The sequence below is a fragment of the Sphingobium estronivorans genome, from assembly GCF_008692605.1.
GTDB lineage: Bacteria > Pseudomonadota > Alphaproteobacteria > Sphingomonadales > Sphingomonadaceae > Sphingobium > Sphingobium estronivorans.
Genome location: NZ_LFCT01000011.1, coordinates 1 through 56,976, shown reverse-complemented (window position 1 = coordinate 56,976; position 56,976 = coordinate 1). Strand labels below are relative to the sequence as shown.

The 56,976-nt window shown below is 64.7% G+C and carries 52 protein-coding genes (1 of these 52 only partly in view); 29 read left to right on the top strand and 23 right to left on the bottom strand.

Features of this window, described 5'->3' with window-relative positions:
• Positions 1-240: the beginning of a TetR/AcrR family transcriptional regulator gene (locus tag F7P65_RS09285; RefSeq protein WP_162854575.1), read on the bottom strand. The gene continues 429 nt to the left of window position 1, outside the view; 240 of the gene's 669 nt are visible here — the first part of the coding sequence; it begins with the start codon at positions 238-240; its stop codon lies beyond the left edge, outside the window.
• 179 nt (positions 241-419) lie between these two features.
• On the opposite strand from F7P65_RS09285, the gene F7P65_RS09280 reads away from it, so the two are divergent.
• The 3 genes from F7P65_RS09280 to F7P65_RS09270 all read left to right on the top strand — a co-directional run bounded on the left by F7P65_RS09280 (position 420) and on the right by F7P65_RS09270 (position 5,847).
• Complete coding sequence (locus F7P65_RS09280; protein WP_240334250.1) at positions 420-2,429, top strand: pyrroloquinoline quinone-dependent dehydrogenase; 2,010 nt, start codon at positions 420-422, stop codon at positions 2,427-2,429.
• 138 nt (positions 2,430-2,567) lie between these two features.
• Positions 2,568-5,156, top strand: coding sequence for a TonB-dependent receptor (locus F7P65_RS09275; protein WP_150291456.1), 2,589 nt, complete (start codon positions 2,568-2,570; stop codon positions 5,154-5,156).
• 205 nt (positions 5,157-5,361) lie between these two features.
• Entirely contained in the window at positions 5,362-5,847 is a 486-nt protein-coding gene (locus tag F7P65_RS09270; RefSeq protein WP_150291558.1) for a nuclear transport factor 2 family protein, read from the top strand.
• 61 nt (positions 5,848-5,908) lie between these two features.
• Here the strand turns inward: F7P65_RS09270 and F7P65_RS09265 are convergent, their stop codons facing one another.
• Positions 5,909-6,274: a nuclear transport factor 2 family protein gene (locus F7P65_RS09265; protein WP_150291455.1), complete on the bottom strand. Its 366-nt coding sequence runs from the start codon at positions 6,272-6,274 to the stop codon at positions 5,909-5,911.
• 256 nt (positions 6,275-6,530) lie between these two features.
• Here F7P65_RS09265 and F7P65_RS09260 point away from each other — a divergent pair, with 256 nt between their 5' ends.
• On the top strand, positions 6,531-7,619 hold the full coding sequence (locus tag F7P65_RS09260; protein ID WP_150291454.1) for a hypothetical protein: 1,089 nt from the start codon (positions 6,531-6,533) through the stop codon (positions 7,617-7,619).
• Between the two features lie 30 nt (positions 7,620-7,649).
• Here the strand turns inward: F7P65_RS09260 and F7P65_RS22495 are convergent, their stop codons facing one another.
• Complete coding sequence (locus F7P65_RS22495; RefSeq protein ID WP_275897555.1) at positions 7,650-7,778, bottom strand: nuclear transport factor 2 family protein; 129 nt, start codon at positions 7,776-7,778, stop codon at positions 7,650-7,652.
• A gap of 150 nt (positions 7,779-7,928) precedes the next feature.
• The gene (locus tag F7P65_RS09255; RefSeq protein ID WP_150291453.1) at positions 7,929-9,080 is read right to left on the bottom strand and encodes a helix-turn-helix transcriptional regulator; all 1,152 of its coding nucleotides are present in this window, start codon (positions 9,078-9,080) and stop codon (positions 7,929-7,931) included.
• Between the two features lie 208 nt (positions 9,081-9,288).
• On the opposite strand from F7P65_RS09255, the gene F7P65_RS09250 reads away from it, so the two are divergent.
• From F7P65_RS09250 to F7P65_RS09240, 3 genes are all read left to right on the top strand, one after another.
• Positions 9,289-10,059: an SDR family oxidoreductase gene (locus F7P65_RS09250; protein ID WP_150291452.1), complete on the top strand. Its 771-nt coding sequence runs from the start codon at positions 9,289-9,291 to the stop codon at positions 10,057-10,059.
• 17 nt (positions 10,060-10,076) lie between these two features.
• Complete coding sequence (locus tag F7P65_RS09245; RefSeq protein WP_150291451.1) at positions 10,077-10,850, top strand: SDR family NAD(P)-dependent oxidoreductase; 774 nt, start codon at positions 10,077-10,079, stop codon at positions 10,848-10,850.
• Positions 10,851-11,058: 208 nt separating this feature from the next.
• The gene (locus F7P65_RS09240) at positions 11,059-12,186 is read left to right on the top strand and encodes a helix-turn-helix transcriptional regulator (RefSeq protein ID WP_162854574.1); all 1,128 of its coding nucleotides are present in this window, start codon (positions 11,059-11,061) and stop codon (positions 12,184-12,186) included.
• 9 nt (positions 12,187-12,195) lie between these two features.
• Here F7P65_RS09240 and F7P65_RS09235 read toward each other — a convergent pair whose 3' ends face one another.
• Genes F7P65_RS09235 through F7P65_RS09225 form a run of 3 tightly spaced genes read right to left on the bottom strand, consistent with a single transcriptional unit; the run spans position 12,196 to position 16,102 of the window.
• Positions 12,196-12,417, bottom strand: a complete 222-nt coding sequence (locus F7P65_RS09235) for a hypothetical protein (RefSeq protein ID WP_150291449.1) — start codon at positions 12,415-12,417, stop codon at positions 12,196-12,198.
• Between the two features lie 51 nt (positions 12,418-12,468).
• Positions 12,469-13,743, bottom strand: a complete 1,275-nt coding sequence (locus tag F7P65_RS09230) for a spinster family MFS transporter (RefSeq protein WP_150291448.1) — start codon at positions 13,741-13,743, stop codon at positions 12,469-12,471.
• Positions 13,744-13,765: 22 nt separating this feature from the next.
• Entirely contained in the window at positions 13,766-16,102 is a 2,337-nt protein-coding gene (locus tag F7P65_RS09225) for a TonB-dependent receptor (protein ID WP_150291447.1), read from the bottom strand.
• A gap of 158 nt (positions 16,103-16,260) precedes the next feature.
• Between F7P65_RS09225 and F7P65_RS09220 the strand changes: the two genes are divergently transcribed.
• The gene (locus F7P65_RS09220; RefSeq protein WP_150291446.1) at positions 16,261-16,875 is read left to right on the top strand and encodes a TetR/AcrR family transcriptional regulator; all 615 of its coding nucleotides are present in this window, start codon (positions 16,261-16,263) and stop codon (positions 16,873-16,875) included.
• Positions 16,876-16,908: 33 nt separating this feature from the next.
• Here F7P65_RS09220 and F7P65_RS09215 read toward each other — a convergent pair whose 3' ends face one another.
• Positions 16,909-18,120, bottom strand: coding sequence for a TetR/AcrR family transcriptional regulator (locus tag F7P65_RS09215; RefSeq protein ID WP_162854573.1), 1,212 nt, complete (start codon positions 18,118-18,120; stop codon positions 16,909-16,911).
• A 204-nt stretch (positions 18,121-18,324) separates the two neighbouring features.
• Here F7P65_RS09215 and F7P65_RS09210 point away from each other — a divergent pair, with 204 nt between their 5' ends.
• On the top strand, positions 18,325-20,619 hold the full coding sequence (locus F7P65_RS09210) for an arylsulfatase (RefSeq protein ID WP_205452003.1): 2,295 nt from the start codon (positions 18,325-18,327) through the stop codon (positions 20,617-20,619).
• Positions 20,620-20,754: 135 nt separating this feature from the next.
• Here F7P65_RS09210 and F7P65_RS09205 read toward each other — a convergent pair whose 3' ends face one another.
• Entirely contained in the window at positions 20,755-22,254 is a 1,500-nt protein-coding gene (locus tag F7P65_RS09205) for a flavin-containing monooxygenase (protein ID WP_240334249.1), read from the bottom strand.
• A 12-nt stretch (positions 22,255-22,266) separates the two neighbouring features.
• On the opposite strand from F7P65_RS09205, the gene F7P65_RS22185 reads away from it, so the two are divergent.
• From F7P65_RS22185 to F7P65_RS09195, 3 genes are all read left to right on the top strand, one after another.
• The gene (locus F7P65_RS22185; protein ID WP_205452014.1) at positions 22,267-22,419 is read left to right on the top strand and encodes a hypothetical protein; all 153 of its coding nucleotides are present in this window, start codon (positions 22,267-22,269) and stop codon (positions 22,417-22,419) included.
• A gap of 32 nt (positions 22,420-22,451) precedes the next feature.
• Positions 22,452-24,848, top strand: coding sequence for a membrane-bound PQQ-dependent dehydrogenase, glucose/quinate/shikimate family (locus F7P65_RS09200; protein ID WP_240334248.1), 2,397 nt, complete (start codon positions 22,452-22,454; stop codon positions 24,846-24,848).
• Between the two features lie 181 nt (positions 24,849-25,029).
• Positions 25,030-26,322 carry a TetR/AcrR family transcriptional regulator gene (locus tag F7P65_RS09195; RefSeq protein WP_162854572.1) on the top strand — a complete coding sequence of 431 codons (1,293 nt, stop codon included), beginning with the start codon at positions 25,030-25,032 and terminating at the stop codon, positions 26,320-26,322.
• Between the two features lie 20 nt (positions 26,323-26,342).
• On the opposite strand, the gene gstA is transcribed toward F7P65_RS09195, so the two are convergent.
• The 12 genes from gstA to F7P65_RS09140 form a co-directional block, all read right to left on the bottom strand.
• The gene (gene gstA / locus F7P65_RS09190; RefSeq protein ID WP_162854571.1) at positions 26,343-26,948 is read right to left on the bottom strand and encodes a glutathione transferase GstA; all 606 of its coding nucleotides are present in this window, start codon (positions 26,946-26,948) and stop codon (positions 26,343-26,345) included.
• A 58-nt stretch (positions 26,949-27,006) separates the two neighbouring features.
• Complete coding sequence (locus tag F7P65_RS09185) at positions 27,007-27,654, bottom strand: glutathione S-transferase family protein (protein WP_150291442.1); 648 nt, start codon at positions 27,652-27,654, stop codon at positions 27,007-27,009.
• 154 nt (positions 27,655-27,808) lie between these two features.
• Positions 27,809-27,967, bottom strand: coding sequence for a hypothetical protein (locus tag F7P65_RS21980; protein ID WP_162854569.1), 159 nt, complete (start codon positions 27,965-27,967; stop codon positions 27,809-27,811).
• 141 nt (positions 27,968-28,108) lie between these two features.
• Entirely contained in the window at positions 28,109-30,322 is a 2,214-nt protein-coding gene (katG, locus tag F7P65_RS09180) for a catalase/peroxidase HPI (RefSeq protein WP_150291441.1), read from the bottom strand.
• 178 nt (positions 30,323-30,500) lie between these two features.
• Entirely contained in the window at positions 30,501-30,965 is a 465-nt protein-coding gene (locus F7P65_RS09175) for an aminoacyl-tRNA deacylase (protein ID WP_150291440.1), read from the bottom strand.
• A gap of 379 nt (positions 30,966-31,344) precedes the next feature.
• A complete protein-coding gene (fghA, locus tag F7P65_RS09170) occupies positions 31,345-32,196 on the bottom strand; it encodes an S-formylglutathione hydrolase (protein ID WP_150291554.1) in 852 nt (283 codons plus the stop codon).
• Positions 32,196-32,576: a VOC family protein gene (locus tag F7P65_RS09165; protein ID WP_150291439.1), complete on the bottom strand. Its 381-nt coding sequence runs from the start codon at positions 32,574-32,576 to the stop codon at positions 32,196-32,198. Before F7P65_RS09165 ends, fghA begins: the two co-directional genes overlap by 1 nt.
• Before the next feature lie 38 nt (positions 32,577-32,614).
• Positions 32,615-33,727: an S-(hydroxymethyl)glutathione dehydrogenase/class III alcohol dehydrogenase gene (locus F7P65_RS09160; RefSeq protein ID WP_150291438.1), complete on the bottom strand. Its 1,113-nt coding sequence runs from the start codon at positions 33,725-33,727 to the stop codon at positions 32,615-32,617.
• Between the two features lie 123 nt (positions 33,728-33,850).
• On the bottom strand, positions 33,851-34,078 hold the full coding sequence (locus F7P65_RS09155) for a nucleoside-diphosphate kinase (protein WP_150291437.1): 228 nt from the start codon (positions 34,076-34,078) through the stop codon (positions 33,851-33,853).
• Complete coding sequence (locus tag F7P65_RS09150) at positions 34,068-34,271, bottom strand: hypothetical protein (protein ID WP_150291436.1); 204 nt, start codon at positions 34,269-34,271, stop codon at positions 34,068-34,070. The genes F7P65_RS09155 and F7P65_RS09150 overlap by 11 nt, the downstream gene beginning before the upstream one ends.
• A gap of 160 nt (positions 34,272-34,431) precedes the next feature.
• Positions 34,432-36,960 (bottom strand): TonB-dependent receptor, encoded by a 2,529-nt coding sequence (locus F7P65_RS09145; RefSeq protein ID WP_240334247.1) that lies wholly within the window; start codon positions 36,958-36,960, stop codon positions 34,432-34,434.
• A 162-nt stretch (positions 36,961-37,122) separates the two neighbouring features.
• Complete coding sequence (locus tag F7P65_RS09140) at positions 37,123-37,896, bottom strand: SDR family NAD(P)-dependent oxidoreductase (RefSeq protein ID WP_150291435.1); 774 nt, start codon at positions 37,894-37,896, stop codon at positions 37,123-37,125.
• Positions 37,897-38,208: 312 nt separating this feature from the next.
• Between F7P65_RS09140 and F7P65_RS09135 the strand changes: the two genes are divergently transcribed.
• From F7P65_RS09135 to F7P65_RS09080, 12 genes are all read left to right on the top strand, one after another.
• Positions 38,209-39,858, top strand: coding sequence for a class I adenylate-forming enzyme family protein (locus tag F7P65_RS09135; RefSeq protein ID WP_150291434.1), 1,650 nt, complete (start codon positions 38,209-38,211; stop codon positions 39,856-39,858).
• Between the two features lie 16 nt (positions 39,859-39,874).
• Positions 39,875-40,744: an amidohydrolase family protein gene (locus tag F7P65_RS09130; RefSeq protein WP_150291433.1), complete on the top strand. Its 870-nt coding sequence runs from the start codon at positions 39,875-39,877 to the stop codon at positions 40,742-40,744.
• A gap of 17 nt (positions 40,745-40,761) precedes the next feature.
• On the top strand, positions 40,762-41,850 hold the full coding sequence (locus F7P65_RS09125; RefSeq protein ID WP_150291432.1) for an aromatic ring-hydroxylating oxygenase subunit alpha: 1,089 nt from the start codon (positions 40,762-40,764) through the stop codon (positions 41,848-41,850).
• Between the two features lie 96 nt (positions 41,851-41,946).
• Positions 41,947-43,449 carry an amidase gene (locus F7P65_RS09120; RefSeq protein WP_240334246.1) on the top strand — a complete coding sequence of 501 codons (1,503 nt, stop codon included), beginning with the start codon at positions 41,947-41,949 and terminating at the stop codon, positions 43,447-43,449.
• Positions 43,450-43,467: 18 nt separating this feature from the next.
• The gene (locus F7P65_RS09115; RefSeq protein WP_150291430.1) at positions 43,468-44,226 is read left to right on the top strand and encodes an SDR family NAD(P)-dependent oxidoreductase; all 759 of its coding nucleotides are present in this window, start codon (positions 43,468-43,470) and stop codon (positions 44,224-44,226) included.
• Between the two features lie 4 nt (positions 44,227-44,230).
• A complete protein-coding gene (locus tag F7P65_RS09110; RefSeq protein ID WP_150291429.1) occupies positions 44,231-45,532 on the top strand; it encodes a spinster family MFS transporter in 1,302 nt (433 codons plus the stop codon).
• Positions 45,529-46,008: an Lrp/AsnC family transcriptional regulator gene (locus tag F7P65_RS09105; RefSeq protein ID WP_150291428.1), complete on the top strand. Its 480-nt coding sequence runs from the start codon at positions 45,529-45,531 to the stop codon at positions 46,006-46,008. Before F7P65_RS09110 ends, F7P65_RS09105 begins: the two co-directional genes overlap by 4 nt.
• Positions 46,005-46,499 (top strand): Lrp/AsnC family transcriptional regulator, encoded by a 495-nt coding sequence (locus F7P65_RS09100; protein ID WP_150291427.1) that lies wholly within the window; start codon positions 46,005-46,007, stop codon positions 46,497-46,499. The genes F7P65_RS09105 and F7P65_RS09100 overlap by 4 nt, the downstream gene beginning before the upstream one ends.
• A gap of 208 nt (positions 46,500-46,707) precedes the next feature.
• On the top strand, positions 46,708-47,766 hold the full coding sequence (locus F7P65_RS09095; protein WP_150291552.1) for an acyl-CoA dehydrogenase family protein: 1,059 nt from the start codon (positions 46,708-46,710) through the stop codon (positions 47,764-47,766).
• On the top strand, positions 47,763-48,947 hold the full coding sequence (locus F7P65_RS09090; protein ID WP_150291426.1) for an acyl-CoA dehydrogenase family protein: 1,185 nt from the start codon (positions 47,763-47,765) through the stop codon (positions 48,945-48,947). The genes F7P65_RS09095 and F7P65_RS09090 overlap by 4 nt, the downstream gene beginning before the upstream one ends.
• Positions 48,944-49,372, top strand: coding sequence for a PaaI family thioesterase (locus F7P65_RS09085; protein WP_150291425.1), 429 nt, complete (start codon positions 48,944-48,946; stop codon positions 49,370-49,372). Before F7P65_RS09090 ends, F7P65_RS09085 begins: the two co-directional genes overlap by 4 nt.
• Positions 49,369-49,734 carry a PaaI family thioesterase gene (locus F7P65_RS09080; RefSeq protein ID WP_150291424.1) on the top strand — a complete coding sequence of 122 codons (366 nt, stop codon included), beginning with the start codon at positions 49,369-49,371 and terminating at the stop codon, positions 49,732-49,734. The genes F7P65_RS09085 and F7P65_RS09080 overlap by 4 nt, the downstream gene beginning before the upstream one ends.
• An 11-nt stretch (positions 49,735-49,745) precedes the next feature.
• Here F7P65_RS09080 and F7P65_RS09075 read toward each other — a convergent pair whose 3' ends face one another.
• Positions 49,746-50,813 (bottom strand): helix-turn-helix transcriptional regulator, encoded by a 1,068-nt coding sequence (locus F7P65_RS09075; protein ID WP_150291423.1) that lies wholly within the window; start codon positions 50,811-50,813, stop codon positions 49,746-49,748.
• A gap of 83 nt (positions 50,814-50,896) precedes the next feature.
• Between F7P65_RS09075 and F7P65_RS09070 the strand changes: the two genes are divergently transcribed.
• From F7P65_RS09070 to F7P65_RS09050, 5 genes are all read left to right on the top strand, one after another.
• Positions 50,897-51,529: a nuclear transport factor 2 family protein gene (locus tag F7P65_RS09070; RefSeq protein WP_150291422.1), complete on the top strand. Its 633-nt coding sequence runs from the start codon at positions 50,897-50,899 to the stop codon at positions 51,527-51,529.
• 5 nt (positions 51,530-51,534) lie between these two features.
• Entirely contained in the window at positions 51,535-52,608 is a 1,074-nt protein-coding gene (locus F7P65_RS09065) for an alkene reductase (protein WP_150291421.1), read from the top strand.
• Between the two features lie 25 nt (positions 52,609-52,633).
• On the top strand, positions 52,634-53,428 hold the full coding sequence (locus F7P65_RS09060; RefSeq protein ID WP_150291420.1) for an SDR family NAD(P)-dependent oxidoreductase: 795 nt from the start codon (positions 52,634-52,636) through the stop codon (positions 53,426-53,428).
• Positions 53,429-53,430: 2 nt separating this feature from the next.
• Complete coding sequence (locus F7P65_RS09055) at positions 53,431-54,231, top strand: SDR family NAD(P)-dependent oxidoreductase (RefSeq protein ID WP_162854570.1); 801 nt, start codon at positions 53,431-53,433, stop codon at positions 54,229-54,231.
• Positions 54,232-54,385: 154 nt separating this feature from the next.
• The gene (locus tag F7P65_RS09050) at positions 54,386-55,843 is read left to right on the top strand and encodes an FAD-dependent oxidoreductase (protein WP_150291418.1); all 1,458 of its coding nucleotides are present in this window, start codon (positions 54,386-54,388) and stop codon (positions 55,841-55,843) included.
• A gap of 50 nt (positions 55,844-55,893) precedes the next feature.
• Here F7P65_RS09050 and F7P65_RS09045 read toward each other — a convergent pair whose 3' ends face one another.
• Complete coding sequence (locus tag F7P65_RS09045; protein ID WP_240334245.1) at positions 55,894-56,679, bottom strand: SDR family NAD(P)-dependent oxidoreductase; 786 nt, start codon at positions 56,677-56,679, stop codon at positions 55,894-55,896.
• Between the last annotated feature and the right edge of the window lie 297 nt (positions 56,680-56,976).

Here is a 56,976-nt window from a genome sequence, read left to right as displayed (position 1 = left end):
GTCGAAGGCGGCGATCGCCAGTTCTTCCTTCGTGGGCCAGCGCCGGTAAATGGTCGATTTGCTAACCCGCGCCCGCGCGACGATCTCCGCCACGGTCAGCCCGGCATAACCGCGCTCCCCCATTATATCGAGCGTCACGGTCAGGATCGCCTCGCCGCGTTCCTCGTCCTGGGGGCGTCCCACCCGTTTCTTTTGGGGGACCGCGTCGCCGGAGGGCGCCGTTTCGCCTTGTTTCTTCATGCCGGTGGGTTCCTCCGCAAATGATCCTACCCGATTGCCGCAGGGAAGGATGGCCGTCAACCGGACGCGCGCAGGAACCGCCATGCAAATTATCCCGTCCCCTCGTCCATTTGAAGGAGGCGGAAGCTCACGGCGGACATATGAACGGTTCGGAACATTTTCGCCCGATGGAGAAACGGATGCAGTTGAAGGAAGATCGCCCCCGCCGTGGACGGCGCCAGAGGGATGGCGGGCGGATGCAACTGCGGACAATCGGGGCGGCGCTGCTCGCCGCGCTCGCTCTCCCCCTGGCGTCCTGCGATGCGCCGCACGCGGTCGCGCCGTCCGGTCCGGCGGCGGATTGGCCGAGCTATGGCGGGCAATCGGGCGGTGGCCATTATTCCCCGGCGAACAATGTCACGCCCGCCAATGTCGCCGGGCTGGAGACGGCATGGACCTATCATATCGGCATGATCGACGCGCCGGGAATGACATCCCCGACATTCGAGGCGACGCCCATCGTCGCGGAGGGACGGATGTATGTCTGTTCGGGCGTCAACCGCATCGCCGCGCTCGATCCCGAAACCGGGCGGCAGATCTGGGTCCATGACGCCTCCGTCGACACGAAGGGCGCCTATCTGCTCAACTGCCGGGGCGTGGCCTATCACCGCGATCCGCAGGCGAAGGGGGTGTGCAGCGCCCGCATCTTCGCCGGCACGCTCGATGCCCGGCTCATCGCCCTCGACGCGGCGGACGGGAAACCGTGCCCCGGCTTCGGCAACGACGGCAGTGTCGCCCTGCGTTCGGGCCTCGGCCACGTCAACAGCGGCGATATTGGGGTGTCCTCGCCGCCGGTGATCGTCGGCGACAAGGTCGTGGTCGGCGGACGGGTCGCGGACAATATGAACGTCGACATCTCGGCGGGCGTGGTCCGCGCCTATGACGTGCATGACGGGCGGCTCGTCTGGGCATGGAACCCGATCCCGCCGGGCCGGTCCGACGCGGAAGCCGCCGCCTCCGGCAGCAGCTACATCCGTTCGACGCCGAATGTCTGGGCGCCGATGTCCGTCGATCCCAAGCGGAACCTGCTGTTCCTGCCGATGGGCAATGCCGGGCCGGATCATGTCAGCGCGGGCCGGCATGGCCTCGATTATTACTCTTCCTCGGTGGTCGCGCTCGACGCGAACAGCGGCAAGCCGCGCTGGCGGTTCCAGACCGTGCATCGCGATATCTGGGACTATGATGTGCCCTCGCAGCCGACGCTGGTCGATCTGCCGTCGCCTCAGGGCGAAATCCCCGCGCTCGTCCAGGCGACGAAGCAGGGTCATATCTTCGTCCTCAACCGCGAGACGGGCCAGCCGGTCTTCCCGGTGGAGGAGCGACCGGTACCGCAGGACGGCGCGCTGCCGGGGGAAAAGCTGTCCCCGACACAGCCCTTCCCCGTCAATCCGGCCTTCATCGTCCGCCGCGACCTTTCCGAAAACGACATGTGGGGCTTCACGCCGATCGACCGGGCCCAGTGCCGGCGCATGTTCCGGGAAGCCAATTGGAAGGGCGTGTTCACCCCCGTCTCGACCCGGGGCACCATCGCTTTCCCCAGCTTCATGGGGGCGACCAACTGGGGCGGCGTCGCCGTCGATCCCGTCTCCAAGATCATGGTGGTCAACACGACGCAGGTGCCCGCGATCCTGACGATGATCCCGCGCGCCGAAATAGCCGCGCATCGGGCACGGGGCGAAAGCGTGCTGCCCGCCACCGGCGCGCCCTATGGCAACACGATGAAGCCGATGCTCTCCTCGCTTGGCGCGCCGTGCATCAAGCCGCCATGGGGCACGCTGCTGGCGATCGACCTCAAGACCGGCAAGCGCCTGTGGGAAAAGCCGCTCGGCAGCTTGCGGGACACGGCGCCCTTCCCGCTCTGGTTCAACTGGGGCGTGCCCAGCCTGGGCGGGCCGACGATCACGGCGTCGGGCCTGGTCTTCATCGGCGCCACCACCGACAATTATCTGCGCGCGATCGACATTCGCACCGGGGAGGTGCTGTGGAAGGGTCGCCTGCCCGCCGGAGGACAGGCGACGCCGATGAGCTATCGCCTGCCGGACGGGCGGCAATATGTCGTGATCGCGGCGGGCGGCCACCGCTATCTGGGGACCAAGGCCGGTGACTCGCTCGTCGCCTATGCGCTGCCGGCGCCCAAACCGAAATCCTGAAGGGAGGCGAAGGGCCGAACCGCATACTCATTTTTCCCACGGACCATAGTCAATTTATAGGTGGTCCGTGGGCGCGATTTCCATCATGATAACAACCGCCACCCGCAGCAGCGGGGGCGCATCATAGGGGAGGTATCCATGCGAAACCTGCGCGCGATTCTGGCCTGCTCATCGGCGGCCCTTGCGTTTCTGCCCACCATTGCATCGGCTGAGAGCGCCGCCGCCCAACCGGCGCCCGCCCCGCAAGACCGATCCGCGCCGATGGCGCTAAGCGACATCATCGTCACCGCCCAGCGCCGCGAGGAGCGGGCGCAGGACGTGCCCATCGCGATCACCGCCTTTTCGGGCGAGCAGTTGGAACAGCGCAATGTGAAGCAGCCGCAGGACCTGTACGGCAGCGTGCCGTCGCTGGTCGTCGGCAACCAGGGCCAGGCCGTCCGCGACGTGCAGTCCTATTCGATCCGTGGGCAGTCCACGGGCTTCCTCGCCTCGCCCGCCGTCGCGATCTATCTGGCTGAAGTCCCGCTGCCCGCGTCGGTCAATTTCAACCTGCAGGGTTCGCCCGGCATGTTCCTGGATCTGGAGAACGTCCAGGTGCTGGAGGGGCCGCAGGGAACGCTGTTCGGCCGGAACACCACGGGCGGCGCCGTGCTGCTGGTCCCCAAAAAGCCGACGAACAAGTTCGAGGGCTATGTCGAGGGCACGGTCGGCAATTACGACCTGCGCGGCGTCGAGGGGGCGATTAACATCCCGATCATTGACGACGTGCTGATGGTCCGGGCGGCTGGCGCCTATCGCGACCGCGAGGGTTACACGCGCGATCTGGTCTGGGGCAAGTCGCGGGACGACGTCCATTATTATACGGGCCGCATCGGCGTCATGTTCAGGCCGACCGAGCGGTTTGAAAACTATCTGATGGCCTATGGCACCAATTCGAGCAACAATGGCGCCGGTCATATCCATCGCGGATGGAATTACGATCTGCTGAAGGGGGTCGGTTTCTGTTCCGACACCACGCCGGCTCCAGGGCTGGGGGTGTCGTGCGACGTCTATCGCCGTCAGACCCAGATCGCCGACCAGATCGGGCCGCGCCAGACCCGCAATGCGGTCGATGAATTTGCGAAGATCAAGAATTGGGGCATCGTCAACACGACGTCCTATGACCTCTCGGACGAGCTGACCTTGCGCAACATCGTCAGTTACCAGAAGCTCAAGGACGAATTCACGGTGGACCAGGACGGCACGCCGATCCAGCAATATGACACGTTCATCCTGAACAACCGCTTCCCCAATTTCCCGATATCGGGGCTGTCGGAATTCGGGCTGCCGCTGACACCGGGGAACGCCTATGTCAACGCCGACCCCAATTTCAACCTGCCGAACGACAATATCAAGCAGTTCACCGAGGAATTCCAGATCCAGGGCAACATGCTCGACAAACATCTGACGTTCACGGCGGGCGGTTTCTATTATAACGCCAAGCCGGACGGGCTGTGGGGGCGGCATAATCTCAACTATTGCCCCGCCTTGTTCACGGGTCTCTGCGGCCTTGGCAGCGCGTATAGCGGCGTCACGAACAAGTCCAAGGCGCTCTACGCGCAGGGTACGTTCGATTTCGGCGCGGTTGCGCCCGCGCTGGAAAATCTGCGGCTGACCGCCGGATACCGCTATACCTGGGACACGGTCAGCGGCTTTGCCTCCAGCTGGACGCCCAACAGCGATCCCACGAAGCCGGGCACGGTGGTTTGCAGTTCCGATGGGGCGACCCCGGCGGTCGCGACAGCGCTGGCCGATTGTCGTTTCGACGCGAAGCTCAAGAGCAAGGCGCCGACCTGGACCTTTGGCCTCGACTATAAGCCAATTCGCAACCTGATGTTCTACGGCAAGGTCAGTCGTGGATATAAGGCGGGCGGCCTCAATACCTATGCGGTGCATGTCGAGACCCGGACGTTCGAGCCGGAGAAGCTGACCAGCTATGAAGTCGGCTTCAAGTCCGACTGGACTCCCGGCGGTATCCCGATCCATCTGAACGCCAACTATTATTATTCCGACTACAAGAATGTGCAGCGGCCCGCCGGTGACTATAATTCGGTGACCAAGGCCCAGGGCGCGCAAGTCCTGGGCGCCACCGCGCGCATCCAGGGCTTCGAAGCGGAAGCCTCGATCCGTCCGATCAAGGCCATCGAGATTGGCGGCAACATCAGCTACACCGACGCGAAGTATAAGACCTTCGAACAGGTGGTGCTCTCCCCCGCCGGACAGATTGCCTGCAACAGCACGGTGGTGGGCGGCGTCGTCACCCGGGTACCGCAGGGGAGCGTTGCCGACTATAGCTGCAACAAGTTCCAGTTCGTGACGCCGTGGATCGTCAGTGCCCATGCCACGTTGAACATCCCGATCCCGGAAGAGGTCGGCGAATTGTCGGTGCTGGTCAATTATTCGCATGTTTCGAGCCAGAACACCTCGCCCCTCAGCCCGCCTTCCATCGGGGGCGTGCCGGTCGAGCCGGGTGTGCTGATCGAAGGCTATGGCCTGTTGAATGGGTCGATAGACTGGCGGAACGTCGGGGGCCGTGGTCTGGACGTCAGCCTGTTCGCCACCAACCTCACCAACAAGCTCTATCGTGTCAGCAATTCCGGCGTTTTCCAAACGCTGGGCATCTGGTCCGAACTATATGGCGAACCGCGCATGTATGGCCTGAGGGTCCGTTACCGCTTCGGCGGGTAGGATGCGGGGTCGGCCCATGGCGGGCTGCCAAGGGTTGAAGCGAGGCGCGCGCCTCGCTTCAATTTCTCCGCGTCCCATGCTCACCTGCGGAAATGCCGTTCTCGAAAGTCCCCATTTTCCCCTTCGGTGGCCTTCGGCTCGCTTCGCCCAGGACCGAAGCCCCAGACATCTTCATTGGGTCGCAATGAGCATGGGAGAAACGATCATGACCGCCGACGATTATTTCGCCATTCAGAATGTGCTGTTCAGCTATCCCTTTGCTCTGGATGCGGGCGATTTCGATGCGGTGGGGGAATTGCTGGGTGATGCCGTGGTGCGCAGCGGCGGCGCGATCCTGGCCGACCGTGATCCCGCCGCCGTGGCGAAGTCGTTCCGCGACTGGGTGCTGACTTACGCCGATGGCATGCCGCGCACCCGGCACATGCTGGCCAATGTGATGATCGTTCCCGAAGGCGATGGGAAGGCGCGCGTCAGTTCCTATGTCATGGTGTTCCAGCAGGTCGATGAGGGCCCGCTCCACCCGGTCATCGGCGGCGATTATCTTGACCGGCTGGAAAAGATCGACGGACGCTGGCGGATCGTTGACCGGACCATGGGCAATGATCTGGTCGGTGATCTGTCCCGGCATGGGCGCGATTTCGGCATCATCCGGCCGACGCGGGCGAACGGCGCGCGACCGCTTGCCGGATAGGATGGGCCGGTCCCGCCGCGACCGGCGCTGCCCCGCGCGGCAGGGCAGCGCCATGGCGTCCTCACCAGAAGGAGCGCAGCGAGGCGATCTTGCCGTTTTCCGACGCCTTGTAGATATTGATGGCCTTCGTCGAGTTCACGGTGCCGTCCTTCATCGTGACATGCAGCGTCACGTAAAGGGCGGCCTCATTGCCACGGGCCACCTGATAGTGAATCTCATAGTCCAGCGATTTCTGGAAACCCATGAACATGTCGTAGAAGCGGCCGATCGCTTCCTTGCCATGCTGGCCTTCGCCAGTCGGGTCCCATTCGCACGGACCCACCGGGTCCTGGACGATCGCGTCATCCTCGAACAGGGCGAGCCATCCTTCGCGATCCTGCGCCTTCACCGCGTTCAGCGATGCCAGCGGCATGTCTGCCGTATTCATTCAGTCTCTCCTTCTGTTTCGTGGGGGAGAATCGCGCGATGTTCCCCCGGTCGAACACCCCCAAATCGACTAGAGCGTCGTGCGAAAAGGTGGAACCCGGCTTTTCGCAAGCAACGATGCGACAACAAAAGCGGGCGGGCGCTCCGCATCGCGGTCGATACACGGGCTGCCGTCCTGCTCCCATTTGGGAGGCGGCGGCGCCGGTGAGGCTGCTAGGATCATGTTGCGAGATCACAAGGCACATAGGAGAGAGATGATGAGCGACGATTCGGTGATCAACGGCAAGGCCTGGCGCGATTTCTGCGGCGAGCTGGCGAATCTGGGAGACATCATCCTCTCGCCCGACAACCCTGCCGCCCCGCTCGACCGGGCGGAGGGCTATCGCTATCTGACCCGCTTGCTGCGTCTGGGGCTGGAACAGCATATCGAGGCGCGCGATCCCAGTTTCCCCTTCTTCTACCAACTGAGCCACACGACGGGGAAGATCGGCGCGGACAATCCCGACAATGTGTACTGGAACGCGAAGATCAGCGGCGAATTCGATTATCGGATTACCGTGAAGCGCGGGACCATGGCCTATCTGTCGATCGTCGCCAACGCCTTCCGCTATCATGAGGACGGCACCAACAAGGCGACCGGCGCGCTGGTCGACAGCGAAATCGAATGGGGACCGGACGGCGTGGCGGAGATCATCGCCAGCACCACGCCGCAGCCGAAGAACTGGCTGCGGCTGGAACCGGACGCCAGCATGATCATCGTGCGGCAAAGCTATCTCGACCGGACCAAGGAAAAGCCGGGCGAGTTCAAGATCGAGCGCATCGGCGGACCGGCCACGCCGGCCCCGCTCGACGCGGCGGCATTGGGCGCCGGGCTGAAGGAGACGACTGCTTTCGTGCGCGGCATCGTCAATACCTTCATCGACTGGTCGAAAATGTTCCGGGAAACGCCCAACATCTTCCCCGACATCGATCAGTCGATGTTCCAGAAAGGCGGCGGGGCCAAGGACATTTATTATGCCCATGCCTATTGGAAACTGGCGCCGGATGAGGCCTGGCTGATCGAAGTGACGCCGCCGTCATGCTATTACTGGAATTTCCAGGTCGATAATTGGTGGATGGAATCCCTCGACTATCGCTTCCTGGACGTCACGGTGAACCAGAGCACGGCGCGGCTCGAGCCGGACGGCCGCCTGATCATGGTCGTCGCGGCGGAGGATCCGGGCTTCGGCAACTGGCTCGACACCGCCGGCCATGGCGAGGGCACGGCTTTGCTGCGCTGGGCCGGGGCGACCGAGCATCCGCTGCCCGCCGCCAGGGTGGTCAAGCTGAAGGACATCAAAAGATAAGGGGAAAATGCCCGAAAGCGTGGGAGGGCGTCAGCCCTCCTGCGTGATGTTTTCCGGTCCCCAACAGGCGATCATTTCCGTGATCAGGCCCGCGTCGTCGAAGGTCATGACGGCGAGCGTCTCGACGCGATAGACCGGGCGGCTGCGGACGGTGCGCACGATAGAGGCGGCGGCCCCCGGTTTCCCGCGATCCGCACCGCGCCTTCCAGCGTCATTTCCTTGACGCCGCCCGATGCGGCGAAACCCGCTTCGAAAGAGGCCCGCAGCGATGGCGGACGGGCGCTTACCCGGTTTGGAGTAATCCGCCCCTCAATGGGCGAGCGGCGGCCCATCCGTCGTGCCGGGAGGCGTGGAGGCCCAGGCGACGAGGCCGCTCATGCCCACCCGCACCCGCTGCACCAGTTGCGATTGGCGGGTGACGCGCAGCTTGTCGAAAATCGACCGCAGATGTGCGCGCACCGTATTCTGCGCGATGCTGAGGATGGCGGCGGTCTGGCTGAGGCACAGGCCGTTCGACAGGCAGGCGGCGATCTCGCCCTCCATCGGCGTCAGTCCGAATATGTCGGCCACAGCCCTGCCCGTCAGCGCCGCCTGTCTTTGCGGGTCCGTCAGGAACAGGGCCATGGTCGGCGCCGCGCCCACGGAACGGGAAGGCAGCGGACGGATCGCGATGCCGATGTCGCGGCGGCCCGAAAGCCGCTCGACGCGCATGAATTTGAGTGCCGCGCCCGTTTCGCGCGGTTCGGCTATGGCCTTGCGGAATTTGCGGTCCGCGGCGGGGCTGGAAAAGCTGAGCCGGTTGCCCACCAGCCGGATCGTGTCCCGTTCGTCCAGCACTGTGCGGGCGATGCCGTTGCAACGGACCACACTGCCGGTCCGGTCGAGCAGGATCGTCCCGATGGAAAGCTGTTCGATCGCATTGTCGTAGATATCGTCCTCGCCATTCAGCGCCTGGAACCGTTCGTAAAGGTCCAGCGCCGTGCGCAGATGGGGCACGAAATGGCCCAGCCAGTCATGTTCGTCCGGGGTGAAATCGGCCCGGTCGTCCGACCGGCAGATCCGTACCCGCATCTGGAAACCGCTGCGGGCCATGAGGTCGATGCCCAGAATGTCGCCGATTCCGTAATGCGCGACATAGTCCCGATAGAAGCGGCTGGCGCGATAGACCTGTTTGCCGACGAAGCGGGTGGAGGAAATCACCTGGCCTTCGGGCAGGCCGATGAACGGATCGCAGGGGAAAAATTCCCCGGCCATGTCGATGGCGGCCGGTCCGACATCGGGGGTCACGATCATGCCGGGCTTTTGCGCGGCGGTCGGCGTCAGAATGGCCGTGGCGAAGGCAGCATCGAAATGCAGGCGGACGGATGTCAGAAACTCGGCCCAGGGATCGGGACCCGACAGGCCGGAATAGAGTTTGAGCAACGGGACCGAAATCCCGTCGACGGCATTCGCGCTGTCCAAGGCAGACCTCTCCCAATCTATTTTCCCTCATTTTTACCGTCGCATGGAACGACCCGCCACGTCCATTTGGACTAAGCAGTGTCAGGGGTCGGCAGCGCAAGGGATGGGCCTAGTCAAATTGAGGGAAGTGGCGGCGCCCGCCCTTCATTAGCCCCAGGTCCAAGGCGCGCTCCGTCGGGGCGTGCGGCAGCATCGAAGGAGAGAAGGCATGATCCTGAAGGACAAGGTGGTCATCATTACCGGTGCGGGACCGGGCATGGGGCAGGCGCTTTGCCGGGGCGCGGCGGCCGAAGGCGCGAAGGTGGCGATCTCCGCCCGCTCGGTCGAAGCGATCAACGCGATCCGCGATGACATTGTCGCGGCCGGGGGCGAGGCGATTGCCGTGCCCACCGATGTCGGCGACATGGCGCAGTGCCGTCGGCTGGCCGAAGAGACGCTCAAGGCGTTCGGCCGCATCGACGGTCTGGTGCATTCGGCCTATTATCACCCGGACTGGTCCGTGCTCGAATCCGCCCAGATCGACCAGATCAGCCGCGCGCTGGACGTGATCGCGGTCGGCGGGCTGCGGATGGCGCAGGCCGTGATCCCGACGATGCGCAATCAGAAATCGGGATCGATCGTCAACATCTCGACGCTGGCGACGCGTAAGCCCAATCCGGGCGAAGGTGGCTATGCCATGGGAAAATCGGCGCTGTCCCAGCTGTCGCGCCAGCTCGCCGTCGAACTGGGCGGGACGGGCATTCGCGTCAACACGGCGCTGATGGGCTGGATGGACGGCGTGCCGCTCGACAATTTCTTTGCCAGCCTGCCCGATGGCGGCAAGGCGCTGCGCGCGGAGACGGCGGCGCGCATTCCCGTCGGGCATATCCCGCCGGACAAGGATTGCGCCAAGGCGGTCTATTTCCTGCTGTCCGACTATGCCAGCGAGGTCAACGGCGTCGCGCTCGACGTGAATGGCGGCGACTGGGTCGCGCCCTGATCGGCTGGAGAGAGGGAATGACCGAAGGACGTTTCCCCGAGGGCTGCGTCCTGCTGTTCGGCGGCAGCGGCGGGATCGGCGCCGCCGTGGCGAAATGCTTCGCCGCGGCGGGGAGCGATGTCGCCGTCACCTGTTACAGCAAGCCCGATGCGGCGGCGCGCGTGGCGGAGGAGATCGGCGCGCTGGGCCGCAAGGCCACCACCCATCGCGTCGACGTCCGCGATTCGGGCGAGGTCGAGGCGGTCATCGACCAGGCCGTCGCCGCGCATGGCCGGGTGCACAGCATCGTCTGGGGCGCGGGGCCGCTGGTCGATCAGCGGATGCTGGCCGACACCACGCATGACCAGTGGCAGCGCGCCATCGATGTCGAGGTGCATGGCTTTTTCAACGTGGTGAAGGCGGCGCTGCCCCATTTCCGGGCGATGGGCGGCGGGTCCTTCGTCACGCTCGGTTCGGCGGGGCATGATCGCTGGCCCGACAAGGACGGCCTGTCGGTCGCGCCCAAGGCGGCGAATGAAGCGCTGGTGCGCGGCATCGCGCGCGAGGAGGGCCAGTATAATATCCGCGCGAACAGCGTGCTTGTCGGGGTCATCGAGGCGGGCATGTTCCTGGAGCTCACCCGGCAGGGCGCGTTTCCGCCGGCCTGGGTGGACGAGGTGCGCCAGCAGTTGGCGCTGAAACGCTGGGGACGGCCGGAGGAAATCGGCCATGCGGCGGTGTTCCTGGCATCGCGTGAGGCCGCCTATGTCACGGGGCAGAAGATCAGCGTATCCGGCGGCTTTGGCATCTGACACCATCGCGCTCGGTCTTCGACCGATTCCCAGTGGGTTTCGCTCAGGCGCCGCGCGGGCTTTACCAAGGTATGAAATCCTCATGGGGCGTGTCCGGCAGCCTGCACGAGTTTCGATTGCGGCGCAGATCGGACTGGAATCAGGGGGAGGGATGGCGCTACAAGCCGGCAACTGTTTTTGCAGGAACGGGTCCGCCGGAGACGTTGAGTTGGGTATCCCTTTAGATCCGGTGGAAAGCTTTTCGACGCTTGTCCTCAGCCTGAACGCCTCGCTGGTGGATGAGGACCCCTGGCGCCCCTTCCTGCTGGAACTGAGCGCGCAGGTGGACGCCAAGCACGGCACCCTCGTCCTCGTCCCGTCCGATGCGGGGGGACGGGGTACGGTGATCACGCCCACCTCGACGCCGCAGGAAATTCAGGAATATATCGACCGCTATCTGCTGATCGATCCGTTCGTCCACCTGCCCGAGGGGCAGGTCGTCGCGCTTTACGAATATATCGGGCAGGCGGCGCTGGAAAATGTGCCGGATTACAAACAATGGTTCGGCGGCATTGACGCATCCCATATATTGGGGGTCGACCTGCGGCTTGCCAGCGGGTTCGAGGCGCGGTTGCGCCTGTCGCGCGCGCCCGGCGGCACAGCCTTTACCCAGCCGGAGCGGCGCTGGGTCGAAAAAATCCTGCCGCATCTGCGCCAGGCGCTCGAAATTTATCAGCGGCTGGAATTGTCCCGGTCCGAGCGGGCGGTGATGATCGACGCGGTGGAGCAGTTCGCGGTGGGCACGGTGCTGCTCGATTCCGCTTTCGGGGTGCTCAAGATCAACGAGGTCGCGGCGTCGATCCTGGCGGAGGCGGATGGGTTGGCGTTGACGGACGGCCGGATCCTTCTGCCGGATGCCGATGCCGACCGGCAGTTCCGCGCGGTGCTGGCCGAGGTGCGCGGCGCGCCTGCCGGATCGCGCAAGCTCTTCGCGGTCGAGCGGCCGTCCGGACGGGGCGACGTCATGGTCATCGCGCAGCCCGTTCCGACGCCCGGTTTCATGCATGCCGGGGCGGTGCCCGCGGTCGCCCTGCTGATCACCGATCCGGCACGCAAGCGGCGGATCGACGGGCCGACGCTGTGCCGTCAGTTCGCGCTGACGCCGACCGAAGGCGCGATTGCGGCCGCGCTGGCGAACGGCGCTTCGGTGGGGGAGGCCGCGCAGGAACTGGGGATCGCCGACAATACCGTCCGCGCGCATCTGCGCTCGATCTTCTCCAAGCTGGGCGTCAATCGGCAATTGCAATTGGTGCACCTCATCCACACCAGCTTTCCCGAGACGCTGACGGCAGGATGAGCGGCGCCGTCAACCGCCGTCCGCTTCGGCCGTGTTGGCGACATGGGACTGATCGGCGCCCGTCCTGGCCGTGGTGAAGAAGCCGGTCGCGAGCAATAAGGCAAAGACGATCACGATCAGAACGAGGCTGATGCCCAGCACATAGCGCGTGACATGGGTGGAGGCGCCGCTGCGCACTTCTTCCCGCGATAAATGGGTGACGACTTTACCGTCTTCCTGTTCCCTGTGCATGAACCTCTCCTTTCGCAAGGAGAGAACAAGCGCCCCACCGGGCTGGTTCCGTCAGGCGGGCGAACGGCGCCCGTCGATCCAGTCCTTGCGGAGCGCTTTGCCCGCCAGCGCCATGAACAGCCCGGCGAGCAGATAGAAGCCCAAGGCGGCGGCGATGGCGTAGCGCAGCGCTTCATTGCCGAACTGCGGCGTTAGGGCATCGGACAGCGCGCCGACGCTCCAGCTGCCCAGCCCCAGCCCCACCAGATTGTTGATGAGCAGGAAGGTCGCCGAAGCGGTGGCGCGCATATGGGCGGGGACGAGGTGCTGGACGGCGGTGAGGACCGGGCCGAGCCAGACATAGACCAGCGCCTGCGGGATCAGGAACAGGCCGAAGGCGAGGGGGACGCTGTTCGACAGCACGCCGATGACGAACAGCGGCATGCCGACGATATAGCTGATGGCGGGGACCCAGGCATAGGCGGCCTTGTCGCGGCTGCCGAGGCGGTCGCCCAGCCAGCCGCCCAGCAGCACCCCCGCCACGCCGCCGATCAGCAGCAGCGCGCCCAGGAACTGGCCCGCGCCGATCAGGTCGAGGTGGAAGCTGCGCATCAACAGGCTGGGCAGCCAGAAGGCGACGCCATAGCCGCAGAGCGACGAACAGGCCGCGCCCAGAGCGAGCAGCCAGAAGCTGCGCTTGGCGGCCAAGATGCCGAAGACGGCGGACACCGGAATGGCATCGCCCTGCGCCGCCGGACGGGCGGGTTCGCGCACCGTGAGGCGGAAGAGCGGGGCGATCAGCAGGCCCGCCAGCCCGACGGCGATGAAGGCCGTCCGCCATTCGACCGTTTGCGCGATATAGCCGCCCAGCAGGACGCCGCCCGCCGACCCCAGCGGAATGCCGAGCGAATAGATGGACAGGGCGCGGGCCCGCTGCTCCTGCGGGAAATAGTCCGAGATGACGGCATAGGAGGGGGCGACGCCGCCGGCCTCCCCGACGCCGACGCCGATGCGGAAAAGGAACATCTGGGCGAAGCTGCCCGCCATGCCGCATAATGCGGTGAAGCCGCTCCAGATCGTAAGGCTGACGGTGATGACCCAGGTGCGGCTGGTGCGGTCGGCCAGCAGGGCGAGTGGAATCGCCAGCGTCGAATAGAGCAGCGCGAAGGCGATGCCGCCCAGCGCGCCGAGCTGCGTGTCGCTCAGGCCCAGTTCCGCCTTGATCGATCCGGCGAGGATGCCCAGAATCTGCCGGTCGAGGAAGTTGAAGGTGTAAACCAGCAGCAGCATGGCGAGGACGAGCGCGCGATAGCCGCTGCCTGCCGCTTCGCGCGCCTGTCCCGTCATGCTGCCCTGTTTCCTTTAAAGTTTAGAAGCGGAAGCCCGCGGTGATCGTCCATGTGCGCGGGTCGCCATAATAGACGGTCTGGATATTGCCCACGCTGGAAAATTCCTGCCCGTCGGTCTTGTACAGTTCCTTGAAGGCGTTCTTCACCGCGCCGCGCAGATAATATTTGCCGTCGGCCAAATCGGCCTGAACATAGGCGTTGGCGATGGTGTAGCCATTTTCATAGAGGCCGGGGCGGTTGTCCACCGACAGCCACTGCTTGTCGACGAAGCGCATGTCTCCGCCGAAGGTCAGCGACGCGCTGCCCAGCGGGATAGTGTAGTCCGCCGCCAGACGCATCGTCATCGGCGGGGCGAACGGCGGCTTGCAGACGATCGCGCCGCCGGTCGGGTTGCAGGAGAAGGCCGGGGCGCGGCGGCCGTCGTTGAATTCCTTGTACTCCGCATTGAGATAACCGACCGACGCGGCAAGGTTCAGGTTGCGCATGGGTTTGACCGACGCCTCGAACTCGACGCCCCAGATGCGCAGCTTGCCGGCGTTGATGACCGGGAAGGAGCCGCTGGTCAGGCCGCTATTGTCGCCGCCGACGCGGGCCTGGAAATCCTTGTAGTCGGAATAGAAGGCGGCCGCCGACAGATTGACCCTGCCATTGAGGAAGCTACCCTTGGCGCCCGCCTCATAGCTCCAGACCGTTTCCGGCTTGAAATAGGGAACGATGGTGGGCACGCCGTCGATGACCTGCGTGACGTCGCTCTGGCCGTTGACCCGGCCGTTGAAGCCGCCCGACTTGAAGCCGCGCGAAGCCGATGCGTAGAGCAGGGTGTCGCGGGTCGGCTTGTAGGACAGGGTCGCCATCGGCGTCCATGCGTCGAAATCGACATGGTCGAGATCGTTATAGGGTGCGGGCAGGCTGCCGGGGAACAGATAGGGCGCCGACTGCGCACCCCCCAATACGGTATAGGTGGAGCGGTTATACCGCTTGCGCTCCTTGGTGTAGCGCAGGCCCGCCGTGATCGAGAGCTTGTCCGTCAGATTATAGGTCATCTGGCCGAAGGCGGCGTAGCTTTTCACATTCTGGTGATCGTCGATATAGCGGGTGAAGGTCAGCGGCAGGACAAGGCCCGGCACCACCTGAAGCTGGAGATAATTGTCGTCGTAGGATTCCTGATGCGAGCTGATCGTCTCGTTCAGATAATAAAGGCCGAACACGCCCGACAGCGGACCGCTGTCATATTTGAGCTGCAATTCCTGGCTGAACTGCTTCTGGTGCACGCCGACAAAGGCGTCCGCGACTTCCAGTTCGGTGGCGTCGAAATCGATATAATAATCGGGACGCAGCTTGCGGTAGCCGGTGATGGAGGTCAGCGTCACCGCGTCGTTCAGTTCGACATTGGCGGTGAAGGACAGACCCCAATGGTCGAGCCGCTGGCCCTGACCCGGCGCGAGGCTGGTCGATGCCTTGTAATCATATTTGCCATAGGGATAGGCCGGTTTCACCACCGGAACGCCGATCACCTGGAAGCTGGAATTGTAGAGCACATTGGTCAGCGGCGCGGTGGCATAGCCCAGCGTCGCCTCCGTCCGCTGGCGGGTGTAGTCGCCCGACAGGATCAATTCGACGCGCTCGCTGGGGGTGGCGCGCAGGATGGCGCGGCCGGCCTGGGTGTTGCGGTCATTATATTTGCGGCCGGTCAGCGGATCGGTGACGGTGCCGTCGCGCTTGTCATAGACGCCCGCGATGCTGAGGGCGAGCTTGTCCTGCACCAGCGGCGCGGAGACATAGCCGTTCGCCAGCCAGGTGTCGTAGCTGCCATAGGTCAGGCTGCCCATCGCCTTGAAATCGGTGGTGCTGGGCTTGCGGCTGACGATGTTGACCGCGCCGCCAATGGTGTTCTTGCCATAGAGCGTGCCCTGCGGGCCGCGCAGCACTTCCACCCGCTCCACGTCGAACAGGTTCACCAGCGCGCCCTGGATGCGGCTGAAATAGACGCCGTCGACATAGGTGCCGACCGCCGGGTCGAAGGTCTGGAGCGCGTCGGGCTGGCCGATGCCGCGAATGAAGAAGTTGGAGTTGGAGGTGGAGCCGCGTCCCTGCACCAGATTGACGTTGGGCACCGCGCCCTGAATGCCCGACATGTCGTTCGCCTGAAGCTTGGCGATGGCGTCGGCGGAGATGGCGGTCACGGACACCGGCACGTCGAGGATATTTTCCTCCCGCCGGCGGGCGGTGACGATGATCACGTCGCTGGCGCTGTCGGCGGCGGCCGCTTCATTCTGCGCGGCGGCGGGAAGCGCGACGGCGCCACCCCATGCAGCGGAGGCGAGCGCGACGATACGCAGGGAATGACGAGCCTTCATGGACGGTTCCTCTCCTGAAATGACGCCCGGTAAACCGGGTCGTGAAGCTGTTCGTCCGATTCGATAATGAAAGTTGAACCGACTTTCAACTTGAAATAAGAAGGCGCGATGGAAGCGCGCCCGCTGCGGCAAAAAGAACACAGATTGCGAGGATGGGGATGACCGAATCGGCAGGCGAAAAAGACAAGACGCCGCGCACCGCGCGCGGGGAGCGAACCCGCCGGGCGCTGCTGTCGGCGGCGGCGCGGGAGTTTGGGGAGAAGGGCTTCCACGAAGGATCGATCAGCGGCATCACGCGCCGGGCCGGCTGTGCGCTGGGCAGTTTCTACACCTATTTCGACAGCAAGGACGATATTTTCCGGGCGCTGGTGGCGGATATGTCGGGGCAGGTCCGCGACTATGTCGGGCCGCGCATCGCGCAAGCGCGCGACGGCATCGAAGCGGAGCGGCTGGGCTTGCTCAGTTTCCTGGAATTCGCGCGGGGGAACAAGGAACTCTACCGCATCATCGACGAGGCGGAATTCGTCGATCAGGCGGCCTATCGCACCCATTATGAAAGCACGGCGACGCGCATCATGGCCCGGCTGCGCGACGCTGCCGCCCGCGGGGAAGTCAGCGCCGAACTGGACGAGGTGCATGGCTGGGCGATCATGGGCATGAACGTGTTTCTGGGGCTGCGCTTCGGCGTGTGGGACGACAGCCGTCCCGCCGAAGAGGTGGCGGCCATCGCCAACCGGCTGATCGAAAAGGGGATCGGGGCGCGCGGGGATTGATCGCCGGGATCGGCGGGCGGCGCCTCTGCCGCGTCAGCCGCCGTCCGCGTCGACCCCGCGCCATAATATCCTGGCGGCGATGGCCGATTCCGTGCGGCGTTCCTCCTCGTCGATGGCACGGGGAGAGGCGATATAGCGCATGCCGAAGGTCGCAAGGGTGTGGCAGGCGCGCAGGGTGGCGGGCGCTGGAGGAGGCAGGCCGGCCTCTGCCAGAAGCCGGGTGAACGGCTGCCTCAGGCGTTCGACCTGCATCGCATAGAAACGGCGCGCCAGGTCCGGGACGATGGAACAATCCTGGATGAGCAGATGATGCATCGCAACGGACCGGGCATCCAGATGGAGGTCCAGCGCATCGCGGCACAGGCGGCGCAACCGCTCTTCCGGCCCAGCGGATGTGTCCGGCCCGGTTCCCAATTCACACCATTGCGCATCGATTTCCCGATGGAGCACATAGCGGAACAGGTTCAGCTTGTCGCCGAATTGCCGATAAACGGTCGATCGGCCGATCCCCGTGGCCGCAAGGATCCGGTCGAGGCTGGCCGTTTCGTAACCCTGGTCGAGAAATTCCCGCGCCGCCGCGGCGCACAGCATGTCGAACCGCTCCGGCTTCAGGCGCATGCTGGTCGTGCCTGTCAGCTGCGGCGGTTCGAGCGCATAGGGCAGGGGGGCCTCCGTCGCCTCGCCCGTGGGAAGCTGGCGCAGCCCGCCGAGGAACAGCGATACCGTCAGCCGGACCTGTTCGGTCCGCTGAGCGGGGGTCAGCAGGGTATTGCCAAGCAAAAAGCGCGACCCCTCGGCCGTCGTCCCGCCAAGGCGCGTCGATAAATCCGTCGCATTGCTGAACGATGGCGGGATCAGCCCTTCATCGATCAGATTCTGAAGATAGTTTACGAGGCTCCGACCGCTGCGGCGCCGAAATTCATGCAGTTCCGACGCCAGCGCCGGGAAAGACCGGGCCAGAACGACCTGGGCGCGGAACAGACCGAAATGGTCCGGATCGGCATATGCATCGAACTGCCGGATGGCATGGGTTTCCAGCACATGCCGGACCGACCCCTCCGGCTGCGGCAGTGTATCGACGGTTTGTTGGCTCAGGCAGGCGCGCACGACCTTCGCGAACAGGTCCACCTTGTCCTGGAACAAGGCGTAGATCGCCTGTTTGCTGACATGCGCGCCGGCGGCGATGCGGTCGATGCTGGTCCGTTCGAAACCGTCCCGCAGGAACAGGGCGGTTGCCTCTGCCATGATCCGTTCCCCGCGGTCTGTTTCACTTCGCATAGGCGCGCCACCGTTCCTGCCGATTTGCCACTCGCCCCGACCATAGGCCGGTGAGGCGGCGCGGAAAATTCACTTGCATAATTGGGGGTTTTAGTACTGAATAATATCGTACTGATCAACGGTATAAAAGATATCCCCGTACCGCGGGTCCGCCAAAGGAGTGGAACGACCATGAAGTTCAGGAAGAGGAAGACATTATCCATCAGCGCCCTGGCGCTTGCGATGAGTCTGGGCGGCAACGCGGTGGCGCTCGCGCAGACCGCCGAATCCCCGGCCCCGCACGAAGCGTGGCAGCGTCAGGCACCCGCCGGCGCGCCCAATGTCGTGCTCGTGCTGCTGGACGATGTCGGCTTCGGCGCGGCGGACCTTTTCGGCGGACCGACGGCCACGCCGACGCTGGATCAGCTGGCGACGCAGGGTTTGCGCTTTAATCGTTTCCATACCACGGGGATCTGTTCTCCCACGCGGGCTTCGGTGCTGACGGGGCGCAATCCCCATGCGACCGGCATCGGCGCGGTGATGAACACGGCGGATGCGCGTCCGGGCTATTCCGGTTTCCACACGAAGGACACGGCGACCATCGCCGAAATCCTGCGCCAGAACGGCTACAGCACGGGCGCCTTCGGCAAATGGCACCAGACGCCGGACTGGGAAGTGTCGCAGAGCGGCCCGTTCGATCGCTGGCCCACGGGCGAGGGGTTCGAGAAATTCTACGGTTTCATGGGTGGCGAGACCGATCAGTTCGATCCGACGCTGTATGACGGCACCACGCCTATCCTGCGTCCGGCGGGCGATCATTATCATCTGACCGAGGATATTGTCGATCGTTCGATCCAGTGGGTGCGCGGGCAAAAGTCGATGGCGCCCAACAAGCCCTTCTTTCTTTATCTGGCGCCGGGCGCGACCCATGCCCCGATCCAGGTGCCGAAGGAATATATCGCCCGCTATCGCGGCAAGTTCGATCAGGGATGGGACAAGCTGCGCGAGGAGATTTTCGCCCGGCAGAAGCGGCTGGGCGTGATTCCCGCCAACACCAAGCTGACGCCCCGGCCCGCCGAAATGCCTGCCTGGGACAGCCTGACCCCCGACCAGAAGAAGTTCGCATCCCGTCTGATGGAAGCCTATGCCGGCTTCCTCGCCCATACAGACGAACAGATTGGCCGCCTTGTCCAGACGCTGAAGGACAGCGGCCAATATGACAATACGATGTTCATCTACATCGTCGGCGACAATGGCGCGAGCGCGGAAGGCGGGCTGGGCGGCAGCCTGAATTATATGGGCGCCATGCAGGGGGCGAAGGAAAGCGACGCGCAGAAGTTGGCGGCCCTGGACAAGATCGGGTCGGCCGAACTCTATGCCCATTATAATGCGGGCTGGGCCTGGGGACTGGACGCGCCGTTCCAGTGGACGAAGACCGTCGCCTCCCATCTGGGCGGCACGCGCAACGGCATGGTGATCAGCTGGCCGAAGCGTATCCACAATCCCGGCGGCCTGCGCAGCCAGTTCTCCCATGTGAACGACATCGCGCCGACCATCCTTGAAGCGGCGGGCATCGCGGAACCGAAGGAGGTCAACGGCATCGCGCAGAAGCCGATGAACGGCACCAGCCTGATCTACAGTTTCGACGACGCCAAGGCGCCCGAACGGCACACCACCCAATATTTCGAGGTGATGGGCAATCGGTCGATCTATCATGACGGCTGGATGGCGTCGGCCTTCCACGGTCGCCTGCCCTGGCAGGTCATCGGCACGAAGGACCGGCCGATGGAGGAGGATAAGTGGGAATTGTATGACCTGCGGTCCGACTATTCGCAGGCGACGGACCTTGCCGCCAAATATCCGGCCCGGCTGGAAGAGATGAAGGCGCTCTTCATGAAGGAGGCCGCCGCCAATCAGGTGCTGCCGCTTTCAGGCGTGAAATCCGAGGATGGCGGGTTGCCGGACGCGTCGGGAGGCGCGAAGAGCGTCACTTATTATGAAGGGACGGTGGGCGTGGCCGAAAAGGCGCTGCCCAAGATGCTGAACCGATCGTGGACGCTGACTTCCGACGTCGATGTCAGCAATGCGTCGCAGGGCGTCATTGCGGCGGTCGGCGGCGCGGGGGCGGGCTGGTCGCTCTATATCGATCCCCAGCATCGCCCGGTCTTCACTTATCGCGCATTCAACGTGAAGACCGCCAATCTGGTCGGGCAACCGCTGGCTCCCGGCGCGGCCAAGTTGCGGGTCGACTTCGACTATGACGGGCCGGGCTATGCCAAGGGCGGGACGCTGAAGCTGATGGTAGACGGCAAGCAGGTGGCGACGGACACGCTGCCCATGACGCCTCCGGGTTTCTTCACCATCGACGAAACCTTCAACGTCGGGGTCGATATGGGCTCGCCGGTCGGCCACTATCCGAAGGATGCGCCGGTCGGCTATGGTTATCAGGGCGGTCATATCGGCAAGGTGACGATCGACCTGCGATAAGCGGGAAACCTGTACCGGCCCCAGTGCGGGGCCGGCAAAAAAGCCGGGCGGGACCGATAGGATCCCGCCCGGCTTTTTATTGTCCGCCCTTGTGTGGCGGGCGGCGCTGCCAGGGGCGGCGCCGCCTGCCCATCGTCAGGCCGCAGTGGCCGGTTCGAGCGCGGGGGTCAGCGCATAATCGTCCATGACCGGCGCGGCCATGGCGTCGGCAAACGCCTCATAGCTCCAGGGCCAGCTGGCCGGGACGCCGGTGGCGTCGAGATACCAGCTGGAACAGCCCGACCCGAAGATCGTCGTGCGGGCGGCCTCGATCCGCCGTTCGTCATAGGCAGCCAGCGCTTCCGCCTTCGCTTCGACGGCCTGCGCCTTGTTCTGGCGCAGGGGTTCGAGCAACTGCTCGATATAATCCCACTGGCGTTCGGCAATGTCGATCAGGGAGAAATTGCCCACCGGGCTGGTCGGCCCGTTCAGCATGAAGAAATTGGGAAATTCCGGGATCGAGATAGCGTAATAGGCGGTCGGCCGCACCGACCAGGCATCGTCCAGCGACGCCCCGTTCCGCCCGCGCACCGTGGTCGGGCGAATGAAGCGGTCCGCCTCGAAGCCGGTCGCGAGCACCAGCGTGTCCAGCGGCTGCAACCGGCCGTCCTTCAGACGGACGCCTTCGGGTTCGATGCGCGCAATGCCTTCCCGTTCGACGACGACATTGGGCTGCTGCACGGCGTCATAATAGGACCAGGAGTAGATCAGGCGCTTGCAGGCGGCGCGGTAATCGGGGCGCAGCTTTTCCTTCAGTTCGGAATCGCGCACGCTGTTTTCCAGATTGTCGAGGCACAGCTGCTCGACCATGGCGATGTCCGGGCCATCGACTTCGGTGATCGCCCGCGTGAAGCGGTGGATGTTGCTCCAATATTCCTCGTCATAGCGGATCGCGTCGATCAGCGCCGGATCGCGCCGGAATGCCTCCCGTTCCTCTTCGCTGTAACGGAAATAGGGGACAGGCATGATCCATTGCGGCGAACGCTGGAAATGCACCAGATTGTCGGCGCGGTCATGCAACGCGGTGATGATCTGAACGCCGGTCGAGCCATTGCCGATCACGCCGACGCGCACGCCGTCGACCGGGGCGTCGTCTTCCCAGCGGGCGCTGTGGAAGATCCGGCCCGCGAAGCTGTCGATGCCCTCAATGTCGGGCATGCGGGGATGATGCAGCACGCCCGACGCCGCAATGACGACGTCCGCCTTCACCTGCTCTCCGGTCGGAAGGCCCAATGTCCAGCAGCCCTCGTCATCGCCCCAGATGCAGGACACGACTTCGCTGTCGAAGCGGATATGCGGTATGATGCCATGCTTGGTGGCGGTGAGTTCGAAATAGTTCCGAATTTCCTCGCCCTTGGCATAATAGGCTTCCCATTCGGCATGGGGTGCGAAGCTATAGGTATAGGCATGGGCAGGCACGTCGCAGGTCAGCCCCGGATAGCGGTTGTCGCGCCAGGTGCCGCCCAGCCGGTCGGCCTTTTCATAGACGGTGAAATCCTCGCCGGCTTCCTTCAGCTTGATGCCGGCCAGAAGGCCCGCCATGCCAGCGCCGATCACGGCATAGCGAAGGCGTTCGCGTTCGTGGGAAATAGTCAATGCACTCTCCTGATGATCGTCGATGATGGAATCTACTTCGGGCCGCGAATCATGCATCATCCAATTGGATTACTGTCCGGTGGTGGGATTCCGGCGCCCGATCCGATCCCTGCGCACCCGCCCATCGTTGCCGACAGGGAACGAAAAAGCGGCTGGGGCATTTGAACGCCAGGCAGCGGCAGGCATGGGATTTTTCCATGAATTTGAAGAATGTCATGGGCGGGAGCATAGCCGCCTTCATCCTGGGTCTGCTCATCCTGTTGATCGGTCTGGTTCTCGCGATCGGCGGCGCGTGGCTGCTGATCGAAGGGGGGTCGGCCTATTATCTGCTGACGGGCATTGCGATGGTCGTGGCGGGATGGCTGCTGATGCGGGGCCGCGTCGCAGGAGCCTGGCTCTATGGCGCGGTCTTCGTCGTCACTTTCCTCTGGGCGCTGTGGGAAGTGGGTCTGCGCCCTTGGGCACTGGTGCCGCGCCTTGTCGCGCCGCTCGTGCTGCTGATCGCGCTGCTGCTGGTCCTGCCGACGATGGCGCAGTCGCGCCTGCGCTGGCGGGGAGCGGGTGTCGGCGTGGCCGCCGTGCTGGTCGTGGCGATCCTTTTCGGCTGGAGCATCGCGGGCCATTATATTCCAGCGGTCCAGGCGCAACTGCCCGGCGACCGCTATGCGATGACCGATCCTTCGCTGGCCGCGGCGGGCGAGGACTGGCCCGCCTATGGCGGGACGTACAGCGCGCGGCGCTATTCGCCGCTGGCGCAGATCACCCCCGCCAATGTCGGCGGGCTGAAGCGGGTCTGGGCCATCCACACTGGCGATCTGCCGACCTCTGCCCAAATCCGCAACACCTATGGCGCGGAGACGACCCCGCTCAAGATCGGCGACACGCTCTATCTCTGCACCCCCAAGAGCATCGTGCTGGCGCTCGATCCTGCCACGGGCCGGCAGAAATGGCGCTTCGATCCGGGCGTGAAGGACGATGCCATTCCCTATACCGCCGCGTGCCGGGGCGTCAGCTATTACAGCGTGCCCGGAGCGGCGGCGGAGGCGCCGTGCGCGCAGCGGATCATCCTGGGCACGCTGGACGCGCGGATCGTCGCGCTGGATGCCCGCACGGGCCGGATTTGTAGCGGGTTCGGCAAGAACGGTCAGGTTCGCATCACGGACGGCATGGGGGCCGTGCCGCCCGGCTTCGTGTCGATCAACTCGCCGCCGACCATCGTGCGCGGGGTCATCGTCACCGGGCATCAGGTGCTGGACGGACAGGATCGCTGGGCCCCATCCGGCGTGATTCAGGCCTATGACGCGGTAACGGGAGAGATGCGCTGGGCGTGGGACATGATGCATCCCGAACGCAGCGGTCCTCCGCCCGCCGGGCAGACCTATGCGCGGGGCACGCCCAATATGTGGACCATCGCTTCGGGCGACGAGCAGCTGGGGCTCGTCTATCTGCCGATGGGCAATGCGGCGGCGGATTATTACAGCAGCCTGCGCCGACCGCAGGAGAACCGCTATGCGACCTCGCTGGTCGCCATCGACGTGGCGACCGGCAAGCCCCGCTGGTCCTTCCAGGCGGTGCGCATGGACGTGTGGGACTATGATTTCGGCGCGCAGGCCACGCTGGTGGACTTTCCCAGCCGCAACGGCGCGGTGCCCGCGCTGGTGCTGCCCAGCAAGCAGGGCGACATTTATATTCTCGACCGGCGCACCGGCCAGCCGCTGACCCCCGTGGGCCAGATCCGGGTGCCGGGCGGCGGCGTCGAACCGCAGCAGCGGGCGCCGTTGCAGCGCGTCTCGCTCTATCACAGCCTGCGCAAGGCCGATCTGACGGAGCGCGACATGTGGGGGATGTCGCCCATCGACCAGATGATCTGCCGCATCCAGTTCCGGCGCGCCAGCTACAAGGGTTTCTACACGCCGCCCGAATCGGACCGGCGGTCCATCGAATATCCGGGTTATAATGGCGGCACCGACTGGGGCGGCGTGGCCGTCGATCCGGTGCGGGGGGTGATCGTCGCCAATTATAACGACATGCCCAACTATGTCCGGCTGGTCCCGCGTGCCGAGGCGGACCGGCTCGGCTGGGCGCCGCGCGATCAGGCGCGCGGACGGATCGGCGGGGCGGAGGGCGCGGGCGATCCGCAGGCGCACACTCCCTATGCGATCGACGTCAATGCCGGATGGCGGCTCAAATTCACGGGGATGCTCTGCAAAGAGCCGCCCTATGGCGGAATCCGCGCCATCGACCTGGCGACCGGCCGGACGATCTGGGACCGTCCGTTCGGCACGGCGCGCACCAACGGCCCGTTCGGTATCCCGTCGATGCTGCCGCTGACCATCGGCACTCCCAATAATGGCGGCGCGGTGGTGACGAAGAGCGGCCTCATCTTCATCGCCGCGGCCACCGACAATCTGATCCGCGCCGTCGATCTGCGTTCCGGCAAGACCTTGTGGACCGACACGCTGCCGGGCGGCGGGCAGGCGACGCCCATGACCTACAGCCAGGGCGGCAGGCAATATCTGGCGATGATGGCGGGCGGCCACCATTTCATGGAGACGCCCGTGAGCGATGAATTGGTCGCCTATGCGTTGCCCTGAAACTTGCGGATGGTGACGCGCTCCTGCGGCGAAGGGTATTTTAGGGACGTGTCAGACGACGCCTGAACGGATCGTCGATCTGCCGGCACTCGATCATCGAGCAGCTATCGATTGCTCAGGGAGAAAGGGGGTTGGTCAGGGAGGCCGTTGGGCCTATTCCGGCCTCATGACACAGCACGCCATGACCGGACCCGTCCCGCCGGCCCGAGAATCTGAAGCGGTGCGCGACCACATCATGATGTGCGCCATCCCGATGTTCATCGGCAACGGCCTGGGGGCGACCAGCATCGATGCCATTGCCGCCCGGGCAAAGGTGAGCAAGAAGACCATCTACAAATATTTCGATGACAAGGTCGATCTGTTCCGCTGCGCGGTCGGATACGGGATGCGCGGCGGGCCAAAAATCTATGAGCCGCGCGATGCGGAAGGGCAAAGCCCGGCCGAGGCCATCGGCAATTATGTGCGGTGGACCTATCATTCTTACGTCACGCCGGATCGGATCGGGCTTTACCGGGCCAGCATCGAAACCGGATCGCTGGCGCCCGACACAGCGGCTTCGATCCGGGATTCCTTTCGCGACTCCCTGATATGGCCCGCCCGCTATCTCGGCCAGCTTGTCCGCGACGGCATGGTGGTGTGCGACGACGTGCCCACCGCCGCGAGCGATCTGGCATTGATGGCCGTCAACGGCACCGCCCATCTGATGGGCTGGCCGGCGCTTGCCGCGCACCATCGTCCCATCCTGGCGGAATGGACGAGCCACTTCTTTCTGGGGGGGTATAAGGGATTGTGCGCGCTGCCCTCGGCCCGCGCCCGCGTGCCGCAGCCCTTTCTGGCCGGCGACGATATTTTCCAGCCGCTGGTGCCGGAGCGGAGCCGGCCTCTCGCGCCGGAGCGGCGGGACCGGCTGCAAAAGGCGGCGGAGATCGAATTCGCCGCGCAAGGGGCCGGGGGCGCCGCCATCGAACGGATCGCGGCGGCGGCCGGGATCGGCAAGATGACGATCTACCGACATTTCGCCGGCAAGGACGATCTGTTCATCGCGACTGTCGATCGCCTGTCCCGCGCTCTTTATGCCGACACCGCACCGCTGGCTGTTTCCACATTGGCCCTGGCCGACAGGCTGACGGCGATAGGGGCGCGCGCGCTCGCCAATTTCGTGGACGGTGCGAGTATCGACCTGTACCGGCTGATGATCCGGGAAGCGCCGCGCTTCCCTGACCTTGCCCTCACCGTTTTCCGCCGGTCTGAAAACGGCACGGTGCGGGACATCCGGGCCTGCCTGTCCGATGTCCCGGAATGCCAAGCCGTCAGTGGCGAGGCCATTGATTATCTCGCGCTGCAATTCATCACGTTGCTGACGAACGCCAACAAATTCCTGGCGCTGCCGATCCGCCCCAAGGCGGCCGAGCAAAGCCGCATGGTCGCCAGGGCGGTGCAGGTGTTCCTGAACGGCTATGCGCGGTTCGGCTGAACACCCGCCCCAGAGGCGCTTCAGATCAGCCCTTCCGCCTTCATCGCGGCCTGCACCGCCGCCATAGAGCCGATCCTCTCCCGATACCGGTTGAGCGCCTGAAACGGGCTAAGGTCCACCGCGGCATAGGCTGACCAGTTGGTGATGACGAACAGGTAGCAGTCGGCGATCGAGAAGCGGCCGCCGCATAGATAATCCTCGTGCTGGAGTCCGGCGTCGATCTGCGCCAGGCGATCGGTCAACTGGCTGCGGATCGTCGCCTTGAAATCGTCGGGCGCGGTGGGATTGACCAGGATGGAAAAGGCTTTGTGTATGTCGGAGGCCAGATAGTTCAGCGATTCCTGCTGCCGATAGCGTTCCAGGCTGCCGGCGGGCGCGACCAGTTCGGCTTCGGGTTTGAGATCGGCCAGATATTGCAGGATGACCGCCGCTTCGGTGAGCACTTCGCCATTGTCCATCCCCAGCGCGGGCAATGCGCCGTGCGGATTGATCGCCAGATAGCTTTCGCCATTTTCCAGCGTCTTGGTGAACAGGTCGACCTTTACCGGGTCGAATTCGGCGCCGATGGCGTGCAGGACGATGTGGGGAGCAAGCGAACAGGAACCGGGATACCAGTAAAGTTGCATGAGATGCCTCCAGGAGGGATGGTTTATTAGATACCAATGGTATCCTTTTTCGATCCGGTCAAGTGGAGGCGGCGGTGAAGACCGCCCTCTGCGCGTCGAACGCCCGCCGATAGGCAGGCCGCGCCTCGCCCCGGGCGACATAGGCGGAAAGGGCGGGATAGGCGTCGAGCATATGCGAACTGCCGAGCCTGCGCAGCACCGTGACCATCAGCAGGTCGCCGGCACTGAATGCCCCGTCGAGCCAGTCGGCCTCGCCCAGCCAGGCGGACAGCTGATCCAGCCGGACGCGGATGCGGTCCTCCAGCATGGCCAGACGCTCCGCATGCCAGGGCTTTTCGCTTTCGATGACGATGGCCATGGTGCGTTCGAAGATCGGCGGCTCCACCGTGTTGAGCGCGGCGAACATCCAGGCGATGGCGCGCGCCCGGGCGGCGGCGTCGTCCGGCAACAGGCCGGGATGCCGTTCCGCGATGTGGAGCAGGATCGCGCCCGATTCGAACAGGACGAGGCCGTCCTCCTCGTAGGTCGGGATCTGCCCGAACGGATGGCGCGCGAGGTGGGCGGGCTGCTTCATCGCCTCGAACGAGAGAAGGCGCACGTCGCAGGGCTGCCCGACCTCTTCCAGCGCCCAGCGCACGCGCATGTCGCGCGCCAGTCCCTGGCCGCGGTCGGGGGATCGTTCAAAGGCGGTGATCGTGGGAATCATGGCAAAAGGCTCCCAAAGGCAATGCGGTTGGTGGACGGCGGGGCAGGGGGTCATACCAAGGCGCGATGAGTTTGACTCATCGAATCTTGGTAAAGCCCGCGCGGCGCCTGAGCGAAACCCACTTGTGAACGGTCAAAGACCGAGCGCGAAGGTGTTAGTGTATCGGCTGCAAGTGCCGCCGGTTCATCTCGTCCAGCACGGCCTGTTCGAAATCGGTCGGGTGGGCGGGGTCGCGCATCCTGCGGCTGATCGCGCGGAGCTGGTCATCCGAAAGGGAAGCCGCGTCCGCTGCATCCTTCAGATGATCATGCATGGCGAATCTCCGCAAGGCAATCGCGGGATTGTCGCATGAACGCGCCGGGACCTCAACTGGCCGGAAAGACGTAGGTCGAAAGGCAGGGACGCGAAAGGGCCGTCCCCCGGGAGGGACGGCCCCTTTTCTCGTCGCGCCGGTTCAGGCCGTCAGGTCGAAACGGTCGGCGTTCATCACCTTGGTCCAGGCCGCGACGAAGTCCTTCACGAACTTGTCGCCCCCATCGGCGGAGGCATAGACTTCCGACTGGGCGCGCAGCTGCGAGTTCGATCCGAACACCAGATCGACGCGGGTGCCGGTCCATTTGGGCTGGTCGGTCATGCGGTCCGTGCCGGTGAACTCGTCCTTGCCGCTTTCCTTCCAGGCCGTCCGCATGTCGAGCAGGTTGACGAACCAGTCGTTGTTGAGCGTTCCCGGCCGGTCGGTGAAGACGCCATGGTTCGACCCGCCATGATTGGCGCCCAGCACGCGCAGGCCGCCGACCAGCACCGTCATTTCCGGCGCGCTCAGCCCCAGCAACTGGGCGCGGTCGATCAACAGTTCCTCCGTCGGGACATTATAGGGCACCGGCGCATAGTTGCGGAAGCCGTCGACCTTGGGTTCCATCACCTCGAAATTCTGGAGGTCGGTCTGCTCCTGCGAGGCGTCGGTGCGGCCGGGGGTGAAGGGCACTTCGATGCTGCGCCCGCCATCCTTCGCCGCTTTTTCGATCGCCGCCGATCCGCCCAGCACGATGAGGTCGGCGAGCGAGACCTTCTTCGCTCCCGCGCCATCGAACTCGGCCTTGATCTTCTCCAGCGCGCCCAGCACGCGGGCGAGCTGATCGGGCTGGTTCACCTCCCAGTCCTTTTGCGGAGCCAGGCGGATGCGCGCGCCATTGGCGCCGCCGCGATGGTCCGACCCGCGATAGGTCGAGGCCGACGCCCAGGCCGTCTGCACCAGATCCGCGACGCTGAGGTCGGAAGCCAGCAGCTTCTGCTTGAGCGCGGCGATGTCGGACGCATCGACCAGAGGATGATCGACCGCCGGGATCGGGTCCTGCCAGATCAGGTCCTCGGCCGGGACTTCGGGGCCGAGATAGCGCGCCTTGGGACCCATGTCGCGATGGCACAGCTTGAACCAGGCGCGGGCGAAAGCATCCTCGAACGCGGCCCGATCGTTACGGAATCGTTCGGAGATCTTGCGATAGTCCGGGTCCATCTTGAACGCCATGTCGGCGGTGGTCATCATCGTCGGTACGCGCTTGTCGGGGCTGTGCGCGCCCGGCGCCATATCCTCCGGCTTCTGGTTCACCGGCTGCCACTGCTTGGCGCCGGCGGGGCTCTTCACCAGCTCATATTCATAATCGAGCAGCATGTGGAAGAAGCTGTGGTCCCAGGTCCGGGGCGTCGGCGTCCATGCGCCCTCGATGCCGCTGGTGATGGTGTCGTCGCCCACGCCGCTTTCATGGCCGCTTTGCCAGCCCAGGCCCTGCTGCGCGATGTCCGCGCCCTCGGGTTCGGCGCCGATCTTGGACGCGTCGCCCGCGCCATGCGCCTTGCCGAAGGTGTGGCCGCCGGCGGTCAGCGCGACGGTTTCCTCGTCATTCATGCCCATGCGCAGGAAGGTTTCGCGAATGTCGCGCGCCGATTGCAGCGGATCGGGATTGCCGCCCGGCCCCTCCGGATTGACGTAGATCAGGCCCATCTGGATCGCGGCGAGCGGGCTTTCCAGCACCATGTTCTTTTCGGGCTGGATGCGGGTCTGGTTGCCGGGCTGATTGACCCAAAGCTCCTCCGTGCCCCAGTAAATATCCTTTTCCGGTTCGTATACGTCGGTGCGGCCGCCGCCGAAACCGAAGACCGGCCCGCCCATCGATTCGATGGCGACATTGCCGGCCAGGATCATCAGGTCCGCCCAGCTCAGCTTCGCCCCATATTTCTGCTTGATCGGCCAGAGCAGCCGGCGCGCCTTGTCCAGATTGGCATTGTCCGGCCAGCTGTTGAGCGGGGCGAAACGCTGCGTGCCGAAGGACGCGCCGCCGCGCCCGTCGCCGGTGCGGTAGGTGCCTGCCGAATGCCAGGCCATGCGGATGAAGAAGGGGCCGTAATGGCCATAGTCCGCCGGCCACCAGGGCTGGCTGTCGGTCATCAGCGCGGTCAGGTCCTTCTTGAGCGCGTCATAATCGATCGACTTGAACGCCGCCGCATAGTCGAAATCGTCGCCCAGCGGATTACTGGACAGGCCGTTCTGTTGAAGAATATCGAGCGAAAGCTGATTGGGCCACCAGTCGCGATTGGTCCGCCCCAGCAGGGAGCGCAGCGCGGCCGGCTCCTTCATCGGACAACCCAGCGGATCACTAGTCTTTGCGTCCATTGCTTATTTCCTTTCGGCTTCTCCAACGACGATTTTAGGCGATGCCCGGCGCTGCGTGAACAGTCCGGCTCATGTTATTTTTCCGATGACTGTGTGAAATTTATTGCATGAGGGCGAAGGGGGAGGGACGCGGAAAATCCTCCCTATCGGACCATGGGGAGGATTTTCGGTTCCGGCCTCAGATCGCGAAGGCGAAATGGCCCGCGCCCTTTTGCAGGCGGCGCCAATTGGCCGCGTTCATGTGGATCAGCGTGTTGTGGTCGCCGCCCTCGAACCAGACATCGTCGTCGCTCAGCATGTCGTCGTCGATGATGGTCTTGAGACCATAGGCCGCGCCGACCGGCGGGATCGCGCCCAGTTCGCAATCGGGGAAGAGCGCGGCGGTGGTGTGTTCCTCCGCCAGCGACACGTCGCGCGCCAGCCATTGTTGCAGGAAGTTGAAGCTGACATGTTTGGAGGACGGCAGAACGGCCAGCATATATTGGTCGCCCGCCTGGACCAGCACCGCCTTTGCCACCTGCCGCCCGGGAATATGGGCGGCCTGCGCCACCCGCGCCATTTCGGCGGCGGGTTCATGCATCAACTCGTCGAATCTTGTCCCGCAGCGATCCATATAGCTGCGCAATTTCGGGGAAATCGCCATGACATCCTCCATCCCTCAGCCGTTTCGGGGCACGGGCGGCCAGACGACAGGCGGGGTGCCAGGGCACGCGGGCGGGCGGCAGGACTGGCCAGTGCCAATGCATCAGGAATAGCAGATTTCAGCCCGATAACCAATGCGGAAGGGACGGGCTGTTCCTTCGGGCAACTTCCTTCGGGCGACGGCCCTCGCCCTGAATCGCAGATGCGGGAACCGGCGCAATGGGTTATGATCGACCCGTTGCCGTTGCTCGGGGAGACGGCAGCATCATGCCATGCGCATGGCATGATTTTTGGGTCCGGCTGCCCCGACCAATACGCATCTGGCGGTTACAGCCGGACCCAGCAGGTTCAGCGATCGGGGCATCGACCGGCGTGCTGATTCACCCCAGCCGTTCGGCATGCCAGCGCAGATGATCGTCCATGAAGGTGGAGATGAAATAATAGCTGTGATCGTAGCCCGGCTGGATTCGCAGCGTCAGTTTCTGGCCCGCGGCCGTGCAGGCGGCGTCCAGCAATTCCGGGCGGAGCTGTTGCTCCAGAAACGGGTCGGCCCCGCCCTGATCCACCAGCAGATCGGGGACGCGCGCGCCATCCTCGATCAGTGCGACGGCGTCGTGTTGGCGCCACGCTGCCCGGTCTTCGCCCAGATAGCCGGTCAGCGCCTTCCGGCCCCAGGGGACTTGCCCCGGCGCGACGATCGGCGCGAAGGCCGACACCGCCCTGAACCGGCCGGCATGGGTCAGGCCGATGGTCAGCGCGCCATGGCCGCCCATGCTGTGGCCCATGATCGACTGGCGATCCATGTCGGCGGGAAAATGGGCCGCGACCAGCGCGGGCAGTTCCTCCGTCACATAGGACCACATGCGATAATGGGGGGCGAAGGGCTGCTGCGCCGCGTCGACGTAGAAACCCGCGCCCAGCCCGAAATCATAGGCGGCGTCGGGATCGTCCGCCACGATGTTGCCCTTCAGATCCGGGCCCCGCGGCGAGGTGTCGGGCGCGACGAAGATCAGCCCCAGTTCCGCGCAAAGGCGGCGATACTCGCCCTTTTCCGTGACATTGGCATGGGTGCAGGTGAGGCCGGACAGATACCAGACCACCGGCAGCGTGGCGCCCGCCGCATGATCGGGCACGAAGACGGAGAAGGTCATCTCCGTCCCCGTCTCGGTCGACGCATGTTTGTAGACGCCCTGCGTGCCGCCGAACGCCCTGTTGGTCGAAACCGTCTCCATCATGCCATCCGGTGCAGGCCGCACAGCTTGTTGCCTGCCGGATCGCGCAGATAGGCGAGGTAGAGCTTGCCGAAGCTGGCCTCGCGGACGCCCGGCGCGTCTTCGCAGGCCGTGCCGCCCGCGGCGATACCCGCCGCATGCCAGGCGTCGGTCTGTTCGGGCGATGCCATGGCGAAACCGATGGTGCCGCCATTGGCGTGGCAGGCGGGTTCGCCGTCGATCGGCTTCGTCACCATGAACAGCGCGCCGTCATGCATGTAGATCAGGCGGCCCATGTCGTCGGTGATTGCCGGCTTGCCGCCGACCGACGCGAACAGCGCGTCGTAAAATGCCTTGGAGGCGGCGACATCGTTCGCGCCGACCATGATATGACTGAACATGGAAATTCCTTCTCCTGCGGGTATGACCAAAAGGGGCCTTAGAACAGCACGACGCTGCGGATGGATTCGCCCGCATGCATCAGGTCGAACCCCTTGTTGATCTCCTCCAATGTCAGCACATGGGTGATCATCGGGTCAATCTCGATCTTGCCGTTCATGTACCAGTCGATGATCTTGGGCACGTCGGTCCGGCCCTTGGCCCCGCCGAAGGCGGTGCCCTTCCATACGCGGCCGGTGACGAGCTGGAAGGGGCGGGTGCTGATTTCCTTGCCCGCTTCGGCGACGCCGATGATGATGCTTTCGCCCCAGCCGCGATGGCAGCATTCCAGCGCGGTGCGCATCACTTCGGTATTGCCCGTCGCATCGAAGCTGTAGTCCGCGCCGCCATCGGTGACTTCCAGGATCTTCGCGACGGTTTCATCGCGCGACAGGCCCTTGCTGTTGATGAAATGGGTCATGCCGAACCTGCGGCCCCATTCCTCCCGGTCGGGGTTGATGTCGATGCCGATGATCTTGTCGGCGCCGACCATTTTCGCGCCCTGGATGACGTTGAGGCCGATGCCGCCCAGGCCGAAGACGACGACATTCTCGCCCGCCTGCACCTTGGCCGTGTTGACGACCGCGCCGACGCCGGTGGTGACGCCGCAGCCGACATAGCAGCTCGACTGGAACGGCGCGTCCTCGCGGATCTTGGCCACCGCGATTTCCGGCAGCACCGTGAAGTTGGAGAAGGTCGAGCAGCCCATATAGTGGAAGATCGGCTGCCCCTTATAGCTGAAACGGGTCGTGCCGTCGGGCATCAGCCCCTTGCCCTGGGTCGCGCGGATCGCGGTGCACAGGTTGGTCTTGCCCGACAGGCAGCTTTTGCACTGGCGGCATTCGGGGGTGTAGAGCGGGATGACATGGTCGCCCGGCTTGAGCGAGGTGACGCCCGCGCCGACTTCCCGCACGATCCCCGCACCCTCATGGCCGAGAATGGAGGGGAAGATGCCCTCGCTGTCGAAGCCGTCCAGCGTGTAGGCGTCGGTATGGCAGATGCCGGTCGCCATGATCTCGATCAGGACCTCGCCCGCCTTGGGGCCTTCCAGATCGACCTCGACGATTTCGAGGGGCTTCTTTGCCTCGAAGGCGACGGCGGCGCGGGTCTTCATGGGGTGGCTCCTGCTTTGGAGAGGGGGATGGAGGGCTTCCTAACAATATCCCGGGGATGCGGTAAGCGGATAATTCCGCAATATATTATCGCTGTCTTGGGATAATGGCGGCGACCCGGCATCTTACCCGTTCAAAAGCGGATAGCGCATCCGCCAATCGTCCAGCAGCGTTTCGATCACTGCATTTTCCTGAAAGCTGCCGCTCGGCGTGGCGGCCCAGTTGCAGTGCGGATGGGTTTCGCGGGCATAGAGGCGGATCGGCCCCACCACCCGGCGCCAGTGATGCTTGCTGCGGCCGTGGTCGCGCACCAGCCGCGCCACGATCAGGTCGATGAGCTTGTCAGCCGTCATTGTCTTCCTTGTCCCCGCCGGACCATTGGCCGGGCCGTTCCAGATAGGCTTCCAGTTCCCGCCAGTGCCGGTCCCATCCGGGACCGCGTTGTTCCTCCGGCACACGAGCCTCCACCATGCGGCGCGCCCGCGCCACGACATTGTCGGCCGGGGTGCGCAAGCGATCGAGAATGGCGCGGATGCCGTCCGTCATGCGCGTTTTCAACTTTCCCTGGGCAGGATGCGGGCGGATCGATTCCCTATGGGCCAGCGAAGGCGGCGGGGCAAGATGCCGCCGGTGTCCGCCGACAAAAGAAGAACCCCGCCTCGCCTGAGCGAGACGGGGTTCCCGACGCTGCAAATTTCTGTGGACGTCAGAATTGCGCGTTGAAGGTCACGCCGTAGGTGCGCGGTTCGGCATAATAGCCGCCCGCAAAGCCCAGCTGGCCGAAGTCCACGCCGCGGACGAAATCCTTGGCGTTGGTCAGGTTCTTCGCCCAGAGCTTCACGCCGCCGGTACCGGTGCCCAGCGGGATGCCGTCGATCCCGACCTGAAGGTCGAGAATGTCGCGGTTGTCACCCTTCAGCTCCTCATTGAACGGCGAGGTGCTGCTGGTGGTGAAGCTGTACTTGCCGTCTTCATGGGTATAGCCCAGCCGCCCGACGATCTTGGCCGAACCCCAGTTGAGCGGGAACTGCGCATTGATCGCGGCATTGGCGGTCAGCGGGGAGGTATAGCCGGGCGTCACGATCGACGCGATGTTGACCGGCGCGGCGCCCGAGGTGGTCGATTGACCGGCCAGGAACTCCTTATAGTTGATGTCGACATAGCCGATGCTGCCGTCGACCGAGAAATTCTCGGTCAGGATCGCCTGCGCTTCCGCTTCGACGCCGTTGTAGATGACCTTGCCGGCATTGCCGATGCGGGTGGAGAAGGTGCCCACCGGCGCATTGGTGACGGGCACGTTCACCGCCAGATCCTTGTAGATATTGTGGTAGCCGGCGATGTTCAGGCGCAGATGGCGGTCGAACAGCTCGGTCTTCAGGCCCACTTCATAGGAGGTCACATTTTCGGGCTTGAAATAGGGGAGCTGGTTGGTGCCGGTGATCGCGGCATCCTGCGAGTTGAAGCCGCCCGAACGATAGCCGGTCGCCGCACGCGCATAGAAGTTGATGTCGCGCGTGATGTCGTAGCCCGCCATCAGGTTCCAGGTGAACTTGTGGAACTTCGCCGTGCCGGTTTCCGGCACGGCCGGGGCGACCGCGCCATTTTGCAGGCGGAACATCGTCTTGCTGTCCCAGGTGTAGCGGCCGCCGGCGGTCAGGCGGATGCCGCTGTTGCGGCCGCCCGGATAGAAGGTCGCCTGGCCATAGGCCGCGGTGCTTTCCGCCGTGGCGGTGTAGTTGAGCCGGGCGAGCGTCTGCACCAGGCGGTAGCGCGCCGGGTTGCCGGCGGCCAGCTGCGGACCGAGCCCACCGAAGTTCGCGAGGAGGATGTTGTTGGTGTCGAGCACGAAGCCGCTGTTCTGACGGCCGTTTTCCGAACCCTTTTCCCAGAAGTAGAAGCCGCCCACGACCCAGTCCAGCGTGCTGGTGTCGCCGGAGATTTCGACTTCCTGGCTGAACTGCTTGTGCCGGCGGCTGTTGCTGACATCGTACAGATTCTGCGAGGTGGTCGGCACATTTGCCGCGGCGAGCGCCGCTGCGGTCCCGGCCGGATAGATATTTTGCAGCACCGTGGCGGGCATGCCGTTCAGCAGCGAGGCGCTGGTGAAGGCCGGGCCGGTGAACGCGCCGATGCCGTCCAGATCGGTCACGGAATCGCTGTGCCAGTAACGCAGGCCGGTGGTGGACTTCACCTTGAAGGCGCCGAAATCATTCTGGATCTGGAGGTTGTGGCCCCAGCTCTTGTCGGTGGCGCTGCTCAATATGTCGTTGCACACCGTCTTGCGATAGACGCGTTCCGGCGTGGCGAGCGCGGCGCAGCGCGCATCGGCGAAGGTCACGCCTGCCAGATATTGCTGCACGGGCGCCTGCTGCGTCACCATGATGTCCTGGCCGTTGACCGACATCGGCGGGCGCGGGGTGCCGTCAGCGACGTTGGTCAGGATGAACGGCATGGGCGTGCCGCGCACCTTGCTCCAGTCGAAGATGTAGCGGATGGAACCGGTGCCGCCCAGCTTGGCCTTGGCGGCGAAGCGGACCGAGTCCGAATTGCGCGCGCCCGGATCACGGCTGTCCTTGGACTGCATGAGATTGTCGACCACGCCGTCGCGCTGGCTGTGGCTGTAGGACAGGCTGGTGGAAATGCCGGCGATCTCACCCGGATCGAGCATGATCTTGCCGTTCCAGGCGTTGAAATTGCCATAGCCCGCCTCGCCCTTCAGACGGAAGGTCGAGGACGGATCGCGCGAGATGAAGGCGATTGCGCCGCCGGTGGTGTTGCGGCCGAACAGCGTGCCCTGCGGCCCGCGCAGCACCTCGACCCGCTCCACGTCCATCACGTCCAGGCCCATGGCACCGGCGCGGGCGATGTAGATGCCGTCGACATAGAGGCCGTTGGCCGAATCCACGCCGAAGCTTTCGCTGCCGCCGTTGGAAATACCGCGCATGGAGAAGACCGCGGCGCTGTTGCTGGTCGTGCCCTGGACGATGGTGACGTTGGGGGCCAGGCCGCTCAGATCGCGCGAATCCTTGACGCCCAGCTGCTCGATCTTTTCAGCGCCGATGGCGCTGATGGCAATGGGGACGTCCTGCAGCTTCTGCTCGCGCTTCTGCGCGGTGACGACGATTTCGCCTAGCTGGCCAGAGGCCGCATTGTCGGCCTCCTGCGCCAGTGCGGCGCTGACATGTGCGATGCTGCTGGCGCCCAGCATGAGGCTGAATAATGCGATGCGTGTCACGGACACCCTCCAACTCCCAAAAAATCTGCTTAGTGAGGCGCTGAATGCCTCTCTGCGGATGTTAAGTCAACGACGATTACGCAAATGAGCTGTCATCAGCGAGATGACGCTCATTTGCGGTATTTTAGCAACAGAAAAATCCGATATAGTGTGCGCGACCGTTTAGCCGGGCATGTAGAGCTGCGCGGCCTTCCCGCCATCGACGGGGAGCGCCGTGCCGGTGATGTAGCTCGCCGAATCGGACAGCATGAATGCGATGGCCTGGGCCAGTTCCTCCGGCGCGCCGCCGCGCCCCATCGGGATCGCATCGGTGGTGCGTGCGGCGACATCGGGCACGCGGGCGGCGAAATCGGCGGTGCCCGCCGTCTGCACCTGACCCGGAATGATGGCGTTGACGCGGATGCCGGACCGGGCGCCCTCCATCGCGGCGACAGCGGTAAAGTGGATCAGCGCCGCCTTGGACGCGGAATAGCTGGACATGTTGGGCGCCGCGCGAATGCCGCAGGTCGACGCGATATTGACGATCGACCCCTTGCCGGCGCGGGCCATGACGGCCATCGCCGCCTTGGTGCTGACGAACACGGCGTCGGCATTGACGGTGAAATCCTTGCGCCAATGCGCCAGCGTCAGGCGGCTGATCGGGGCATAATGGGTCGACATGGCGTTGTTCACCAGCATGTCCAGCCGGCCGTAATCCGCCGCCACCCGCTCGACCATCGCGGTCAGCGCGGCATCGTCGGCGACGTCGAGCTGGACCGTTTCGACCTTGCCGCCTTCCGCCTTGATCTGCGCTTCGGCCTGTTCCAGCATCTCAAGCCGCCGGCCGCAGATCACGACCTGGGCGCCGCCCGCAGCGAGCAGCTTGGCCGTGGCAAGGCCGATTCCGTCGCTGCCGCCGGTGATGATGGCGACCTGACCCTCGAAATTCGGAAACATAGTCCTCTCCTGTCGCAAAAAGCCGCTCGACCGGCAGGGCCCGGACGAAGCCTGTTATGCGCAGATTGTCCTATATATGCGGAAAATGTAAACCACCAAAATCCGAATCCTGTAAAATTGAAGAGGGATTTCCCCGCGCATATCGGGAAGGGGGGAATAGAAAATGTCGCATTTCCGCCATTTTTGGCGAAAATGAATTGCGTAAAATAAATTGCATTGAAATACGCACGGCGAAGAATATGCTTGCTGCGACACCGCCCATGCGGCGAATCGGGTGAGGATGAATGGCAAATCTTGATAAGGCGCCCCATCATGGCTAGGGGCGATCCCGTCTTCGCGGACGTCACGGCGCCCGGCACCCCGTTTGAAATCGGGGAGCGGGGCGGCATTCGCTATTTCCGGCGCGCGCCGGACGATCTGGCGCTGCTGATCGAAAGCGCACGTCGTCATGGCGACGCAACCTTCCTTGTCGAACAGGACGATGCCGGCCGGGAACGACGGCTGAGCTATGCGCAGATGTTCGACTGGCGCGATCGACTGGCATCGCGGCTGGGAATCGGGCGCGGCGATCGGGTGGCGATCTGCATGCGCAACCGCGCCGAATGGATGGTTGCCTTCATGGCGGTGATCCGCATGGGCGGCGTTGCGGTGCTGCTCAACAGCCGGGGTGCGCCTGCGGAACTGGCGGCGATGATCGAGGATGCGGATCCGGCGCTGGTGCTGGCCGATGCGGAACGCGCCGCGCTGATCCGGCAAAGCAGCTGCGCGGTGCCGGTGCTGGACGCGTTGCAGCCCGAAGATCTGGGGCCGGCGGGGGCATTGCCGGAAATCGGCGGCGCAGACGCGGACGACCCCTGCGCGATCCTCTTCACCTCCGGCACCACCGGGCGGGTGAAGGGCGCGGTACTCTCGCATCGCAGCTTGATGACGGGCCTGCTCGGCACCCAGCTGACGGGCATGATGGTGCTGCACAATATGGCGCGCAATTACGGCGTGTCGGTCGAAAGCATCATGGCGCAGGTGCCGCCGCAGGCGACGCTGCTGGTCTATCCGCTGTTCCATATTTCCGGGCTCGGTTCGGCCTTTCTGGCGCCGTTGCTGTCGGGCGCGAAGGTCGTCATCATGCGCCGCTGGGATGCGGCGGAGGCGGTGCGGATCATCGCGGATGAAAAGATCACGATGCTGACGTCCGTCCCGACCATGTTGTGGGATATGATCCGCCATGCCAAGCAGGGCGAAATGGACCTGTCGTCGCTGCGCAACATCGGTTCGGGCGGGCAGGCGCTGCCGCTAAACCTGCTGGACGAGGTGCGGGCGCTCTGCCCGCACGCGATGATCGGCGTGGGCTATGGCATGACCGAGACGGCGGGCGCCATCGCGCAGGCCGTGGGGGCCGATTTCCTGAACAACCCTGCCGCCGCCGGCCGGGTGCTGCCGCTGATCGATCTGCGCATCGCCGGATCCGACGGCCAGGCCGCGCCCGTCGGGGAGAGCGGCGAGATCCAGGTCCGGGGCGCCATGGTGATGAGCCAATATTGGAACCGCCCGGAGGAGAATGCCAAGGCCTTTACCGAAGACGGCTGGCTGCGCACCGGCGATGTCGGGCGGCTGGACGAGGACGGCTATCTGTTCATCGTCGACCGGATGAAGGACATGGTCATTTCCGGCGGCGAGAATATCTATTGCGCGGAGGTCGAGCGGGTGATCGGCGAAATGCCGCAGGTCGTCGAATGCGCGACCTTCGGCATCCCCGACGAACGGCTGGGCGAGCAACTGGTCGCCATTGTCGTCGGCCGCGACGTCGATGAGCGTGCGGTGACGGACTGGGTGCTCGAACGGCTCGCCCGCTACAAGGCGCCTGCGCGCGTGGTCGTGATTCCCGATCCGCTGCCGCGCACTCATCTCGACAAGATCGACAAGATCGCGCTCCGCGCGCTGTGGCCGCAACTGGCGGCATCCTAAAATAGGAGAGTTTCCCATGGGAATGCCCAAGGATATCGGAATTATCGACTGCATGCTGGGTATTCCGGAGGCAGAGGATCGATCCGACTGGTTCGACCCCTTCCGGCCGCTGATCAAGGACCAGCAGACGCTCCAGCAATTCGCCATGCCGGCGCAATATATGTTCAAGGATATTCCGCAGACCGGCAAGACCGACGATTTCGTCGCCTGGACCGTCGAGCAGATGGACCGGCACAATATCGACAAGGCGCTGGTCGGCTGGAACGACAATGCGACATCCTACCGCGCCAAGGAAATGTACGGCGACCGCTTCTTCTTCGACCTGCCCTGCGATCCGAACAAGGGCATGGAGGAAGTGCGCCGGATCAAGCGCATCCATGCCGAGGTCGGCCTGTCCGCGATCAGCGTCTTCCCGGCGGGCACGCTGCCGCAGGTGGCGATCAATCATAAATATATGTTCCCCCTTTATGCCTGCGCGGAAGAGCTGGGGATTCCCATCCTGCTGAATGCCGGCATTCCCGGCCCGCGCATCCCGATGGAGACGCAGAAGGTCGAGCATCTGGACGAGGTCTGCTGGTTCTTCCCGGACCTCAAGGTCGTCATGCGGCACGGTGCGGAGCCGTGGGAGGCGCTGGCTGTCAAGCTGATGCTGAAATGGCCGAACCTCTATTATTCGACCAGCGCCTTCGCGCCCAAACATTATCCCAAGGCGATCATCGACTACGCCAATACGCGCGGCGCCGACAAGATCATCTACGCCGGCTATTTCCCCATGGGTCTCAGCCTCGACCGCATCTTCAGCGACATGGAAAAGGTGCCGTTCAAGGATGAGGTCTGGCCGAAATTCCTGCGCGAAAATGCCATCAAGGTTTTCAACCTGAAATAAGATAGCGGAGCTTTCCCATGTCGAACACGCATGACGCAACAGACGCCCGCACCCCTCCGGTCGCGGTCTGGCAGCTTCTCGAAAAGCTGAAAGGGCAGGACCTGGCCGACTGGCGCCTGGCCGAGGTGAAGGGTCGCGCCTCGATCGAGGAACGCAATCTGAATATCGGCATTCCCTTCGGCTGGTATCCGGTCCTGATGTCGTCCGAACTGGCGGAGGGCGAAGTCAAGCCGCTGCGCTATTTCTCGCAGGATCTGGCGATCTGGCGGGGCGAGGACGGCAAGGTCCGCATGCTCGACGCCTATTGCAAGCATCTGGGCGCGCATATGGGCCATGGCGGCAAGGTGCACGGCAATCTGCTGGAATGCCCGTTCCACGCCTGGCGTTATGATGGCGATGAAGGCGCGGTGAAGGAGATTCCCTATGCCCGCGTCATTCCGCCGCAGGTGAAGCGCAAGTGCACCAAGAACTGGCACATCACCGAAGCCAACCGCTTCATCTGGGCCTGGTATCACCCGGAGGGACTCGATCCGCTGTTCGAGGTCGCCGTGCTGCCCGAGGCGAGCGATCCCGAGTGGACCGATTACGACGTGTATGAATGGAATGTCTGGGGCTCGCTCCAGAACATGGCTGAAAACGGCGTGGACGTCGCCCATTTCCGCTTCATCCACGGCACGGCGAACGTGCCGCTGGGCGATCTGCGCTGGGGCGACTGGGGCCGGGGCGCGGACGTCAAGGCAAAGATGGGCACGCCCTGGGGCGAAGTGGACGGCTGCATCAGCTATGACACCATGGGTCCGGGCCAGAGCTGGACGCGCTTCACCGGCATTTCCGAAACGCTTCTGGTAGCGTGTCTGGCGCCGGTGGAACTGGACCATGTCAAGGTCCGCATGTGCTTCACCCAGCCCAAGGCGCAGGCCGAGGGCGAGCGCGCGGGCGTGGCCAAGGCGATTATCCGCGACATCTGCAAGCAGTTCGATCAGGACAAGGTGGTGTGGGACCGGCAGAAGTTCGAACCCAATCCGATCATCTGCGACGGCGACGGGCCGATCCCGCAGTTCCGCAAATATTATTCGCGTTATTACGCCGACCAGGCTGTTTCCTGATCGGATGACGTGACGTGCTTCTGCGGAGGATGGCTCCGCAGGGGCGCGAAACATATGAGCCGTGAAGATTGCGGGCAAGAGAGGATAGCAATGGACATGACACGCCGGGAAAGCATGGCCGGGGTCGGCGCGGCGGCGCTGCTGGGAATGGCGGGGGCGGCGAAGGCGGCGACATCCTCCAGCCCGCTCGACACGCATGATTCGCTGGGGCTGGCCGATCTGGTCCGCCGCCGGAAGGTCTCGCCGACCGAATTGCTCGATGCGTCGATCGCACGGGTGGAGACGATGAACCCGCGCTTCAACTTCATGGCGCAGGAACATTATGACTATGGCCGCGCCGCCATCAAGCGGGGCTTGCCGCAGGGGCCGTTCAGCGGCGTTCCCTGGCTGATCAAGGATCTCAACACCTATATCGCCGGCCTGCCGACCGACAATGGCAGCCGCTTCTACAAGGGCTACAAGCCCGAAGTGACGTCCGAACTGGTCCGCCGGATCGAACGGGCCGGCTTCGTCATCTTCGGCAAGACCACCGTCCCCGAAATGGGGCTGACCGGCACGACCGAGAACAAGCTGACCGGCGCGACGCGCAATCCGTGGAACCCGGCCCATATCACGGGCGGCTCTTCCGGCGGCGCGGCGGCGGCGGTGGCGGCAGGGGTGTTGCCCGCCGCCCATGCCACGGACGGCGGCGGGTCGATCCGCATTCCGGCGTCCTGCTGCGGCCTCTTCGGGTTGAAGCCCAGCCGGGGCCGCGTGCCGATGGGTCCGCCGCGCACCGAGGGTTGGGGCGGGCTGTCGGTCCATCATGCCGTGACCCGGTCGGTGCGCGATTCCGCCGCGATCCTGGACGCGACCCATGGGGTGGAGCCGGGCAGCCGCTATGGCGCGCCGACGCCCGAGGGCAGCTTCCTCTCCCAGCTGGAAAAGGCGCCTGGACGGCTGCGCATCGCCTTCATGAAGGACGCGCCCGCCGGAACGCCAGTCGATCCGGAATGTCTGGCGGTGGCCGAAAAGGCGGCGCGGCTGTGCGAAAGCCTGGGCCATCATGTCGAGGAGGCCGCGCCGAAGCTCGACATGGCGGCGATGGGAGCGGCCAGCTTCGTGCTGATCGGTTCGTCGGTCGCGGCCGACATGCTCGACCGGGCGAAGGCGACCGGTATGGCCATCGGTCCCGACGTGCTGGAACCGATTACGCTCGGCTTCGTCGCTTATGGTCAGAAGACCAGCGGCATGGACTTTGCCCGCGCCAACGCCACCTTGCAGACGGCGGCATTGGTCATGGCGCAGTTCATGAGCAATTATGACCTGATCCTCTCTCCGACTTTGGCGGCGCCGCCGCTGGAACTGGGGAAGATCAACCTGTCGCCCGATACGGATTTCGCGACCTGGGGGCAGCGGACGGCGACTTTCTCCCCCTTCACCCAGATCGCCAACATGACCGGCCAGCCCGCCATGTCGGTGCCGCTCGGCATGTCGTCCGGCGGCCTGCCGGTCGGGGTCATGTTCATGGGCCGCTATGGCGACGAAGCAACGCTGTTCCGGCTCGCCGGGCAGCTCGAAAAGGCGGCGCCCTGGTGGGACCGGCGACCGACGCTCTGATAGACAAGGATAGAGATTATGCGTGGATTGAAGGGTAAGACCGGCATCGTCGCCGGCGGCGGGCGCGGCATCGGCGCGGCGACGGCGCGGCGTCTGGCGGACGAAGGCGCGCAGGTCGTCATCGGCGACATCATGGCGGAATGGGCGAAGGAAACCGCCGCCGCGATCCGCGAGCATGGCGGCAAGGCCATCGGCGTGGCGCTGGATGGTACCAGCGCGGCGTCGCAGGCGGCCATCGTGCAGGCGGCGCTGGATGAATTTGGCGGCCTCGACTTCTATCATTCCAATCTGGCGGGCGGGACCGAAGGGGATATCGATATCCTCAATTGCAGCGAGGAAGTGCTGGACCGCAGCTTCGCGATCAACGCGAAAAGCCATTTCCTGGCGACGCAGGCGGCGCTGCCCGTGCTGATCGAGCGGGGCGGCGGGGCGATGATCTACACCTCCTCCGGCGCGGCGATTTCGGGCAATCCGTTGCAGGTCGCCTATCCCATGACCAAGAATGCGCTGCATGCGCTGGTCCGCCATGTCGCACGCAAATTCGGCAAGCAGGGCATTCGCGCCAACGGCATCTGTCCCGGCGTGGTGCTGACCGAAGCCGTCGCCCAGCATCTGACGCAGGAATATGTCGATTCCATGCTGGCCACGCTTCCGCATCGGCGGCTGGGCCAGCCGGACGATATTGCCGGGGCCATCGCCTTCCTCGCTTCGGATGACGGGGTGTGGGTCAATGGCCAGCTCTGGCATGTGAACGGTGGTTCGCTGCTGAGGGATTGATGCCATGGACAATCGGTCGGCCTCTACGGCTCCTTCCAATCCCTGGGTCGTGCTGGCGATGCTGCTGGCGATCTATATCTTCAACTTCGCTGACCGCTATCTGATCACCGGGTTGATCGGACCGATCAAGGCGGAGTTCGGCTTGGGTGACGGGATGATGGGCCTGTTGATGGGGCCGGCCTTCGTCGTGTTGTACGTCGTGCTGGGCGTGCCCTTCGCGCGGCTGGCCGACCGGGGGAGCCGGATTCGCATCATCGCCGCGGGCTGCGTGCTGTGGAGCGGAGCGACGGTCGCGACCGGTCTTGCGACGGGCCCGATCAGCCTGACGCTGGCGCGGGTGGGCGTCGGCGTGGGGGAGGCGGCCTTTGTCGCCCCGGCCTATTCGTTGCTGTCCGATTATTTCCGGCCCGAAAAGCGCGGCTTCGCCTTCGCGCTGCTGGGGCTGGCGACTTATTTCGGCCAGATCGCCGGGCAGGCCGGCGGACCCGCCATCGCGGCGGTGCATGGCTGGCGCCTGGCCTTTATCGGCATGGGCGTGGGGGGCGTCGCGCTGGGCGCGCTGGCGCTGTGGCTGATCCGCGAGCCGGCGCGCACGAAACTGGCGCAGGACGGGGTGATGCCCTTCGGCCGGTTGGTGGCGTTGCTGGTGCGGCGGCCTGCCTTCGTGCTGATGATGCTCGCCTTTGCGCTGGGCGCGCTGTCGGGCGTCGCCTTCGGCTATTGGGGGCCGGAACTGTTCGCGCGGCGTTACGGGCTGGACCCGGTGGTGGCCAAGTCCGCCTTCGCGCTCAATTTCGGCCTGTCGGGGCTGGTCGGCACCCTGTTGTTCGGCGCACTGGCCGATCGGCTGTCGGCGCGCAGCATGATCTGGCCCTCGCGCCTGTCCGCGCTGGCCATCGGCGCGGCGACGCTGGCGATCCTGGCCGCGACCTGGGCGGACAGCTTCACAGTGGCGCTCTGGCTGGCGGTGCCGTCGGGCCTGCTGGGCGGCGGCTGGTCGGTGGGCTTCCTCGCCACGCTGCAATATATGCTGCCCGCGCCGATCCGCGCGGCGTCCACCGCCCTGTTTCTGGCCGCAATCACCCTGCTGGGCTATTTCGTCGGACCTTGGGCGACCGGCGCGATCAGCGGTTGGCTGGGCAATGACGGGCATTCGCTCGCCGTCGCGCTCAGCGTGATCATTCCCTTCGGCTTCCTGGCATCGGTGTTGGGCTGGCTGGTGGGCGGCCGGTTGGAGCGGGATAGGCAGGCGCTGGCGCAGGCCCCGTTTCCATCGGACGGGCATTGTGCCATGAACCCGGTATGAATGAAACCCTTTCCATCGATGAGATCGACCGCAAGATCATCGGCCATCTGCGCCGCAACGGACGGTCCACCAACCAGCAGATCGCGGAATCGCTCGATCTGACCGCCGCCACCGTGTCGGGCCGAATCCGCCGGATGGAGCAGTCCGACAAGCTGAACGTGGTCGCCGTGTCGGACTTCGCGGCCCATGGCATGGACGTGCTGATCCAGATCGCGGTCGAGGTCGACGGCCGCGCCTCGTCCGATGTGGCGGAGGAACTGGCCGCGCTGCCCGAGGTGTTCGCCGTGTTCCTCGTCACCGGGCGGCACAATATCGACGTGCTGCTCGCGCTGCGCGAATATGGAGAGCTGCCCGAGCTCATGATCGATAAATTGTCCAAGGTCCGGGGCGTGCGGACGATGCGGCCCTCCATCGTGCTGGACGTCATCAAATATCAGTTCGAATCCGGCCCCCAAGTTTCGGGAGGCGGCGCATGAACAAGGCGCCGCTCGACGATCTCGATCGCCAGCTGATCGACATGCTGGCCCAGGATGCCCGTGTGTCCAACCGCAAGATCGCCGCCGACCTGGGCGTCAATGAAGGCACGGTCCGCGGGCGCATCAAGCGGTTGCAGCAGGACGGGCTGCTGGCCTTCACCGCGATCACCAGCCTCGATCTGGACCGGGACATCCGCATCGCCTTCATCGGCATTCAGGCCGATATCGAGAATATCCGCGATGTTGCCCGGCAGATCGCCGCCATGCCGATCGCCCGAGCGGTGATGATCGTGGCCGGACAATTCAACATCATGGTGACGTGTCTGTTCACAGATCTGGGCAAATTCCATCATTTCGCGGCGGACCGCATTCTGGCGATGCCGGGGGTGCACCATATCGAAACCTCCATCGCGGTGAGCGCGGTCAAATATAATTCGCGGATCGTGCGCATCACGGAAAAGGCCGCACTGGATGGTGAGGATGCGGACTGAATTGCGGCATTGATTCGACTTTTTCGGAAAACAGAACAAAAAAATATCCGCAAATGTTGAAAATGGCCCGGTTTCGATCTTGTCATTTACGGGTATTTTGATAAATATATCCGCAAATGATGGCAGGTTGTGCTTGCGCACCCGCCATTGCGGAACCGAGAGCGGGCGACAATCCGCGCAGTGGGTCAAGGAAGAGGACTGCCAGGAAATGGAATTCGCCTTTACCGAAGAGCAGCAGATGATCGCGGAGACGGCACAGGCCTTCTTCCGCGACAATGCGACGAGCGAGCGCGTGCGCCGCGCCATGGCCGCCGACGGCATCGACCGGGAATTGTGGGCCGCCTTCTGCCGCGAACTGGGGTTGAGCGGCATCGGTCTGCCCGAAGAGACGGGTGGATCGGGGCTGGGCATGGTCGAACTGGCGATCATCGCGGAGGCCGCAGGCGCGCAGGTCGCGGCGCTGCCGATGCTGGGCAGTCTGGTGCAGGCGGCGCAGGCGATTGCGGCCGGCGGCACGCAGGAACAGCGGGCGGCGCTGCTGCCCGATCTGATTTCCGGTGAAGCGATTGCGGGCTATTTTTACGACGGCGCGCTGAAGGTCGAGGGCGACCGGCTGACCGGCGGGGCGCACTATGTGACCCATGGCGCCAGCGCATCGCTGTTCATTGTCACCGACAATCGCGGCATGTGGGTGGTCCGGGCGGACGATCCGGGCGTCACGGTCACGGCGCAGACCAGCATGGACCAGACCCGTCCGTTCGCCCGCGTGACGCTGGCCGATGCGCAGGGCGAGGCGTTGGCCGATCCCGCCGCCGCGCTCGCCGCCGCGCATCGCGCCGCCTTCATCGCGGTCGCGGCAGAGTCGTTGGGCGGGGCGCAGGCCTGTCTCGACCGCACCGTCGCCTATTCGCAGGAGCGGGTGCAGTTCGGCCGTCCCATCGGGTCCTTCCAGGCGTACAAGCACCGGTTGGCTGACATGATGATCGAGATCGAGCAGGCGCGCTCGGTCGTCTATTGGGCAGCCTGCGCGGTGGACGAACAGTCGGACGAGGCCGATCTGGCGATCCACGCGGCCAAGAGCTTCGCCGCCGACACCTATTTCCGGTGCGCGGGTGACATGATCCAGCTTCATGGCGGCATCGGCTTCACCTGGGAACATGACGCGCATCTCTTCTTCAAACGTGCCCGCTCGCTCCAGTCCATGTTGGGCAGCGGCAATTGGCATCGCGAACGCATTGCCACGATGATCCTGGGGGAAGCAGCATGAAGCTCGGTTTTTCGGCAGAAGACGAACTGTTCCGTCAGGAATGCGCCGACTGGCTGAACGGCCAGATGGCGGGCGAGTTCAAGGACATCAAGGGCATCACCAAGCTGACCGGCAGCCCGGAGCGCCGCAAGGAATGGGAGCAGCAACTCGCTGCCCATCGCTGGTCGTGCATCGGCTGGCCGTCCCAATGGGGCGGGCGCGACGCGACGCTGGCGCAGCAGGTGATCTTCGCGGAGGAGTATGCCCGCGCAGGCGTGCCGGGCCGCATCAACCATATCGGCATCGAACTGGCCGGGCCGACCATCCTGGCCTTCGGCACGGAGGAGCAGAAGCGCCAGTTCCTGCCCGGCATCGCGGCGGGCACGACGATCTTCTGCCAGGGCTTTTCCGAGCCCAATGCGGGGTCCGACCTTGCCAGCGTCCGCACCCGCGGGCGGCTGGAAAACGGCGAATGGGTGGTCAACGGCCAGAAGATCTGGACCAGCCTTGCCCATATTTCCGACTGGATTTTCGTGGTCACGCGCACTGAGGAAGGGTCGCAGGGTCCCAAGGGCCTGACCTTCCTGATGATGCCGCTCGACCAGCCGGGCATCGAGGTGCGCGGCATTCGCCAGATCAACGGCGATTCTGAGTTCAACGAGACCTTCTTCACCGATGCGCGTTGTCCGGCGGACAGCCTGATCGGCGCGGTCGGGCAGGGTTGGGGCATCGCCATGGGCCTGCTCGCCTTTGAGCGTGGCGTATCGACGCTGGGCCAGCAAATGGGCTTCCGCAACGAACTGGATGATATCATCGCGGCAGCCAAGGCCAATGGCGCGGCCAATGACCCGCTGATCCGTCAGCGGCTGGCGAAAGCGGAGATCGGCTTGCGCCTGATGCGTTACGGCGCGCTGCGGATGCTGTCCCAGACCGATCACAAGAAGATCGACGGCGCGGCGCTGACCTACAAGATCCAGTGGGCCAGCTGGCGCCGCAATCTGGGTGAGTTGGCGATGGACGTGCTGGGCCAGGCGGGCGAAGTGTCCGACCATGCGGAATATGAATGGGACACGCTGCCCAATCTGTTCCTCTTCTCCCGCGCCGACACCATCTATGGCGGCACCAACCAGATCCAGCGCAATCTGATCGCAGAGCGGGGCCTTGGCCTGCCGCGCGAACCGCGTTACGTCCCGAAGGGATGACGCAAGAGGAAGACCTGTTCGAGCGGCTGAAGAACCTGCCGCCACGTGGCCATCATGCCATGCTGGGGCTGTATTCGGTCGCCGACGGGCCGGACTGGGTGGAAATGGCCTGTCCCTATGATCCGCGTTTGTTGATGGACGCGGATCAGGGGCTGGTGGCGTCGGGGCCGATCCTTTCGCTGATCGACGCGGCGGCGGGTGCGGCGGTGATCGCGCGGACGCGGCAATGGCGACCGATGGCGACGCTGGACATGCGGGTCGATTATCTGCGTGCGGCGCGGGTGGGGCAGACGCTCCATGCCCGCGCCACCTGCCATCATCTGACTCGGCAGGTCGCCTTCCTGAATTGCGAAGTGCATGATGGATCGCCGGAGGATCGCGTCGCCTCCGCCACGCTCAGCTTCTTTTTCATGGACGAGGCATGATCGCCGAGACTCCCTATGCCCAGATGTTGGGGATATGTTCCCTGGACGCGGGTGTGCTGATGATGCCGGTATCGCCCGATCTGGAAGGGCGGCCGGGCTTCCTCTATGGCGGGGTGATCGCCAGCCTGCTGGAACTGGCCTGTCTGGAGGCGGTGGCCCTGGAACTGGGCGGGGTCGACCGGCGGCCGAGGCCGGTGAATATCTCCTTCGATTTTCTGCGCGGCGGCGAAATGGCGGACAGCTTCGCGCAGGCGCAGATCGTGCGGATCGGCAAGCGGATTGTGAATGCCACGGCGCTGTGCTGGCAGGGGGACAGGGACAAGCCCATCGCCACCGCGCGCATGCATTTGATGCTGGATTGAGGTTGCGCGACTTACCGCAACTCTGCCCGCCAGGCCGCGGGCGACTGCCCCGTCCATTGGTGGAAGGCCCGGCGGAAGGCGGTGGCGTCGCTGAAATGGGTGCGGCGCGCAATTTCGCTGACCGATAGCCGGGGGTCCGACAGAAGCCGTGCCGCCAGATCGCGCCGCGCCTGGGTGCGCAGCGCGATCAGCGATGTGCTCTCTGCCGCCAGCCGGCGTTTCAGCGTCGCCTCGCTGATGCTGAACGAGCGGGCCAGCCACGCCGCCGTCGCGGGCGCCTCCCCGCTGGCCAACATGGCGGCAAAGAGATGCAGGATACGCTCCGACAAAGGCGCGTCCTTCGACAGCGGCACGGCGAGGTCGAAGGGAAAGCTGCGGATCAGCGGTTCCAGTTCCTGCGGCGTGCGGATGACGGGCCGGTCCAGATAGCCGGCGGCGAAGCGCAGGCTGTTCTCCGCCGCGCCATGGGTCAGCGGATGCGGCATCAGATAGAAGGTGGTCCGTTCATCCAGCAGCGGCGGATAGCGCATCGCCGCGTCGGTCAGCGCAATGTCTTCCCCGATCAGCCAGCCGAACAGCCGATGATAGGTCGACAGGCCGGTCAGGTCGGACAGATAGGCGCAGGCGTTGCGCACCGTGCGCACCGTTTCCATGTCCAGCCGCGCCACCCCGCCTTCCTCGTGCAGGCGCAGCCGGCCGGCGCGCCTGCCGATCAGCAGCGAAAACTGGTCCGTCCGCTCGATCGCCTCGCGCAGCGTGCGGCTGGTGATGACGCAATGGCACAGCATGTCGACGCCGAGCTTGGTGAGCGGCTCGCGTCCCTCCTGCCGCGCGGCGCATTCGTCGAGCGCCCAGGTGCAATGGGCATGGAGCCGGGTGAACTCCTCATGGGACAAAGCGGGGGCAGGGGCGGTAGGGGAGAGCAGGCTGGCGGAAAGATGGGTCAGCCCCGCCTCCCGCAGGAGGGCGGGCTGGTTGCCGCCATAAGCGCCCACCAGGCGCAGCAGGTCGCGCGCCACCGTGGCCGAGGCGCGACCCGGTGCGGGGCGGGAAAAATGACGGTTGAGCTTCTTTGTCATCTCTTTTGACCCGTTTAAACATTTAACTTTGCGCTGACAATGGTGAAGTTCCCTACGCAAATTCGAAGGAGTCGAGGGAGAGCATGAGCGAGACCGAAAGCCTGATGGCGCGTATCGACCGGCTGGAATCGCTGGATGCGATCCGCCAGTTGCCCGCCAAATATTCGCTGGCGCTGGACATGCGCGATTCCGACGCCTGGGTGAATCTGTTCCCGGAGGATGTCCGCGTCGGCGGCGGCAAGACCGGGCGCAAGGCGCTGCGCGACTGGTTCGACGAGACCCATTCGATGCAGTTCGACGGCACGTCGCATCATATCGGGGGGCATATCATCGATTTCGACGATCCCGACCATGCGCAGGGCGTCGTCTATTCGAAGAACGAGCATGAATGCGGCCCCGAATGGGTCATCATGCAGATGATGTATTTCGACCAGTATGAACGGATCGAGGGCCGCTGGTATTTCCGCCGCCGCCTGCCGCTCTATTGGTACGCGACCGACCTCAACAAGCCGCCGGTCGGCGACCGCAAGATGCGCTGGCCGGGCGTCGCGCCCTATCATGGCAGTTTCCACGACCTGTTCCCGAGCTGGAAAAGCTATTGGGACCGGCTGGGTCAGCCCCATGACGGGCCGGTCGAACCGGCCGCGCCGCTGGAAAAATTCATCGAGACGATGCGGCGCGGCGCGCCGCTGCCCAAACCGCGCGTACGGAGCTGATTGCCATGACCGATATTTTCTCCCCCGTGAAGCTGGGCGACATCCAGCTTGCCAATCGCATCGTCATGGCGCCAATGACCCGCGACCGGGCCGGACCGCAGGATGAACCGACGGCGGCGATGGTGGAATATTACCGCCAGCGCGCCAGCGCGGGCCTGATCGTGACCGAGGGCGCGCAGCCTTCGCCCGCCGGCAAGGGCTATTGGCGCACGCCCGGCATCCATAACGATGCGCAGGTGGCGGGCTGGCGCCAGGTGGCCGACGCCGTGCATGGCGAAGGCGGGCGGATCGTCGTGCAGCTGATGCATGTCGGCCGCGCCAGCGTCCGCGCGAACAAGGCGGCGGATGCGGAGACGATTGCGCCCTCCGCCATTCCCTGCCCCGATCCCATTCCCGGCCCGGACGGCGTGCCGCAGCCGACCGAGATGCCCCGCGCGCTGGAAACGGATGAGATTGCGGGCGTGGTCGCGGATTATGTCGCCGCTGCCCGCAACGCCATCGCCGCCGGTCTGGACGGGGTGGAGCTGCATTGCGCCAGCGGCTATCTGCCGATGCAGTTCCTGTCCTCCAACAGCAACCAGCGCACCGACCGCTATGGCGGGTCGGCGGAAAACCGCGTCCGCTTCGTCGTGGAAGTGCTGGAGGCGATGGCCGCCGCCGTCGGTGCGGGTCGCGTGGGCTTCCGCATCTGTCCCGGCGTCGGCTTCAACGGCATGGCCGATGCCGATCCGGCGGAAACCTACCGGACGCTGTTGCAGGCGGTGGATGGCCTTGGCCTTGCCTATGTCCACCTGATCCATGTTCCCAATGCGGATTTCGATTCGTTGGAGCTGGTGCGGGCGCATTGGCGCGGATCGGTGATCGAGAATTGCGGCCTGACGCTCGACAAGGCGCAGGCCGTGCTGGCGGAAGGGAAGGCGGAGGCGGTGTCCTTCGGCTATGCCTATATCGCCAATCCCGATCTGGTCGAGCGCTTCCGCGCCGGCGCGCCGCTGGCCCATGCCGATCGCGAGACCTTCTATACCGGGCAGGGCGACGACCATCGGGGATATACCGACTATCCGGCCCTGACCGCCTGAACCGCCCGCCATCAGGAGAAAAAATATGGAGAGGATATTGGAAGGGCGCACGGCGCTCGTGACGGGCGCCGGGCAGGGAGTGGGGCAGGGGATTGCCCGCGCGCTGGCCGGGGCTGGGGCAGACATCGTCATTGCCCAGCGGCGCGGCGAGGAGGCGGAGCGTGAAGCGGAATGGCTGCGCGCCAACCATGGGGTGAAGGCTTTTGCCCAGGCCGTGGACGTGACCGACGCGGCGGCGGTGGACCGCATGGTCGCCACCGCTGTCGAGCAGCTTGGCGGACGGCTCGACATATTGGTCAACAATGCCGGGGGCAGCTTCCCCAAGCGGTTCGAAAATCATACGGACGCCGATATGGCGGGGGCGTTCGACCTGAATTACTGGTCCGCTTTCCGCGCCATGCGCGCGGCCTTCCCCGTGATGAAGGCGCAGGGCTATGGCCGGATCATCAACCTGGGCTCGCTGAACGGCGTGAACGCGCATATGTTCACCGTCGCCTATAATGCCAGCAAGGAAGCGGTGCGGGCGCTCACCCGCACGGCGGCGGTCGAATGGGGACCGCACGGCATCACCTGCAACATCATCTGCCCCGCGGCTACCAGCCCGCAGGCGAAGGATTATTTCGCCGCCAACCCGGAAATGGCGCAGGCGATCCTGCAACAGGTGCCGGCGGGCCGTTTCGGCGATGCGACGCGCGATATCGGGCCGGTCGCAGTGTTCCTGGCCAGCGAAGGCGGCGGCTACACCACCGGCAACAGCTTCTTCGTCGATGGCGGCGGGCATATCAACGGTGTCGCATGGCGCCCGGAAGTCGAGGATTGAGGATGATGCAAAGGCTGAAGGGAAAGCGCGCCGTCGTCACGGGCGCGGCGCAGGGAATCGGCGCGTCGATCGCGCGGCGGCTGGCGGCGGAGGGCGCGACGGTCGCGCTGCTCGATCTGGATGCGGCGGCAGCGGGCGCGGTGCTGCCCGCGCCGCATGTCGGCATTGCCTGCAATGTAGCGGACACGGAATCGGTCGACCGTGCCTTCGCGCAGGTGAAGGAGATGCTGGGCGGCGTCGACGTGCTGGTCAACAATGCCGGGCGCGGCAGCGCGCCGGGCGATGGCATGGATCGTTATTATGCCGCGCAGGCGGAGCGGGCGACCAATCCCGCCGTCCATGTCGACCAGACCATCCACTGCGAGGATGCGGGCTGGAGCGGCGTGCTGGCGGTGACGCTGGACGGCACGTTCAAATGTAGCCGCGCCGCCGTGCGGTTGATGGCGGAGCAGGGGACGGGCGGCGCTATCGTCAATATCGGCTCCACCGCGGGGGTGAAGGGGGACGGCCCGATTCCCTATTGCGCGGCCAAGGCGGCCGTGTTGGGCATGACCCGTGCCATGGCCCGTGAGCTGGCGGATCGGGGCATCCGCGTCAATGCGGTCAATCCCGGCGCGACCGAAACGCCGATCTACGCGCCGTTGCCCGTTGAGGTGAAGGAGGCCATCGCTGCCGACAGCCTGATGAAGCGGCTGGCCCATCCTGACGAGATTGCGGGCGCGGTCGCCTTCCTGGCGGGCGACGATGGCAGCTTTGCAACGGGCAGCATCGTCACCGTCAATGGCGGGGCGTGGTTCGATTAAATATACGCAATGACGGCTTAAATACCGGAATAAAACTCCGCATTGCGAAAAGCTGAATGAGCAATGGGACGCATTATTGGCAAGGGCGTCCCATTGCGTTATCACCCCGTGGAAGCTCGGGCATTTTTCAGCCCGCACAGGAAGAGGATTGCCCGTGACTGACATTTCGCTCCATCGGCCCTATCCGGCGCAGAACGTTGCTGCCTGGGATTTCGACACAGAGGTCGCGGTGGTCGGCTTTGGCGCGGCAGGCGCCTGCGCGGCGATCGAGGCGGCGGATGCCGGCGCGGGAGTCATGCTGTTCGAGCGCGGAACGGGCAGCGGCGGCGCCTCGGCGCTGTCGGGCGGTGAAATCTACATCGGCGGCGGCACCGATGCCCAGCGCGCCGCAGGGTTCGAGGACAATGTCGAGGATCTCGCCGCCTATCTCAAAATGGCGGGCGGACCGTGCGCCGATGAGGCGAAATGCGATCTGTATGCGCGGGAATCGCTCAACCATTATGACTGGCTGAAGGCGCAGGGCGTCCCCTATCGCGGCAACTACCTGCCCGGCAAGCATATCGAGCCGGTCGACGATTCCACGCTGATCTGGTCGGGCAGCGAAGCCGCCGAACCCTTTTGCAATACCGCCCGCCCGGCGCCGCGCGGCCATGTGATCCAGCATGTCGGCTGGGGCGGCGGTCGTCCGCTGGTCGATTTGCTCGAAAAGCGCGCACGCGCCTTGGGCGTGGAGGTCGTTACCGATGCGCGGGCGGTGGCGCTGGTGCAGGATGGCGATCGGGTCGTCGGGCTGGTCGTGCGGATCGACAATGTGAACCGCTTCGTGCGGGCGCGCCGTGGCGTCATCCTGTGCACCGGCGGCTTTGTGATGAACGAAGCGATGCGGCGGCGCTATTGCCCCGAAACGCTGCGCCTCAGTAGCCCCCTTGGCGATCAGGACGATGGATCGGGCATTGAACTGGGCATTGGCGCGGGCGCCGACGCCATCCACATGGATCAGTTCTTCACCACCTGCCCCTGGACCATGCCGGAACCGCAGGCTTATGGCGTACTGGTCAATCAGGCCGGGCAACGCTTCATCAACGAAGATTGCTATCATGGCCGGGTCAGCCGCGCCGCCGTCGACCAGTTGGGCGATCGCGTGTTCCTGCTGCTCGACAACGCCCATTTCTCGCAGCCGCTGGAACTGGCGGGCATGAACATCGCGGGCACCGGTGAGACCTGGGAAGAGGTTGAGGCCGAACTGGAAATGGCGCCCGGCACGCTGAGCGCGACCATGGCCTTCTATAACGCCCAGGCACATGAGGGCCGCGATCCGCTGTTCGGCAAGCGCGCGCCGATTCTGACGCCGCTCGACCAGGGGCCGTTCATCGCGTTGGAGATGAACTTCGAGAACAGCTATTTCAGCTTCTTCACCTTGGGCGGCCTGCGGACCTCGACCGATGGCGAGGTGATTGATCGCGCGGGTGCGGCGATCCCCGGCCTGTTCGCGGCGGGGCGCAGCACATCGGGCCTGCCGGCCTGGGGCCATGGCTATAGCTCGGGCATGAGCCTGGCGGATTGCACCTTCTTCGGTCGCCGCGCCGGGCGCAAGGCCGCGTCCGACGCATGATATTGGTGCTCCTGCTTGCCGGGGCAGGCGGGAGCACGCTGATTTTCCCCTCAACTCAAAGTCGCGCCGCCATCGACCGCGATGCACTGGCCGTTGATCCACTCCCCGTCGCGTGACGCGAGCAGGGCCACCATGGCGGCGATGTCTTCCGGCTCGCCCAGCCGTTGGGAACGGCCCTCCGCCAGCACCTGCGCCTGGAAATCCTTGGGCATCGTCTCCCGCTTCTCCGGGGTAATCACCAGCCCCGGCATGATCGCATTCGCGCGGATGCCTTCCTTGCCCCAGCGCGAAGCGACATGGCGCACCAGCGCGTTCACCCCACTCTTCGCCATGGCATAGCAGGGTCGCGTGTCTTCTCCCGCAATCGCCGCCGTGGAAGAGGTATAGATCATTGCGCCGCCGCCGCGCTGTTGCAGGCGCGGCAAGGCGTGGCGGGTGATCCGCATCATGCCCTTGAGGTTGACGTCCAGCGTCCGCTCCAGCACGGCGTCGGTCACGCTGATCGCATCGCTATCCTCGAAGATGATGCGCAGGTCGGCGAAATTGGCATGAACCGCGTCGATGCCGCCATAGGCTGCCATCGCCGCATCGATCAGCGCCGCGACCGATGCATCATCCGTGGCATCGAAAACGCAGCCAGTCGCGCGACCGCCGGACTGCCCGATTTGGCTGACAAGATCATCGATCAGCGCTTTTTCCCCGGCTGGCGATCCGGCGACGATCGCCGCGCCCTCTTCGGCCAGTCGCAGCGCGCTTGCCCGCCCAATGCCCGTTGCGGCGCCGGCCACGACCGCAACCTTGCCCGCCATGCGGCGGCTCCCCATTGCCTGACTCATCCTGGTCCTCACTCTCTCTTCGTTGACGATCCTGACAGGAATGCGACAGGAAGGGGCGGTTGGCAATTGTGGCGCTGGGCTGACGGACGCAGCAGCTTTTGCCGATGTGCTGGGGTGGCTGATTGGGCGCCTGAAGAGCCATTGGTTGATCGGTCTTCGCGGCTGCGAAATGAAATAATAGCGTCAAATCAACGTGATAATCGAATTTTTGCCAGTTTTTTACAGGAATTTCCAAAAACTGTCATTTTAGGGCTTGCCCGAATCTCCGGACCCCCATAGATGGCTGCTCACCGGACG

Coding starts and splice junctions, on each gene's coding strand:
- F7P65_RS09235 (WP_150291449.1), bottom strand. CDS start 12,417: ATGCACAGGGAACAGGAAGACGGTAAAGTCGTCACCCATTTATCGCGG.
- gstA (WP_162854571.1), bottom strand. CDS start 26,948: ATGCAACTTTACTGGTATCCCGGTTCCTGTTCGCTTGCTCCCCACATC.
- katG (WP_150291441.1), bottom strand. CDS start 30,322: ATGGACGCAAAGACTAGTGATCCGCTGGGTTGTCCGATGAAGGAGCCG.
- F7P65_RS09250 (WP_150291452.1), top strand. CDS start 9,289: ATGATCCTGAAGGACAAGGTGGTCATCATTACCGGTGCGGGACCGGGC.
- F7P65_RS09055 (WP_162854570.1), top strand. CDS start 53,431: ATGATGCAAAGGCTGAAGGGAAAGCGCGCCGTCGTCACGGGCGCGGCG.
- F7P65_RS09070 (WP_150291422.1), top strand. CDS start 50,897: ATGAGCGAGACCGAAAGCCTGATGGCGCGTATCGACCGGCTGGAATCG.
- F7P65_RS09245 (WP_150291451.1), top strand. CDS start 10,077: ATGACCGAAGGACGTTTCCCCGAGGGCTGCGTCCTGCTGTTCGGCGGC.
- F7P65_RS09155 (WP_150291437.1), bottom strand. CDS start 34,078: ATGACGGCTGACAAGCTCATCGACCTGATCGTGGCGCGGCTGGTGCGC.
- F7P65_RS09130 (WP_150291433.1), top strand. CDS start 39,875: ATGGGAATGCCCAAGGATATCGGAATTATCGACTGCATGCTGGGTATT.
- F7P65_RS21980 (WP_162854569.1), bottom strand. CDS start 27,967: ATGCATGATCATCTGAAGGATGCAGCGGACGCGGCTTCCCTTTCGGAT.
- F7P65_RS09165 (WP_150291439.1), bottom strand. CDS start 32,576: ATGTTCAGTCATATCATGGTCGGCGCGAACGATGTCGCCGCCTCCAAG.
- F7P65_RS09115 (WP_150291430.1), top strand. CDS start 43,468: ATGCGTGGATTGAAGGGTAAGACCGGCATCGTCGCCGGCGGCGGGCGC.
- F7P65_RS09090 (WP_150291426.1), top strand. CDS start 47,763: ATGAAGCTCGGTTTTTCGGCAGAAGACGAACTGTTCCGTCAGGAATGC.
- F7P65_RS09260 (WP_150291454.1), top strand. CDS start 6,531: ATGAGCGACGATTCGGTGATCAACGGCAAGGCCTGGCGCGATTTCTGC.
- F7P65_RS09175 (WP_150291440.1), bottom strand. CDS start 30,965: ATGGCGATTTCCCCGAAATTGCGCAGCTATATGGATCGCTGCGGGACA.
- F7P65_RS22185 (WP_205452014.1), top strand. CDS start 22,267: ATGATCGTCGATGATGGAATCTACTTCGGGCCGCGAATCATGCATCAT.
- F7P65_RS09080 (WP_150291424.1), top strand. CDS start 49,369: ATGATCGCCGAGACTCCCTATGCCCAGATGTTGGGGATATGTTCCCTG.
- F7P65_RS09120 (WP_240334246.1), top strand. CDS start 41,947: ATGACACGCCGGGAAAGCATGGCCGGGGTCGGCGCGGCGGCGCTGCTG.
- F7P65_RS09265 (WP_150291455.1), bottom strand. CDS start 6,274: ATGAATACGGCAGACATGCCGCTGGCATCGCTGAACGCGGTGAAGGCG.
- F7P65_RS09275 (WP_150291456.1), top strand. CDS start 2,568: ATGCGAAACCTGCGCGCGATTCTGGCCTGCTCATCGGCGGCCCTTGCG.
- F7P65_RS09210 (WP_205452003.1), top strand. CDS start 18,325: ATGAAGTTCAGGAAGAGGAAGACATTATCCATCAGCGCCCTGGCGCTT.
- F7P65_RS09200 (WP_240334248.1), top strand. CDS start 22,452: ATGAATTTGAAGAATGTCATGGGCGGGAGCATAGCCGCCTTCATCCTG.
- F7P65_RS09045 (WP_240334245.1), bottom strand. CDS start 56,679: ATGAGTCAGGCAATGGGGAGCCGCCGCATGGCGGGCAAGGTTGCGGTC.
- F7P65_RS09140 (WP_150291435.1), bottom strand. CDS start 37,896: ATGTTTCCGAATTTCGAGGGTCAGGTCGCCATCATCACCGGCGGCAGC.
- F7P65_RS09160 (WP_150291438.1), bottom strand. CDS start 33,727: ATGAAGACCCGCGCCGCCGTCGCCTTCGAGGCAAAGAAGCCCCTCGAA.
- F7P65_RS09075 (WP_150291423.1), bottom strand. CDS start 50,813: ATGACAAAGAAGCTCAACCGTCATTTTTCCCGCCCCGCACCGGGTCGC.
- F7P65_RS09220 (WP_150291446.1), top strand. CDS start 16,261: ATGACCGAATCGGCAGGCGAAAAAGACAAGACGCCGCGCACCGCGCGC.
- F7P65_RS09195 (WP_162854572.1), top strand. CDS start 25,030: ATGACCGGACCCGTCCCGCCGGCCCGAGAATCTGAAGCGGTGCGCGAC.
- F7P65_RS09110 (WP_150291429.1), top strand. CDS start 44,231: ATGGACAATCGGTCGGCCTCTACGGCTCCTTCCAATCCCTGGGTCGTG.
- F7P65_RS09280 (WP_240334250.1), top strand. CDS start 420: ATGCAGTTGAAGGAAGATCGCCCCCGCCGTGGACGGCGCCAGAGGGAT.
- F7P65_RS09270 (WP_150291558.1), top strand. CDS start 5,362: ATGACCGCCGACGATTATTTCGCCATTCAGAATGTGCTGTTCAGCTAT.
- F7P65_RS09105 (WP_150291428.1), top strand. CDS start 45,529: ATGAATGAAACCCTTTCCATCGATGAGATCGACCGCAAGATCATCGGC.
- F7P65_RS09185 (WP_150291442.1), bottom strand. CDS start 27,654: ATGATTCCCACGATCACCGCCTTTGAACGATCCCCCGACCGCGGCCAG.
- F7P65_RS09135 (WP_150291434.1), top strand. CDS start 38,209: ATGGCTAGGGGCGATCCCGTCTTCGCGGACGTCACGGCGCCCGGCACC.
- F7P65_RS09150 (WP_150291436.1), bottom strand. CDS start 34,271: ATGACGGACGGCATCCGCGCCATTCTCGATCGCTTGCGCACCCCGGCC.
- fghA (WP_150291554.1), bottom strand. CDS start 32,196: ATGGAGACGGTTTCGACCAACAGGGCGTTCGGCGGCACGCAGGGCGTC.
- F7P65_RS09060 (WP_150291420.1), top strand. CDS start 52,634: ATGGAGAGGATATTGGAAGGGCGCACGGCGCTCGTGACGGGCGCCGGG.
- F7P65_RS09085 (WP_150291425.1), top strand. CDS start 48,944: ATGACGCAAGAGGAAGACCTGTTCGAGCGGCTGAAGAACCTGCCGCCA.
- F7P65_RS09100 (WP_150291427.1), top strand. CDS start 46,005: ATGAACAAGGCGCCGCTCGACGATCTCGATCGCCAGCTGATCGACATG.
- F7P65_RS09225 (WP_150291447.1), bottom strand. CDS start 16,102: ATGAAGGCTCGTCATTCCCTGCGTATCGTCGCGCTCGCCTCCGCTGCA.
- F7P65_RS09125 (WP_150291432.1), top strand. CDS start 40,762: ATGTCGAACACGCATGACGCAACAGACGCCCGCACCCCTCCGGTCGCG.
- F7P65_RS09230 (WP_150291448.1), bottom strand. CDS start 13,743: ATGACGGGACAGGCGCGCGAAGCGGCAGGCAGCGGCTATCGCGCGCTC.
- F7P65_RS09215 (WP_162854573.1), bottom strand. CDS start 18,120: ATGGCAGAGGCAACCGCCCTGTTCCTGCGGGACGGTTTCGAACGGACC.
- F7P65_RS09065 (WP_150291421.1), top strand. CDS start 51,535: ATGACCGATATTTTCTCCCCCGTGAAGCTGGGCGACATCCAGCTTGCC.
- F7P65_RS09095 (WP_150291552.1), top strand. CDS start 46,708: ATGGAATTCGCCTTTACCGAAGAGCAGCAGATGATCGCGGAGACGGCA.